General features: G+C 69.8%; 35 protein-coding genes and 4 pseudogenes. 20 read left to right on the forward strand and 19 right to left on the reverse strand.

What is annotated here, in order from left to right:
- Positions 1-542: 542 nt before the first annotated feature.
- Complete coding sequence (dusB, locus tag ACIBK0_RS01565) at positions 543-1697, reverse strand: tRNA dihydrouridine synthase DusB (protein WP_399074404.1); 1155 nt, start codon at positions 1695-1697, stop codon at positions 543-545.
- Between the two features lie 131 nt (positions 1698-1828).
- On the opposite strand from dusB, the gene ACIBK0_RS01570 reads away from it, so the two are divergent.
- Positions 1829-3274: an MFS transporter gene (locus tag ACIBK0_RS01570; RefSeq protein ID WP_399074406.1), complete on the forward strand. Its 1446-nt coding sequence runs from the start codon at positions 1829-1831 to the stop codon at positions 3272-3274.
- An 80-nt stretch (positions 3275-3354) separates the two neighbouring features.
- Here the strand turns inward: ACIBK0_RS01570 and ACIBK0_RS01575 are convergent, their stop codons facing one another.
- Positions 3355-3693, reverse strand: a complete 339-nt coding sequence (locus ACIBK0_RS01575) for a carboxymuconolactone decarboxylase family protein (protein ID WP_399074408.1) — start codon at positions 3691-3693, stop codon at positions 3355-3357.
- 135 nt (positions 3694-3828) lie between these two features.
- A complete protein-coding gene (locus ACIBK0_RS01580; protein WP_399074410.1) occupies positions 3829-4713 on the reverse strand; it encodes an MBL fold metallo-hydrolase in 885 nt (294 codons plus the stop codon).
- 139 nt (positions 4714-4852) lie between these two features.
- Here ACIBK0_RS01580 and ACIBK0_RS01585 point away from each other — a divergent pair, with 139 nt between their 5' ends.
- A complete protein-coding gene (locus ACIBK0_RS01585; protein ID WP_399074412.1) occupies positions 4853-5596 on the forward strand; it encodes a TetR/AcrR family transcriptional regulator in 744 nt (247 codons plus the stop codon).
- 26 nt (positions 5597-5622) lie between these two features.
- Here ACIBK0_RS01585 and ACIBK0_RS01590 read toward each other — a convergent pair.
- A pseudogene (locus tag ACIBK0_RS01590) lies at positions 5623-5849 on the reverse strand (Tn3 family transposase); the annotation flags it as partial.
- Positions 5850-6339: 490 nt separating this feature from the next.
- On the opposite strand from ACIBK0_RS01590, the gene ACIBK0_RS01595 reads away from it, so the two are divergent.
- From ACIBK0_RS01595 to ACIBK0_RS01610, 4 genes are all read left to right on the forward strand, one after another.
- Positions 6340-7311 carry an alpha/beta hydrolase gene (locus ACIBK0_RS01595; protein WP_399074414.1) on the forward strand — a complete coding sequence of 324 codons (972 nt, stop codon included), beginning with the start codon at positions 6340-6342 and terminating at the stop codon, positions 7309-7311.
- A gap of 297 nt (positions 7312-7608) precedes the next feature.
- Positions 7609-8640: an alkene reductase gene (locus ACIBK0_RS01600; protein ID WP_399074416.1), complete on the forward strand. Its 1032-nt coding sequence runs from the start codon at positions 7609-7611 to the stop codon at positions 8638-8640.
- Between the two features lie 9 nt (positions 8641-8649).
- Positions 8650-9138, forward strand: coding sequence for a MarR family winged helix-turn-helix transcriptional regulator (locus ACIBK0_RS01605; RefSeq protein ID WP_399074418.1), 489 nt, complete (start codon positions 8650-8652; stop codon positions 9136-9138).
- A gap of 94 nt (positions 9139-9232) precedes the next feature.
- On the forward strand, positions 9233-10141 hold the full coding sequence (locus ACIBK0_RS01610; RefSeq protein ID WP_399074420.1) for an NADP-dependent oxidoreductase: 909 nt from the start codon (positions 9233-9235) through the stop codon (positions 10139-10141).
- A 555-nt stretch (positions 10142-10696) separates the two neighbouring features.
- On the opposite strand, the pseudogene ACIBK0_RS01615 reads toward ACIBK0_RS01610, so the two are convergent.
- Both ACIBK0_RS01615 and ACIBK0_RS01620 read right to left on the reverse strand, forming a co-directional pair.
- Positions 10697-10824: pseudogene (locus ACIBK0_RS01615) on the reverse strand (IS5/IS1182 family transposase); the annotation flags it as partial.
- A gap of 173 nt (positions 10825-10997) precedes the next feature.
- On the reverse strand, positions 10998-11900 hold the full coding sequence (locus ACIBK0_RS01620; protein WP_399075106.1) for a helix-turn-helix transcriptional regulator: 903 nt from the start codon (positions 11898-11900) through the stop codon (positions 10998-11000).
- A 111-nt stretch (positions 11901-12011) separates the two neighbouring features.
- Here ACIBK0_RS01620 and ACIBK0_RS01625 point away from each other — a divergent pair, with 111 nt between their 5' ends.
- Positions 12012-13442: an MFS transporter gene (locus ACIBK0_RS01625; RefSeq protein WP_399074422.1), complete on the forward strand. Its 1431-nt coding sequence runs from the start codon at positions 12012-12014 to the stop codon at positions 13440-13442.
- 68 nt (positions 13443-13510) lie between these two features.
- Here ACIBK0_RS01625 and ACIBK0_RS01630 read toward each other — a convergent pair whose 3' ends face one another.
- Positions 13511-14239 carry an ABC transporter substrate-binding protein gene (locus ACIBK0_RS01630; protein ID WP_399074423.1) on the reverse strand — a complete coding sequence of 243 codons (729 nt, stop codon included), beginning with the start codon at positions 14237-14239 and terminating at the stop codon, positions 13511-13513.
- 337 nt (positions 14240-14576) lie between these two features.
- Here ACIBK0_RS01630 and ACIBK0_RS01635 point away from each other — a divergent pair, with 337 nt between their 5' ends.
- Positions 14577-14783, forward strand: a complete 207-nt coding sequence (locus ACIBK0_RS01635) for a hypothetical protein (RefSeq protein ID WP_399074425.1) — start codon at positions 14577-14579, stop codon at positions 14781-14783.
- Positions 14784-14982: 199 nt separating this feature from the next.
- Here ACIBK0_RS01635 and ACIBK0_RS01640 read toward each other — a convergent pair whose 3' ends face one another.
- A complete protein-coding gene (locus tag ACIBK0_RS01640; protein ID WP_399074427.1) occupies positions 14983-15570 on the reverse strand; it encodes a TetR family transcriptional regulator in 588 nt (195 codons plus the stop codon).
- Between the two features lie 26 nt (positions 15571-15596).
- A complete protein-coding gene (locus ACIBK0_RS01645; RefSeq protein WP_399074429.1) occupies positions 15597-16601 on the reverse strand; it encodes an aldo/keto reductase in 1005 nt (334 codons plus the stop codon).
- Positions 16602-16796: 195 nt separating this feature from the next.
- Between ACIBK0_RS01645 and ACIBK0_RS01650 the strand changes: the two genes are divergently transcribed.
- Positions 16797-17849 (forward strand): chitinase, encoded by a 1053-nt coding sequence (locus ACIBK0_RS01650; RefSeq protein WP_399074431.1) that lies wholly within the window; start codon positions 16797-16799, stop codon positions 17847-17849.
- A gap of 40 nt (positions 17850-17889) precedes the next feature.
- On the opposite strand, the gene ACIBK0_RS01655 is transcribed toward ACIBK0_RS01650, so the two are convergent.
- Both ACIBK0_RS01655 and ACIBK0_RS01660 read right to left on the reverse strand, forming a co-directional pair.
- Positions 17890-19551 carry an IS4 family transposase gene (locus tag ACIBK0_RS01655; RefSeq protein ID WP_399075108.1) on the reverse strand — a complete coding sequence of 554 codons (1662 nt, stop codon included), beginning with the start codon at positions 19549-19551 and terminating at the stop codon, positions 17890-17892.
- 143 nt (positions 19552-19694) lie between these two features.
- Positions 19695-20498, reverse strand: a pseudogene (locus tag ACIBK0_RS01660) (RNA-guided endonuclease InsQ/TnpB family protein); the annotation flags it as partial.
- Positions 20499-21076: 578 nt separating this feature from the next.
- On the opposite strand from ACIBK0_RS01660, the gene ACIBK0_RS01665 reads away from it, so the two are divergent.
- The gene (locus tag ACIBK0_RS01665; protein WP_399074433.1) at positions 21077-22489 is read left to right on the forward strand and encodes an MFS transporter; all 1413 of its coding nucleotides are present in this window, start codon (positions 21077-21079) and stop codon (positions 22487-22489) included.
- Positions 22490-22625: 136 nt separating this feature from the next.
- On the opposite strand, the gene ACIBK0_RS01670 is transcribed toward ACIBK0_RS01665, so the two are convergent.
- Positions 22626-24008 (reverse strand): glycine--tRNA ligase, encoded by a 1383-nt coding sequence (locus ACIBK0_RS01670; protein WP_399074435.1) that lies wholly within the window; start codon positions 24006-24008, stop codon positions 22626-22628.
- A gap of 177 nt (positions 24009-24185) precedes the next feature.
- On the opposite strand from ACIBK0_RS01670, the gene ACIBK0_RS01675 reads away from it, so the two are divergent.
- From ACIBK0_RS01675 to ACIBK0_RS01690, 4 genes are read left to right on the forward strand one after another with little or no spacing between them, the layout of a single operon-like run.
- Positions 24186-25148: a metal ABC transporter substrate-binding protein gene (locus ACIBK0_RS01675; RefSeq protein WP_399074437.1), complete on the forward strand. Its 963-nt coding sequence runs from the start codon at positions 24186-24188 to the stop codon at positions 25146-25148.
- Between the two features lie 17 nt (positions 25149-25165).
- Positions 25166-25933, forward strand: a complete 768-nt coding sequence (locus ACIBK0_RS01680; RefSeq protein ID WP_399074439.1) for a metal ABC transporter ATP-binding protein — start codon at positions 25166-25168, stop codon at positions 25931-25933.
- Positions 25933-26835, forward strand: coding sequence for a metal ABC transporter permease (locus tag ACIBK0_RS01685; RefSeq protein WP_399074441.1), 903 nt, complete (start codon positions 25933-25935; stop codon positions 26833-26835). The genes ACIBK0_RS01680 and ACIBK0_RS01685 overlap by 1 nt, the downstream gene beginning before the upstream one ends.
- Before the next feature lie 58 nt (positions 26836-26893).
- Positions 26894-27310, forward strand: a complete 417-nt coding sequence (locus ACIBK0_RS01690) for a Fur family transcriptional regulator (protein WP_399074443.1) — start codon at positions 26894-26896, stop codon at positions 27308-27310.
- A gap of 268 nt (positions 27311-27578) precedes the next feature.
- On the opposite strand, the gene ACIBK0_RS01695 is transcribed toward ACIBK0_RS01690, so the two are convergent.
- The 4 genes from ACIBK0_RS01695 to ACIBK0_RS01710 all read right to left on the reverse strand — a co-directional run bounded on the left by ACIBK0_RS01695 (position 27579) and on the right by ACIBK0_RS01710 (position 30198).
- Complete coding sequence (locus ACIBK0_RS01695) at positions 27579-28430, reverse strand: isoprenyl transferase (RefSeq protein WP_399074445.1); 852 nt, start codon at positions 28428-28430, stop codon at positions 27579-27581.
- Between the two features lie 51 nt (positions 28431-28481).
- Positions 28482-29228, reverse strand: a complete 747-nt coding sequence (gene recO / locus ACIBK0_RS01700) for a DNA repair protein RecO (protein ID WP_399074447.1) — start codon at positions 29226-29228, stop codon at positions 28482-28484.
- A 22-nt stretch (positions 29229-29250) separates the two neighbouring features.
- Positions 29251-29865 carry a DUF1266 domain-containing protein gene (locus tag ACIBK0_RS01705; RefSeq protein ID WP_399074449.1) on the reverse strand — a complete coding sequence of 205 codons (615 nt, stop codon included), beginning with the start codon at positions 29863-29865 and terminating at the stop codon, positions 29251-29253.
- Between the two features lie 63 nt (positions 29866-29928).
- A complete protein-coding gene (locus ACIBK0_RS01710) occupies positions 29929-30198 on the reverse strand; it encodes a hypothetical protein (protein WP_399074451.1) in 270 nt (89 codons plus the stop codon).
- Positions 30199-30487: 289 nt separating this feature from the next.
- On the opposite strand from ACIBK0_RS01710, the pseudogene ACIBK0_RS01715 reads away from it, so the two are divergent.
- A pseudogene (locus ACIBK0_RS01715) lies at positions 30488-30766 on the forward strand (helix-turn-helix domain-containing protein); the annotation flags it as partial.
- A gap of 274 nt (positions 30767-31040) precedes the next feature.
- Here ACIBK0_RS01715 and ACIBK0_RS01720 read toward each other — a convergent pair.
- The 3 genes from ACIBK0_RS01720 to ACIBK0_RS01730 form a co-directional block, all read right to left on the reverse strand.
- Positions 31041-31895, reverse strand: coding sequence for a hypothetical protein (locus tag ACIBK0_RS01720; RefSeq protein WP_399074453.1), 855 nt, complete (start codon positions 31893-31895; stop codon positions 31041-31043).
- Between the two features lie 117 nt (positions 31896-32012).
- Positions 32013-32453 (reverse strand): protein-tyrosine phosphatase family protein, encoded by a 441-nt coding sequence (locus ACIBK0_RS01725; RefSeq protein WP_399074455.1) that lies wholly within the window; start codon positions 32451-32453, stop codon positions 32013-32015.
- Positions 32454-32532: 79 nt separating this feature from the next.
- Positions 32533-33273 (reverse strand): FadR/GntR family transcriptional regulator, encoded by a 741-nt coding sequence (locus tag ACIBK0_RS01730; protein WP_399075110.1) that lies wholly within the window; start codon positions 33271-33273, stop codon positions 32533-32535.
- A gap of 235 nt (positions 33274-33508) precedes the next feature.
- Between ACIBK0_RS01730 and ACIBK0_RS01735 the strand changes: the two genes are divergently transcribed.
- From ACIBK0_RS01735 to ACIBK0_RS01755, 5 genes are all read left to right on the forward strand, one after another.
- Positions 33509-35137 carry an ABC transporter substrate-binding protein gene (locus ACIBK0_RS01735; RefSeq protein ID WP_399074457.1) on the forward strand — a complete coding sequence of 543 codons (1629 nt, stop codon included), beginning with the start codon at positions 33509-33511 and terminating at the stop codon, positions 35135-35137.
- Positions 35138-35156: 19 nt separating this feature from the next.
- Positions 35157-36119, forward strand: a complete 963-nt coding sequence (locus tag ACIBK0_RS01740) for an ABC transporter permease (RefSeq protein WP_399074459.1) — start codon at positions 35157-35159, stop codon at positions 36117-36119.
- Positions 36120-36167: 48 nt separating this feature from the next.
- Positions 36168-38186: a dipeptide/oligopeptide/nickel ABC transporter permease/ATP-binding protein gene (locus ACIBK0_RS01745; RefSeq protein WP_399074461.1), complete on the forward strand. Its 2019-nt coding sequence runs from the start codon at positions 36168-36170 to the stop codon at positions 38184-38186.
- Positions 38187-38289: 103 nt separating this feature from the next.
- A complete protein-coding gene (locus ACIBK0_RS01750) occupies positions 38290-39357 on the forward strand; it encodes an oligopeptide/dipeptide ABC transporter ATP-binding protein (protein WP_399074463.1) in 1068 nt (355 codons plus the stop codon).
- Complete coding sequence (locus ACIBK0_RS01755) at positions 39354-40289, forward strand: dihydrodipicolinate synthase family protein (protein ID WP_399074465.1); 936 nt, start codon at positions 39354-39356, stop codon at positions 40287-40289. The genes ACIBK0_RS01750 and ACIBK0_RS01755 overlap by 4 nt, the downstream gene beginning before the upstream one ends.
- The last annotated feature ends 120 nt before the right edge of the window (positions 40290-40409 follow it).

Genomic DNA, 40409 nt, shown 5'->3' on the forward strand with positions numbered 1-40409 from the left:
GGCAAACTCCCCTCGCCTCTGGTCACCCCGAGCCCGGCACCCCGAGCAGGTGCCGGGCTCGGGGCGGGTACGCTCATCGGCGCTCACCGGGTGCCGCTGCGCCCACCCGTGCCGCCCCAGCGGCACGATTGCCCGCAGTGGGGGGGACGGCCGAATCACCGGCAGCTACCCACGCACGCCCCGCAGCCACCACGCATGACCGCGGCCACCCACGCACGACCGGCAGCCGCCCACGCACGGAAGGGGCCGTGCCGGTACATCACCGCCCGTCGCTCACAGCTCCGCACAGCCAAGTCGAACCGTCTGCACCCCCGAGCAGTACGCACGCCACACGACGGGCGGATGTACCGGTACGGCCCCGACCCCCCACCGGACCGCAGTGCGAAACGGCGCTCAGCCCCGAAGCCACGCTCAGCCCCAAAGCGGCGCTCAGCCCCGAAGCCACGCTCAGCCCCAAAGCGGCGCTCAGCCCCCGAAGCCACGCTCAGCCCCAAAGCGGCGCTCAGCCCCCGAAGCGCAGCGCAGCCCCCGAAGAGCCACGCTCAGCCCCCGGACGTGTCCAGCTCCGCGTCCTCGCCGATCCCCGCACAGTCGTACGGGTCCTTCAGCCAACCGTCCGGCAGCACCACCCGGTTGTTGCCGGACGTACGACCGCGGGGCCCGTCCGCACCGAGGGGCCAGGGCTGGTCGAGCTCCAACTCGGCAAGGCCCCCGGAGAGTTCGGCGAGCGACGAGGTGATCGCGAGGCGCTTGCGCATTTCGGAGCCGACCGCGAAGCCCTTCAGGTACCAGGCGACGTGCTTACGGAAGTCGATGACACCGCGCGCCTCGTCGCCGATCCACTCGCCGAGCAGGGTGGCGTGCCGCACCATGACGGTCGCGACCTCGCGCAGCGTCGGGCGGGCGTAGGCATCCGTGCGGCCCTCGAAGGCGGCCACCAGGTCACCGAACAGCCAGGGCCGGCCGAGGCAGCCACGCCCGACGACAACCCCGTCGCACCCGGTCTCCCGCACCATCCGCACCGCGTCCTCAGCGGACCAGATGTCGCCGTTGCCGAGCACCGGGATCTCCGGCACATGCTCCTTGAGGCGCGCGATGGCGTCCCAGTCCGCCGTACCGCCGTAGTGCTGGGCGGCGGTGCGTCCGTGCAGCGCGATCGCCGTCACGCCCTCCTCGACCGCGATCCGACCGGCGTCGAGGAAGGTGATGTGGTCGTCGTCGATGCCCTTGCGCATCTTCATCGTGACGGGCAGGTCTCCGGCGCCGCTGACGGCCTCGCGGAGGATCGCCCGCAGCAGGTTCCGCTTGTACGGGAGGGCGGAGCCGCCGCCCTTGCGGGTCACCTTCGGGACCGGGCAGCCGAAGTTCAGGTCGATGTGGTCGGCCAGGCCCTCCTCCGCGATCATGCGGACGGCCTTGCCGACGGTCGCCGGGTCCACGCCGTACAGCTGGATCGAGCGCGGCTTCTCGCTCGCGTCGAAGTGGATCAGCTGCATGGTCTTCTCGTTGCGCTCGACGAGCGCCCGCGTGGTGATCATCTCGCTGACGAACAGGCCCTTGCCGCCGCTGAACTCGCGGCACAGCGTGCGGAACGGCGCGTTCGTGATCCCGGCCATGGGTGCGAGGACGACGGGCGGCTGCACGGTGTGGGGGCCGATCGACAGCGGGGACACGGGAGCGAGGGTCGGCGTGGACATTCCCCCATTGTCGCGTACGGCGACGCGTGCTCGTACGGCCCTGGGGCGGACACCTCCCCCGTATACGAGAGAGAAGATCATGTAGCAGTCATTAGTTAGACGCACTATCGAAAACGGCGTACTCTGATGGAATGCCAGAGCTCAGCCACCGCCACCGGATGCTGGTGCTCGCGATCTGCTGTATGAGCCTGCTGATCGTGAGCCTCGACAACACGGTTCTGAACGTCGCCCTGCCCTCGATGCAGAAGGAACTGCACGCGAGCGTGGCGGGCCTGCAGTGGACCATCGACGCGTACACCCTGGTGCTGGCCTCGCTGCTGATGCTCGCGGGCTCGACCGCCGACCGCATCGGGCGGCGCAAGGTCTTCATGGCGGGCCTGATCATCTTCACGATCGGCTCGGTGCTGTGCTCCCTCGCACCGAACCTCGACTCCCTCATCGCCTTCCGCATGGTGCAGGCGATCGGCGGTTCGATGCTGAACCCGGTGGCGATGTCGATCATCACCAACACCTTCACGGACCCTCGCGAGCGCGCCCGCGCGATCGGCGTGTGGGGCGGCGTGATCGGCATCTCGATGGCCGCCGGGCCGCTGGTCGGCGGCCTGCTCGTGGACTCGGTCGGCTGGCGGTCGATCTTCTGGATCAACCTCCCGGTGGGCCTGGCCGCGCTGCTGCTCACCCTGCGCTACGTGCCCGAGTCCCGGGCGCCCAAGGCCCGCCGCCCCGACCCGGTCGGCCAGCTCCTCGTCATCGCCCTGCTGGGCTCGCTGACGTACGCGATCATCGAGGCGCCCAGCTCCGGCACCCTCAAGACGCTCGCCTTCGGCGCGATCGCCGTCGCCGCGCTGCTCGGCCTTCTGCGGTACGAGCCCCGGCGCTCCGAACCCCTCATCGACCTGCGCTTCTTCCGCTCGGCGCCGTTCAGCGGGGCGACCGTCATCGCCATCAGCGCGTTCGCGGCGCTCAGCGGCTTCCTGTTCCTGTCGACCCTCTATCTGCAGAACGTCCGCGGCCTGGACGCGCTGCACGCGGGCCTGTGGATGCTGCCGATGGCGGCCATGTGCTTCGTGTGCGCTCCCGTGTCGGGCCGGCTGGTCGGCAGCCGGGGCCCGCGCTTCCCACTCCTGGTCGCCGGAGTCGCGATGACCGCGAGCGGCATCCTCTTCGCCGCCTTCGAGGCCGAGACCTCGAACGCCACGCTGGTCCTCGGTTACGTCCTCTTCGGCCTGGGCTTCGGCTTCGTGAACGCCCCCATCACCAACACAGCCGTCTCCGGCATGCCCCGCAGCCAGGCGGGCGTCGCCGCCGCCGTCGCCTCGACCAGCCGCCAGATCGGCGGCACCCTCGGCGTCGCCGTGGTCGGCGCGGTGCTGGCCTCCGGGGTGGCGGCCTCGGCATACAAGGACACGTTCGTGTCGGCCGCCCGCCCCGGCTGGTGGATCATCGCCGGGTGCGGTCTCGCGGTCCTGGTCCTGGGCGCGCTGACCAGCGGACGCTGGGCGCGCGCGACGGCGGAACGGGCCGCCGAGCGGCTGGAGTCGGTGGAGGTACGGGACGCGGCGGGCGTGAGCGCCTGACGGCTGCCGCGGGACCAGGACCGGGGTCCTGGGCCTGAGAAGCTGTTGCCTTTCGAGAGTGACGGTTCTCTTTCCGCTGGTCAGGCATAGCCGGTGGACGACCCGTGAATGGTTTCCATGGCGAGGGAGGCTCGGGGGTATCCGACGTAGCCGGCCAGGAGCGTCATGAGGGCGGTGAGTGCTTCGTTGTCCAGCCCGTGCTTTCGGGCCAGCTGGAGGTGGGTGTCCAGGCGGTCTCCGGAGACGCCTTGGGCGGTCAGGGCGGTGATGATGGCGATGGAGCGATCCCGTGCGGTGAGGGGGACCTCCTGCTCGGGCACGTCGAAGACCTTGGCGTAGGCCGAGATGCCGTGCTCTCGTCTGCTGCGCGTGTCCTGGGCGTCCGCGTTCCCTGAACTCGGTTTGATCTGTGTGCTCATGATGTCGGTGTCCCTGTGTGTTCTGTTCACGCGGCCGACTGGGCATTTGTGTGCGCCGCACCCTGCCACGCAAGGGCAGGACGCGGTCGGGCCGGCGCCCGAGCAGCAGGTGTTCAGGCTTGTTGTGCGGCTGTTTCAGCTCGCGGGGCCGGCGGCGTAGTACGCCTGGGCGGCGAGGCTGATCCATTCAGGCCGCTCCCAGGTGCTCCAGCGGGCGCGGGCGGCCTTGTCGATGGTGGCCGCTGCCTCGTCGGCGGACGCGCCGCTTGCGCGCAGGCGACCGGCTTCGTCGCGGACGTAGGTCAGGTAGTCGCGTACGTCGCGGATCAGCGAGGTGTCCGTGACCTCACCGTGGCCGGGAACGACAACCTCGGCATCGAGGGCGATCAGCCGATCGAGCACGGTGATCCAGCGCGCACCGTCGAGGTCGGCGTCGTAGGGCGGGAAGTAGGGCGCGATCGGGAAGATGCGGGTCTCGAACAGGTCACCGCCGAACAGCACCCGGTCGTCGATGAGCACGGTCTGGTCGGAGGCCGTGTGTGCCGGGCCGACTGTGCGCAGCACCGCTGTGCGGCCACCAAGGTCGATTTCGGCCTGGCCGTCGTAGGTGAGGTCGGGGTCGACGAGCTCGATGCCCTCGAATTCGGCTGCAACGGCAGGGCTCAGGCCCTTGAACATGTCGATGTAGGCGGCGCCCTTGCGGTGCAGCTCATCACGCTGACCACGGTTGTAGACGATCGTGGCGGCGCCCTTGAACGCCTGCGCGCCGAAGCCATGCTCGGGGTGGAAATGCGTGACGGTCAGGTACAGCGGCAGGTCACCGGCCAGGCGCCGGGCCTGTTTCAGGACGTACGCGCCGTTGCGGGGGCCGATGCCGGTATCGATGACCAGCGCGGCCTTCTCGCCCAGGACGATGCCTACGTTCGGCACGAGCTCCACGCGCTGGTCAGGAATCACGAAGACGCCGTCGGAAATCTCGACCGGCTCGCCCTTCACGACCGGCACCGGCGCCCCACTCACGTCAGGGGCACCCTGCGGGTCGACATTTCCGGTGCTCACTGAAGGTTCTGTGGCGCACATGAGCCCCACTCCAATCTAAGCAGCGTTCAGATCGCACTACGAATGTAACAGCAATCTGAGCATTGATAAGATTGGGGGCATGGTGAAACGGCACTACCACCACGGGGAACTGCGGAACGCGCTGCTCGATGCCGCGGAGGCGCTGGTCCGCGAACGCGGCGTCGACGGCTGGTCACTGCGCGAGGCGTCAGCTCGTGTCGGTGTCAGCTCGAGCGCCGTCTACCACCACTTCGCCTCACGCGATGTACTGGTGCGCGCACTCTCCGAGCGGGCGCTCACCCAACTGGGCGAGCGCATGAGCCAGGCCGCCGGCATGGCCACCGAACCAGGGGCGAGTGTCGACCACTTGCAGTGTCTGGTCGCCGTCGGCCGCAGCTACGTCCAGTGGGCACTCGAAGACCCCTCGGTTGCCCGCCTGGCTTTCGGCGCCCGGACCTCCGGTCCTGGCGCCGAAATCTCGCCGCATCCGCACGACGTCCTCGACGCGGAACTCGATCGGCTCGTCGAGGCCGGCGCACTGCCGACTTCCGCCCGCCCGGGAGCCGACTTCGTCGTATGGGCCGCCATCCACGGACTCGCCACCCTGCTCGCCGACGGCCTCGCTCACCTCGACAGTCCAGAGGCCATCGCCCGGGAGACGGAGCGCGTCGTCCGAGCCGTCCTCACCGGCCTGAGACAGGAAACCGCACCGTCCCGGAGTTGGCCGGCCGTGCGCTCCACCTACACCGAGCGCCGCGCCGAACAGGAGAGCGGCGACTCCGCTATCCCGTCGCCGGCGAACGCTCCAGCCGAGCCCGAGGATCTGCCGCAAACCCGCGCGTGACGCACGGGCATGACGATCCCTGGCGGCTACTCGCCATCCGGGGCGCGCAACGGCCGCAGACCAGTGGGCAGATCGGGGAGCCGGAAGGAGCACCGCCCGAGCACATGTTGACGTGGCGCCGGACGACATGCCACAGCCTGGCGATGTCCTCGTCGCGGACATCGAATCCATCCGCGCGGAGCCGAGTGGCACCGGCGCCCATGTAACCGGCATTGAAGAGCACCAGGGCGTTCAGCACAAGCCTGAGCCCTCCAGGACATGGCCTGCGCTGTGCCGCCCATCCGTCAGTTCGTGGCCGGCTGCACCTACCGCACGGCGCTGCCGCCCTTGTGCCGCCGCCGGGTGATCCGCACGCACATGTCAGCATGACGCCCCGTCAGGCCAGACCGCAGCGACAGCCCGCCCACTGTCGAAGCCGGGGTTCCGTGCGCGCCTCGCCCTGGGGTGGCCGGTCGATCCCTGCCGAGCCCGCGGCGGCCGACCGGATGATGCGCCATGAAGTCGAGCGGCTACGGCGAGGGTTCGGGCGGTTGGCGGGGTCGGGGGCCCGCTCTTGGTCGTCACGCGCCGGGACGGGCGGAGTGGAACTGACCCGCCCCGGTGTCCGGTGGAGTCGATCCAGCCGGCTCCTGAGCGATGGGGGCGAAGGCTCTCAAGATTTACGTTGCCAGCCACACATTACCGGGGTAGCTTTTACGTGGTCGGCCACATAATTGGGTCCGACACTCATCCCAGGAGGCATCGTGTCCGCTTCACCCGAGCTCCAGGTCCTTGCCCGCCCGCCCTACGACCCGGAGCTGGGGGCGATGCTCGCCGCGAGCCCGCTGCCGACGACGATCACGGCGGAGTTGATCGGGCCGCTACGTGCCGCCTCGTTCACCGCTCCGATCGAGGAGGTGCTGAGCACCCGGGCGATCGACCGCGAGGATGTCGTCCTACCCGGTCCGGGCGGCGACCTCACCGCCTCCGTCTTCCGCCCTCGCGGCAGGACCGCCCCGGGGCCGGGCATCTACTTCCTGCACGGCGGCGGCATGATCATCGGCGACCGGTTCACCGGCATCGCGAACATCCTTGACTGGGCCGAGGAGTTGGGCGCGGTCGTTGTCTCGCTCGAGTACCGGCTCGCCCCCGAGCACCCGGACCCGGCCCCGGTCGAGGACGCCTACGCAGGGTTCCTGTGGACCGCAGCCCACAGCGCCGAGCTGGGCATCGACCCCGACCGGATCCTCGTCGCCGGCACCTCCGCGGGTGCGGGACTGGCGGCCGGCGTCTCCCTGCTCACCCGCGACCGCCAGGGCCCGGCGATCCTCGCCCAGCTGCTGATGAGCCCGATGCTCGACGATCGCAACCAGAGCGTCTCCAGCCACCAGTACTCCCGGACCGGCTCCTGGAGCCGGGAGAGCAACGAGACCGGATGGACTGCGCTGCTCGGCGAGCGCCGTGGCACCGACGAGGTCGGCATCTACGCCGCTCCCGCGCGCGCCACCGACCTGTCCAAGCTGCCCCCGGCCTTCATCGACGTCGGCTCCGCCGAGGTCTTCCGCGACGAGGACGTAGCCTTCGCGAGCCGGCTCTGGGCCTGCGGAGTCCAGGCCGAACTGCACGTATGGGCCGGCGGATTCCACATCTTCGACGGCGCCGTGCCCACTGCCGCCCTCTCCACCGCAGCCCTACGGGCCCGCACCGCCTGGGTCCGCCGCACCCTTACCGACTGACCGCACACGCGCGCCGGGCACAGGCCCGGACCGCCGGGCGAGGGTGCGAATGGTGGACAACTCCCGGACTGTGTACCGGCGAGTCGGCTGCTTCGCGCCCGCCCGCCCCTTCCGAACGTGCCCCGGCGCAGCCGGCCCCGTCCTCCCGGCCGCGCCTGGTCCACTTCACGCTCCGTCAACCACCGTCAGTTACTTGGCTAGCCACATAAAGCATGTTAGTTTTTAGGTGGCCAGCCACACAAGCTACTTGGAGCTCACGATGACCGATCACCTGTGGACCCCTGTCACCCTCGGGGCATGCGCCTGAACCACCGCCTGGCGATGGCCCCGATGACCCGGGACCGATCAACCCCCGAGGGCGTGCCGACGCAGATGAACGCCGAGTACTACGCTCAGCGCGCCTCGATGGCGCTGATCATCACGGAGGGCACCCAGCCCTCCGCCGATGGCCAGGGCTACCTGCTGACCCCGGGAATCCACACCGAGGAGCAGTTCGCCGGCTGGCGGAAGGTGACCGATGCCGTTCACGCGCAGGGCGGGAAGATCTTCGTCCAGCTCATGCACGTCGGACGAATCTCCCACCCCGACAACACCCCGCACGGCCGTCAGCCTGTCGCGCCGTCGGCCGTCACGCCCGACGGCGTCATGTTCACCATGTCGGGCCCCCAGGCGATGCCCGAACCGCGCCCCCTCACGGCGGACGAGGTCGCCGAGACCGTCCAGGACTACCGCAGGGCGGCGGCCGCAGCGATCGCCGCCGGTGCCGACGGCGTCGAGATCCACGGTGCCAACGGCTACCTGATCCACCAGTTCCTCTCCAGCAACGCCAACCAGCGCACCGACCAGTACGGCGGCAGCATCGACAACCGCATCCGCTTCGCCATCGAGGTCGCCGCCGCCGTCGCCGACGAGATCGGCTCCGAGCGCACCGGCTTCCGCATCTCGCCCGGAAACCCCTTCAACGACATCACCGAGGACGACACCGAAAGCCTGTACGGCGCGCTGGTCTCCGCGCTCGCCCCGCTCCACCTCGCCTACCTGCACCTCACCCACAACGGCGACGAGGAGCTGGCCGCCACGATCCGTCGCGACTGGCCCACCGCGCTGGTGTTCAACCGGCCCGGCGCCGACGCCGACGCCCGCGCCAAGGACATCGAGAACGGCCTCGCCGATATCGTCACGGTGGGCGCCATGGCTCTCGCCAACCCTGACCTCGTCGAGCGGCTGCGCACCGGCGCCATCCTGAACACCCCCGACCCGGCCACCTTCTACGGCGGCGGTGAGGGCGGATACACCGACTACCCGACGCTCCAGCCGAGCGCCGTCTGAGGAGAGAAGATGAGCTCCGCGTCCCCCGCCCCCGCCCAGCAGCCGCCTATGGTCGGCGAGGACCGCCTGAGCTTCGCGATCTTCTCGCTCGCCCGCGCCCACCGTGCCTACGCCGCCGGCCTCCTGCGCGACCTCGGCCTGCACCCCGGCCAGGAGCTGCTGCTGATGCAGCTTCTGGACCGGGACGGCCAGAGCCAGTCCGAACTTCTCAACAGCGTCGGCCTGGACCACTCCACCGTCTCCAAATCCCTGCGGCGCATGCAGGAGGCCGGCCTGCTCACCCGGGAGCCGGCAGAGCACGACCGGCGGGTCCAGCTCGTCCGGCTCACCGAGCAGGGCCGCGCCATGCGCGAGCCCCTGAGGAACATGTGGGCCACCCTCGAGGAGACCTCCACCAAGGACCTGGACGCGCAGGAGGTCGAGACGCTCGTCCGGCTCGCCCGCAAGGTCGAGAACTCGATGACCGAGCGCAGCCGCGCCCAGAACTCCGAAGGCTGACCGAGCGCCGCGCAACCCCGCCCGGCCCTGGAACCGTCGGCCGGCGGAAGTCCGGCCGTTCCTGAGAATCAAGAAGCACCAAGGAGACCATCCCATGAAGACCATCGTCTTCGACCGCTTCGGCGGCCCCGAGGTCCTGCACGAGAGCGAGACGAACACGCCCGAGCCCGGCGCCGGGCAGGTCCGCATCCGTGTCAAGGCCGCCGGCGTCAACCCACTCGACGGAAAGATCCGCTCCGGCGCCCTCGAAGCCGTCTTCCCCACCCCCCTGCCGGCCGTCCCCGGACTGGAGATCGCCGGCGTGGTGGACGCCCTGGGCGAAGGGGTGGACCTCGTGGCGGTCGGCGACCACGTACTGGGCTGGGCGGACACCGGCGGGTATGCCGAGTACGCCCTGGCCGGCACGGTCGCGCGCAAGCCCGGGGCACTCAGCTGGGAACAGGCGGCCACCCTGCCGGTGGCGGGCGAGGCGGCCGAGAGCGGGCTGCGCATGCTCGACATAGCGCAGGGCGAGACCGTGCTGATCCACGGCGCGGCGGGCGCCGTCGGCACTCTCGCCGTGCAGCTGGCTGCAGCGCGCGGTGCTCGCGTCATCGCCACCGCCGGGCGCGGCAACCAGGGCTACCTGGCTTCGCTCGGCGCTGTCCCCACCGTCTACGGGGACGGCCTCGTCGAGCGGGTCCGGGCCCTGGCCCCCGAAGGCATCGACGCCGTGTTCGACGTCGCGGGCAAGAGCGCGCTCCGGGATTCGATCGAACTGCGCGGCGGCACCGACCGCATCGTCACGATCGCCGACTTCACGGCCGGGCAGCTGGGGATCACCTTCGCCGCCGGCCCCCAGGAGCGCTCCGCCTCCCACCTCGCCGCCCTGGCCGAACAGGCCGCCAAGGGCGACCTCGTCACCACGGTCGCCGCCACCTATCCGCTGGCCGAGGCCGCCACCGCGCAGCAGATCAGCGACGCCGGCCACGTCCGCGGCAAGCTCGTCCTGACCGTCGCCTGAATTCGACGGACCACGCCGGCAACACACGGCGGCACCGTCGTGGCCGTCGAGTGCCGACGGGCTCGCGTCTCAAGCGGGACCCCGCCGACACGTATGCCCGGGGGTCATCGCGGACTTCCTCGCCCATGGAGCGCTGAGGTGGTTCGGCCTCCACGCCGTGCCCGGTCTGGCGGTGCCGGTCCAGATCGGCGGCGAAACCCAGTGCACCGGCCGGTTCCCTGACTCCGGTACCTCCGCAACAACCCGCGCCAAGCTCTCGCGGATCGCTCTCGACGACGAGTTGGCCCGGGCCATGGATGCCGCCGCTACGGGCCGATTCGCCGCACGGGGCCTCTTAGGATGACGCAGCGGCTGGTCTCTGTCGACCCGTGGCGGACAGCCTCCAGCGGGACGACTGGAGTCCGCCGTCCGACCGCATCACCATCCGTCCCGAACCGCACGACACCGGCCACGACGCCCCCCTGGTCGACGCCGCGGTTCCCGGGGCGCGACGATCGCCCTCGTGTCCTGGTCACCCCTGAGAACAATCGTCGACGATCACGAAGCCCTCGCCGCCCAGCGGGTGCGGCCGAGGTCGGAGCCGTGGGCAATTGCGCGGGCTTGATGCCGTGTTTCCACAGCAGGCGGCGGTACTTGTCGTAGTCGTAGCCCCGGTCGGCGAAGAGCCGCTTGGATCGGTTGCGCGTGGGCGAGCCGGCGCGAGCGCATCAGCCACGCCAATGTCCGCTCCACCAGCCACCTCATGGGCGCCCAAGCCAGGACCGGGACTTGGGCCCGATCCGGAGCCGGGGCCCAGGAGACCCAAAGCCCAAGAGACCCCAGGGTGCCCATGAGCCCCAGGCCTTGACGACCCGCGTCAGGCCTCGACCCGCCCGCGCTCCACAGCGATCGCGTGCAGCTTCTCCAGGCGCACGCGGGACTCCTCGTCGGCGGGCACGTACGTCACCACGCGCGGCCCGACCTCCGGGCTCAGCCACAGGTCGGTGTGGTCGACGGTGATCCGGCCGACGTGGGCGTTGCGGAACTCCTTGCGCTTGGTGCGCGCGCCCACCACCTCATGCCTGTCCCAGGCCTCGCTGAAGTCCGGGGACTCCGCCCGCAGCCGCTTGAGCAGCATCTTCCAGGCGGGCTCGGCGAGATGCCCGGCCATCGCGGCCCGGAAGCGGGCGGCCATCAGCCGCTGGGTCTCCTTCAGGTGCACGATCGAGGAGCGCCACTCCTCGTGGGTGTAGGAGAGGATCATGCAGTTGCGGTCCTCGGGCGCTACCGCGTCGAGGTCGCAGAGCAGCATCCCGTACGTGCGGTTGTACGCGAGGATGTCGTACCGGCTGTTCTGGACGCAGGCCGGGATCGGCTCCAGCTGTTCGAGGACGGCCTGCAGGGCCGGCGTGACCGACGGGCACTTCGACGCGGGCGACGGGTCCACGGCGCCGGCGAGTTGGAAGAGGTGTGTGCGCTCGCTGGGGTCGAGCAGCAGGGTGCGGGCGAGCGCGTCGAGCACCTGCACGGAGACCTGGATGTCCCGGGCCTGTTCGAGCCACGTGTACCAGGTGACGCCGACCGCGGCGAGCTGCGCGACCTCCTCGCGGCGCAGACCGGGGGTGCGCCGCCGGGGGCCGCGAGGCAGTCCGACCTGCTCCGGGGAGACATGCTCGCGGCGGTGGCGCAGGAAGGCGGCCAGCTCGTGCCGCCGGATCTCCGATTCCCGGCCGTCGTGCCGTGCAGCCGACGCCGTCCGCACCGTCTGTTCCTGCGTCATGGTCGTCATGCTCCCCAGCCTGCCGCACCGGGCAACCTGTTGCCAGGTACTTCTTCTACCAGGATAAGAAGACTCTGGTACCAGCCTGGGAGGGGGACAAGGCTGGTCGTCGTGACCGAAACAGGAACTCTCACGACCCCTGTCCGTTCGCCGTCGGCCCCACCCATGCTCGGCGGCCTCGGACTGTTCACCGTGCTGCTCGGTGCGGCACTGCCTCTCATCGACTTCTTCATCGTCAACGTAGCCCTGCCGACCATCGGCCGTGACCTGAACGCGAGCGAGGCCGTCCTCGAACTCGTCGTCGCCGGCTACGGAGTCGCGTACGCCGTCCTGCTCGTCCTGGGCGGACGCCTCGGCGATCTCTTCGGGCGGCGCCAGTTCTTCCTCGGCGGCATGGCGGCCTTCGGCGTGACCTCCCTGGCGTGCGGACTCGCGCCCACCGCCTGGACTCTGGTGGCGGCGCGCGTCGCGCAGGGCGCGGCGTCCGCGGCGATGCTGCCGCAGGTGCTCGCCACCATCCAGTCGGCGACCGCGGGCCCGCGCCGTGCCAAGGCCATGGGCCTGTACGGGGCCACGGCCGGCCTGTCCATGGTGGCCGGGCAGATCCTCGGCGGCATCCTGGTCGCGGCGGACATCGCCGGCACCGGCTGGCGTTCGGTGTTTCTCGTCAACGTGCCCGTCGTGATCCTCGGCCTGATCCTGGCCGCCCGTGCCGTGCCCGAGACGCGTTCGCAGCACCCGGAGCCGATCGACGCGCCGGGCACGGTACTGCTCGCCATCTCCCTGTTGACCCTCCTCGCCCCGCTGACGGAGGGCCGGGCGGCGGGCTGGCCGCTGTGGACCTGGGTGTCACTCGCTCTCTTCCCCGTCGCGGCGGCGGCGTTCTACTTCGTCGAACGCCGGGAGGACCGCAGCGGCCGTACGCCCCTGGTCCCCCCGAGCCTCTTCGCGCTGCTCTCCCTGCGCCGCGGCCTCGTGATGATCGTGCCGTTCTCGATCGGCTTCAGCGGTTTCATGTTCGTGATCGCGGTGGCGTTGCAGCGCGGTGCGGGCCTCGGTCCGGTGGCCGCGGGCCTGGCTCTCGCGCCCATGGCGGTCGTCTTCTTCGTCGTCTCCCTGTGCGGTCCCAGGCTGGTCGCCCGGTACGGCACCCGGGTCGTCACCGCCGGCGGGCTGATCCAGGCGGTGGGTGTGGCCCTTCTGGTGGTGACCGCCTGGCGGTCCTGGCCGCACCTCGGTGTGTGGGAGCTGTTGCCGGGCGCGGCGGTCGCGGGCGCGGGCCAGGCCCTCCAACTCCCGGTCATCTTCCGGATCATCCTCTCCGAGGTCCCGCCCGCCCGGGCCGGCGTCGGCAGCGGCGTCATGATCACCACCCAGCAGTCGGCCCTCGCCCTGGGCGTCGCCACCCTCGGCACCCTCTTCCTCTCCCTCGTACCGAGCCACGGCATGCAGGACGCCCTGGTGACCACGCTGTTGGTCCAGCTGGCGGGCGTGGCACTGACCACGGCGCTGAGTCTGCGACTGCCGCGGACCATCAGCTGAGCGCGGGGACCGTCCCAGGCCGGGCGGAGGGCAGCCTTCCGGGGGCACGCCCCTCACTCCGCGGACGCCTACGCGGGTGGGGCGACCAGCGTCTGCGACTGGTGCGCGCGGCGCAGCGCAGCCGCGACGAAGCCGTTCGTCTTCAGCTCCTCGACGAGGCCGTGGAGGAAACGGACGGTCTCCGGACGCCGGGTCGTGGTCGTGCCGACCGCCTGGCGGATCTGCATGAAGCGGTCCTCGATCAGGCGGAGTTCGGGGTGCGCGGCGACGAACTCGGTCATCGACCGGCGGATACCGGCGGCGGCCTCCAGGCCCTCGGCGCGGAACACCTCGACCCCCTCCTCCCCGCGCACGACGCGCGCGTGCCGCAGTGTGCGGGAGAGGAAGAGGTCGTAGGCGGAACCGCGCTTCACACCGATCCGTACGCCGGGACGGTCCACGTCCGCGACCGTGGTGAGGTCCGCGTCGCGGGGCACGGCGTACACGCCCTCGATCACGACGTACGGCGCCGTGAAGGCGACCTCGGCCTCGGGTGCGGGCTCCACGGCCAGGAAGCAGATGTCTGCACGCCTCTGTGCCATCGCCTCGTACGACTTGCGCGCGGCGTCGAAGCAGAGGAGCTCGACGGGCAGGTGCAGCCGTGCGCCGATCTCGTGCGCGAGATAGACGGTGATGCCGGACGGGGCGGCCGGGGTGCCCTGGGCGAGTACCGGATTGCCCAGGTTGATCGAGGCGCGCAGGGTGCCGTTCGGGGCGAGGTCCCTGGCGATGGCGGCAGTTCCGGTCCCGGGCGTCATGGAGCGGAGTGTAGGTCAGGGGCAAGAGGCGGGCGCGGGGCCGCGGACCGTTGACCGGTTACGCCCGGCTCCGCTCCCGTGCCGGATTCCGTGACGCTCCATGGCTCTCGTCACCCACTGGTACGCCGCCCCCTCACGAGCTTCACGGCCACCTGGCTCCCCGCTGACCACCAGGTCAACAGGACCATCGTCGCCGTCGAGGCCGCCGAGGGGCACCGGACCCCTGCATGGCCGCGACCGACCCCACACCGAACTCGCCGCCGAAGAACCCCCGTTGATCTTCGCCATGCTGCACACTCCTTGCTGCGCAAGCGGAGCGGTAACACCTGGAGGTGTCATGCTGCAGATCAACACGAGCAAGGTAAGCCGCTGGGACCAGCACGGCCGCGAGCACGTCGTACACGTCCAACGAGCGGGCGTGCAACGCACGATCAGATGCGACACCTGCGGCTGGCGCAAGGGCGCCCAGTTCCTGCCGTGGCTCAAGGCGGAGGAACACCTGGCGGAGGCGCATCAGGCGACGGTGGATCCGACGGAGTCATGAGGACAGCAGCCGGGCGGCGTCGCTGACGGGAGCCTGCGCCGCGACCACCTCGTCCGCACGCGCCCCCTTCATGACGGCCGCCCGCTCCTCATCGCGGGAACCCGCAAGGCGTCCCGATCGTCGAGTGCGCCAGCCATGGGCTTCCTCGCACCCATGCGGCCGGTACGGCCACGGCGGGCCGTGCGCGCCATGACGCGGGTCAGGCGCGCAGCCCCCGCAGAACCAGCTCCACGACCGCCTCGAACTCCGCGTCGATGCCCGGCTGTTCCCACTCACGGGCATAACACGGGTCGTGGAAGCGGCCCGTGGCGTCGAAGAGGGCGCGGGCCGTTACGGCGGGGGCGCCGGAGGCGAACGCACCGCGCTCGACGCCGTGCTCGATGATCGTGGTGAGCTGGCCCGTGAGGTCGGCGATGTGGCGCTCGACGACAGAGCTGTTCTCGCCGATCAACACCATGTACGTGGCGAAGAGCTGAGGGTCGTCGCCCGCCTTGTGACGCTTGGCGGCGAACAGGGCCGTGAACCAGTCGCGGAGGCGGGACTCGGGGTCGCGGTCCTCGGCGACGATGCCGGACAGCGCCTCGGACGTGCGGTCCAGCCAGCGCTCGGTGACAGCCTCCCGCAGCGCCGCCTTCGTACGGAAGTGACGGTAGACGCTGCCGTGGCTGACGCCGAGCGCGCGGGCCACGTCCACCACGGTGGCCTTGGCGGGCCCGTGGCGGCGCAGCACCTCCTCGGTCGCTTCGAGGATGCGCTCGGCGGTCAGTACGTCGGTGGTCGGTGCCATGACGAAGACCGTACCTGCCGGTACCGTCAGCGCTCCGTGCCCAGGTGCGACATCTGCGCCTGCGGGTAGCGGTCGCCTGCGGCGGCGCCGTCCGGTACGGCCGCCTCGATCGCGGCGAGGTCGTCCGCGTCGAGCGTGACGTCCAGGGCGCCCAGCGCCTCCGCCAGACGCTCCCGGGTCCGCGCCCCGACCAGTGGCACGATGTCCTCGCCCCGGGACAGCACCCAGGCGATCGCGATCTGCGCCACCGAGACGCCCTTCTGCTCGGCGACCTTCCGCAGCGCCTCGACGAGGCCGAGGTTGTGCCGCAGGTTGTCGCCCTGGAAGCGGGGGCTCATGGAACGGAAGTCGGTCGGAGCCAGCTGCCGGTCCGGCGTGAAGTGCCCGGAGATCAGACCGCGCGACAGCACTCCGTACGCGGTGATGCCGATGCCCAGCTCACGCGTGGTCGGCAGGACCTCGTCCTCGATGCCGCGCGAGATGAGCGAGTACTCGATCTGCAGGTCCGAGACGGTCGCGGTCGCGGCGGCCCGGCGGATGGTGTCCGCGCCGACCTCGCTCAGACCGATGTGCCGTACGTGCCCGGCCTCCACCAACTCCGCGATCGCCCCGACCGTCTCCTCGATCGGCACGTCGGGATCGGCCCGCGCGATCCGGTACACGTCGATGTGGTCCACGCCGAGACGCTGCAGCGAGTAGGCGGCGAAGTTCTTCACGGCGGCCGGACGACCGTCGTACCCGGACCAGCCGCCGTCCGGGTCGCGCAGTGCGCCGAACTTCACGCTGGTCAGCGCCTGCTCTCGGCGCGCCGCGGGGGCCGAACGCAGCGCCTCGCCGATCAGCATCTCGTTGTGACCCATGGCATAGAAGTCACCGGTGTCGAGCAGGGTCACGCCGGACTCCAGGGCGGCGTGGATCGTCGCGATGGACTCGGCGCGGTCGGCCTCGCCGTACAGCGCGGACATGCCCATGCAGCCGAGGCCGAGGGCGGAGACCCGGGGGCCGGTCGTTCCGAGCGGGCGGGTTTGCATGAGGACTCCTTGGGTGTCCGTGAGGGTGGTGCATTCACCATGACATGACAGATGACAGATTTCAATATCTGTCATCTGTCATTTGTCATTCGCCAGCCGGACGGGAAGTTGGTCCAGACCTATTGACGAGAGGTCTGGACCACGAGCACTGTCATGCCTACGACACCTCACCGCACCCCCACCGGGAGGCCTCGCATGATCCGTCGCAAGCTGCGCCTGCTCGCCATCGCGCTGACGGCAGCCGTCCTCGCCCCACTGTCGATCGCCACCGCCCCCACCGCATCCGCGGCCGACACCTGCGCCGTGAAGTCCCGCCCGGCAGGCAAAGTCCTTCAGGGCTACTGGGAGAACTGGGACGGCTCGTCCAACGGTGTGCACCCGCCCTTCGGATGGACGCCGATCACCGATTCCCGTATCGCCGCGCACGGTTACAACGTGATCAACGCGGCGTTCCCGGTCATCCGCTCCGACGGCACCGCGCTGTGGGAGGACGGGATGGACACGGGCGTGAAGGTGGCGACACCGGCCGAGATGTGCGCGGCCAAGGCGTCCGGCCGGACGATCCTGCTTTCCATCGGCGGGGCGGCGGCCGGGATCGACCTCAGTTCGTCCACCGTGGCCGACCGGTTCGTCGCGACGATCGTGCCCATTCTGAAGAAGTACAACTTCGACGGCATCGACATCGACATCGAGACGGGTCTGGTCGGCAGCGGCAACATCGGCCAACTCTCCACCTCGCAGGCCAACTTGATCCGCATCATCGACGGGGTGCTGGCCCGGATGCCGTCCAACTTCGGGCTGACCATGGCGCCGGAGACCGCGTACGTCACGGGCGGCAGCATCACGTACGGCTCGATATGGGGCGCGTATCTGCCGATCGTCAAGAAGTACGCGGACAACGGGCGCCTGTGGTGGCTGAACATGCAGTACTACAACGGCAGCATGTACGGCTGTTCCGGCGACTCCTACTCCGCGGGCACCGTCCAGGGCTTCACCGCGCAGACCGACTGCCTGAACAAGGGGCTGATCGTCCAGGGCACCACCGTCAAGGTGCCGTACGACAAGCAGGTCCCGGGGTTGCCCGCCCAGTCGGGCGCCGGAGGCGGCTACATGTCACCGAGCCTCGTCTCCCAGGCATGGCAGCACTACGGCAGCAGTCTCAAGGGCCTGATGACCTGGTCCATCAACTGGGACGGCTCGAAGAACTGGACGTTCGGCGACAACGTGAAGGCCCTCCAGGGCCGTTGAGACACGTCAACGACCCTGGACTAAAGTCAATGCCGCGTAGTTAAGCCGTGAGGTCGAGTGTCAACTGCGGTGTTTCTGCTGTTGGGAGTGTGGGGGCGAGCCACTGGGGGTGCAGTGTGTAGCGCCCTCGGCCGGACTTGTTGAGGAAGCCCTGGGGGACCCACTGACCCAGCTGCGCGCTGAGGCTGCGGACGTGGTCGATCTGGAGCGCGTCGGCGATCTCCCGGGGACTCCAGTCGCGGGCGGGGTCGGTTCGCAAGAGTCGGAGGACTGGTTCGCGGCGGCCCGGTGCGGTGTCCGGGGCGGTTGCAGGGTCGGCGGTGTGCGCGGTGGGCGGGATGACAGTGATGTCCAGGTGCGCGATGTTCCTGCTGGGCAGGGGACGGGGTTCGTTCGGGGTGACGCCGTAGCGTGACATCGGGCATTTCACCTTGCGGGCGCTGATCCTGGGGCGTCGCGGCGGCAGCAGGTTGTCCAGCACGGCCTGGGTGATGCCGCCGTTGTCGTGGGCGGGGCCTGTGATGGCGGTCGCGGTGATGATCTGGTCGGTCGCGCTGTGCAGGGCGGCGGTGAAGCAGGCCCGGTCGGGGTCGGTGCCAGGGCGGGTCTCGACGGCGTCGCACATGACCCGGCGAAGGACCTGGTAAACGGTGAGCAGGGCCCAGAGTTCCTGTTCCAGGCCGCAGTGGTCTGCGGACCGCAGGACGCGTCCGGTGAGCAGGGTGTGCCGCAGCGCCAGGAACGCCGATTCCACTTCCCAGCGTTCGTGGTAGAGGTGGGCGAGGCGGTCGGCGGGGTCGGTTCGGTGGTCGAGCAGCGTGGTCAGCAGCCGGTAGGTGTCGCCGATGCGGGTGCCGTCGGCGCAGGTGGCGGTGATGTCGACGTCGATGAAGCGGAAGGTCCGGCCGTTGATCCGGGTCAGGAAGGATCCGTCGGGCAGGACGGCCCAGACGGCGGGGCGGCGACGGGCGTTCATCCTCACCAGCAGCTGGGCGCCGGTGTCGGCGGCGCGGTTGAGGAAGTCGTCGCCGGTGAAGGCGCGGTCGGCCAGCAGCAGCATCGTGTCGTCCAGCAGAGGCAGCAGCTGGTCGGCGTAGTGAGGCTCACCGCGGTGGGTCGACCCGAACACGGCGCCGATCAAGGCACGCGTTCCGGTCTCGCACAGCGCCATCAGCCGCAGGTGCGGGTAGCCCTCGAAGGCTCCGCTCCGCCCGCGGCGGAGTTTCCCCAACAGTGCACGGATGCGGGGCTGGTCCGGGGCCAGCAAAGAACTGCAGCCGTCGAAGGCGACGGTGCGCCAGCGCCGATAGCACGTCCCCGGGGTCGTGGGCCGCGCCACTGGGCCGGCCACCACGTCGAACAGCGCCTTCAGCGGCGCCACTCCGATCCTGCGCCGCAGATCGCGCAGGGCCTTCTCCGACGGCCTGACCAGACGCAAGGCGCTGAGCCCGGACACGAGCCGGTCCCAGACGCGCTCATAGCCGAGACCTGGGAAGATCCCCAGGGCCAGGACGAAGTACACCCCCACACGCGAGGGCAGCAGGCGCAGGCGATGCTGCGTCGTTCGCGTCTGGGCGAGGACGTCATCGACGAGTTCGAACGGCAGATACTGCGTCAACTCACCAAGGTGACCAGGGGCAAAGACACCCCTCGCCACGGTGATGGTGCGCGTGAAGCTTGTGATGGCAGACTGCTGGGACAACGGGACCTCTTCGCTGAGCAGGAAGACCTTGGACGGCTTCCCTGCAGTAGCAGGGGTCCCGTTTCCCATGCTGTTCAGCGCGGCACCACGGCCGATGATCAAGTTGACGCACGACCTCGCGCCCTAACTACGCGGCATTGGGACTAAAGTCCCGGGCTTGCACAGCGGGCGCCACTGGCTGTGGTGCTGCGCTTGCGTCCGGTCCCGCCCTCGAATGTCGGGGGTGGGTCTGGGGCGGTTGACTGCGCCCCGCGTCGCCACAACTCTTCCGCACGCCGGCGGATGTTGCGGGAGCCGTTCCGGTCCGCGTGATCAACGAATCCGCAGTTCCGGCACGCGAACCAGGCCTGGGAGACCCGGTTCGCCCTGTCGAGGTGGCCGCATTCGGCGCAGGTGCGGGAGGTGTACGCCGGATCGACGTACACCACCGGCACCCCGGCTTTGCGGGCCTTGTACGCGATGAACGCCCCCAGCTGGGCGAAGGCCCAGCTGGAGTGGGTGGCCCGTTGGGGCTTGCGAAGCCGTACCCGTTCACGGATGCCCGTCAGCTCTTCCAGGGCGATCCCGCGACCGGTGCGTTCTGCCTCGGCCACCACATGTTTCGCGATCTTGTGGTTGATGTCTCTGGCCCGCCACGCCTCCTTGCGCCGCCGCTTCTTCAGCCGACGTTTGGCGGACGGGGTGTTCTTGCGCTGCAGTTTGGAGCGCAGGATGCGTTCGCGCAGCCGTCCCCGGTTCAGGGCGCGCCCGGCCATGATCTGACCGTCACTCGTGGTGGCGATGTTCACGATCCCCAGGTCAATGCCGACAAACCCGTCCGGATCGGCATTCTGCTCGGCCTCGGGAACCTCGCAGGTGGCCTGCAGGAACCACATGCCGTCCCGGTAGTGCAGGTCGGACTCGCCCTTGCGGTACAGGGCCAGGCGGGCCAGCTGCTCCGGAGAGGCGGCCGCGTCGCCACCACACGATGCGATTCCTCCCAGGCGTAAACGCCTGGGGCTCCTCGCAAGAGACTCGCTGAACCACAACCTGGTACAGGCCGCGCGCGAGCAGACCGACCAGTTGCAGCGAGAGGTCGCCGGGACCGGCTGCGGCGTGAGGTGCAGCCGGTCGGGCAGGTCGGTGTCTCACTCCTCGTAGAAGGGTCCGGGTGGACACGCCGGCCGACGGCGGGTCCCCCGGCGCTCGAGCGGTGGAGGAAGAGGCGTCGTCCTTCGATGTCGTGGAAGATCCCGTCGGGGGCCATGGATGCGGTGTCCATGAACTGATGCTCCAACCCTGACGCAGGGGCAGGGGCGAGCGGCGACGAGGAGAAAGCCGGTCGACACGTCAGCGTGAGAGCCGGGCGACACGTCAGCGTAAGAGCCGGGCGGCACGTCAACGTGAAAGGACCGGCGGCACGTCAACGTGAAAAGTCCGGTGACACGTCGGCGTGCAAGCCGGCAGCACGTCGGCGCAAGAGCTCGGCACGCCGCTGGACTGATCAAGCCACGGGCCGCGCTCGTCCCGGGAATACCGTGTCGCCATGGTGCGCGGCGGTGGTTCCCAGGCCGATCGAGCGGACAGGCCCGCGGCTTCGCACCGGCCCCTGGCCCCGCTTCTCGCGGTCTGCGCGGGCTACTTCATGGTCATCCTGGACGTGACCGTCATCAATGTCGCCGTTCCGGTGGTGGGACGGGAACTCTCGGCCTCGCTCACCGGGATCCAGTGGATCACGGACGGCTACACCCTGGTCTTCGCCGGTCTGCTGCTCACCGGCGGCGCCCTGGGGGACCGGCTGGGCAACCGCCGGATCTTCTGCACCGGGGTGGTGGTGTTCACCGTCGCTTCGGCCGGCTGCGGACTGGCCCGGAGCACCGGAACCCTGGTCGCGGGCCGCCTGCTGGAAGGACTCGGCGCGGCGCTGATCGTGCCCGGCTCCCTCGCCCTCCTCCAACAGGCCTATCCCTCACCCGCCGAGCGTTCCCGGGCCTTCGGCCTCTGGGGCTCCATGGCAGGCATCGCCGCCTCCGCCGGCCCTCTCCTGGGCGGCCTCCTGGTCACCACCGTGGGCTGGCGCTGGGTGTTCTTCATCAATCTGCCCGTCGGATGCGTCTGTCTGTGGCTGACGCTGCGCCACGTGCCCGCTTCGGCCCGGCGCGGGGACCGCCCGGTGGACTGGCCTGCCCAGTGCGCGCTCGTCGCGACGGTGGCCCTGTTGACCGCCGTGCTCAACGAGGCCGGACGGCGTGGCTGGACGGACCCGCTGATCCTCGCCGGGGCCGGCCTGTGCCTGCTGGCAGCCGCCGCGTTCGTGCTGCGCGAGCATCTGGCCCGTGCCCCCGTGCTGCCCCTGACGCTGCTGCGTTCCCGCCCGATGGGCGGGGGAGCGGCCATCGGCCTGCTGTTCAACTTCGCCTTCTACGGCATGATCTTCACCGCCAGCGTGTACTTCCAGCACCATCGCGGTCTGAGCGCGCTACGCACCGGGATCGCCCTCTTCCCGGCGGTGGTCATGACCACCTTCGCCTCCGTCCTGTCCGGGCGACTGGCAGGCCGCACCGGACACCGCCCGCTCGTGGTCACGGGCATGCTCCTGGGAGCGGCGAGTCTGGCCGGCTGGGCCACCGCCGGCCCGAACCCGGAGTACCTGCTGCTGGTGGCGCCGATGATGGCGGCGGGCTTCGGCACGTCCTTCGCCCTCACCGGAGCAACCGCCACCGTGATGTCGGCCGCCCCGGACAAGTACTCCGGCACCGCCTCTGCCCTGTTCAACACCACCCGCCAGATCGGCAGCGCCGCAGGCGTCGCGCTGGGAGGTTCACTGCTGGCCGGCCCCGCCGGCTTCACCACTGGGCTGCGGACCAGCATGGCCATCGGCGCGGCCGCGTACCTGACGGCTGCCTCTCTCGCGCTCTTCTGCATCCCGCGGAAGGCACCTCGCCACGTCACCGGCTGAACAGTCGCGGGCCCGAGCAGGTACGCCGAGGAGAGGGCCATACGGCGCCGAGGCAGCACGAAGCCCCTGGTTCCTGTGGAGGGAACCAGGGGCTTCCGCACGCGAAGTCGCGCGAACAGCCGGGCCGGCAGTCGGGTCAGCAGCCGATCAGACGCGCGGCCAGGTAGCCCTCGATCTGGTCCAGCGACACGCGCTCCTGCTTCATCGAGTCGCGCTCGCGCACCGTGACGGCGTTGTCATCGAGCGTGTCGAAGTCGACCGTGACGCAGAACGGCGTACCGATCTCGTCCTGGCGGCGGTAGCGGCGGCCGATGGCGCCGGCGTCGTCGAACTCGATGTTCCAGTGCTGGCGCAGGGCGGTGGCCAGGCCCTTGGCCTTGGGCGACAGCTCGGGGTTGCGGGAGAGCGGCAGGACGGCGACCTTGACGGGCGACAGGCGCGGGTCGAGGCGCAGCACCGTGCGCTTCTCCATCTTGCCCTTGGCGTTGGGGGCCTCGTCCTCGACGTAGGCGTCCAGGAGGAACGCCAGCATCGCGCGGCCGACACCGGCGGCGGGCTCGATGACGTACGGAGTCCAGCGCTCGCCGGCCTCCTGGTCGAAGTAGGAGAGGTCCTGGCCGGAGGCCTTGGAGTGCGCGGAGAGGTCGTAGTCCGTGCGGTTGGCGACGCCCTCCAGCTCACCCCACTCGTTGCCGCCGAAGCTGAAGCGGTACTCGATGTCGGCGGTGCGCTTGGAGTAGTGCGAGAGCTTCTCGGCCGGGTGCTCGTACCAGCGCATGTTCTCCTCGCGCAGGCCGAGGCCGGTGTACCAGTTCCAGCGCTCCTGCATCCAGTACTCCTGCCACTTCTCGTCCTCGCCCGGCTTGACGAAGAACTCCATCTCCATCTGCTCGAACTCGCGGGTGCGGAAGATGAAGTTGCCGGGCGTGATCTCGTTGCGGAAGGACTTGCCCATCTGGGCGATACCGAACGGCGGCTTGCGGCGCGAGGTGGTCTGCACCTGGGAGAAGTTGGTGAAGATGCCCTGCGCGGTCTCGGGGCGCAGGTAGGCGATGGAGCCGCTGTCCTGCGTGGGGCCGAGGTGGGTGGAGAGCAGGCCCGAGAACTGCTTGGGCTCGGTGAACTGACCCTTGTTGCCACAGTTGGGGCAGTTGATGTCCGCGAGGCCGCTCTCCGGGGCGCGGCCGTGCTTCGCCTCGTAGGCCTCCTCCAGGTGGTCGGCGCGGTAGCGCTTGTGGCAGGAGGTGCACTCGGTGAGCGGGTCGGTGAAGGTGGCGACGTGACCCGACGCGACCCAGACCTCGGTGGCCAGGATCACCGACGAGTCGATACCGACGACGTCCTCACGGGAGGTGACCATGTAACGCCACCACTGGCGCTTGATGTTCTCCTTGAGTTCGACGCCGAGCGGGCCGTAGTCCCAGGCGGCCTTCTGACCCCCGTAGATCTCACTACACGGGAAAACGAAGCCACGGCGCTTGCTCAGGCTGACGATGGTGTCGATCTTGTCGGCGGCCACGGTGCTCTCTTCATTACGAACGGACGGCAGCGAATGCTTCAGGTTACCGGCGGGGCCCACCCCCGTATCAAATCGGTTGGGCGCTGTGCCCGGAGTGCGGGCTTACCGACTGCTTACCCGACTGCTTACCCAAGGGCTTGTTGACAATCGTTTCCAGATTTGTTGAAAATGAGTGTCATGAACGTACGACGACGCCTCATATCCGGGTCTGCGGTCGCGGCGGCCACCGCCCTCGGCCTCGGCACCCTCTCCGCCTGCTCGGGTTCCGCCGCGGCGGACGGCAAGAGCGGCGGCAAGCTCGACGTCGTGGCGTCGTTCTACCCCATGCAGTACCTCGCCGAACAGATCGGCGGGACGCATGTGAAGGTCACGAACCTGACCCAGCCCGGCCAGGAGCCGCACGACCTGGAGATCAGCGCCCGGCAGACCGCGCAGCTCCAGGAGGCGGACGCCGTCCTCTATCTCAAGAATCTGCAGCCGGCCGTGGACGACGCCGTGGCGCAGTCCGAGGTCAAGACCAAGATCGACGCCGCGTCGCTGACCACGCTGGAGAAGCACGGCAACGAGGTCGGCGGGCACGCGGCCGCCCACGACGACACCGAGGGCGAGGAGAGCGGCGACACCGACCCGCACATCTGGCTCGACCCGGTACGGTACGCCGAGGTCGCCCAGGGTGTCGGCAAGGCCCTGGAGAAGGAAGACCCGGACCACGCGGCCGACTACCGGAAGAACACCGAAGCGCTGGTCAAGAAGCTGGACGCCCTCAACACCCAGTACAAGGACGGCCTGGCGAACACCAAGACCAAGGTCTTCATCACCACACACGCTGCCTTCGGCTACCTCGCCGAGCGCTACGGCCTCACCGAGGAGGCCATCAACGGCCTGGACCCTGAGTCGGAGCCCAGCGCGAACCGGGTGAAGGACCTTGAGAAGATGGCGAAGGCCGACGGCGTCTCCACGGTCTTCTACGAGACGCTCGTCAGCGACAAGACCGCCAAGACCATCGCCCAGGACGCGGGCCTGGGGACCGACGTCCTCGACCCGATCGAGGGCATCACCGACAAGTCCAAGGGCAGCGACTACCTGCAGGTCATGGAGTCGAACCTGAAGGCTCTGCAGACGGCTCTCGGCGCCAAGTGATCACCGTGGAGGACTCCGTGAGCGAGCCCGTCATATCCCTGCGCGGCGTGACCGCCGAGCTGGGCTCGCGCCCGGTCCTGCGTGGCATCGACCTCGGCGTGCACCGCGGTGAGGTCGTCGCGCTGCTCGGCGCCAACGGCTCCGGCAAGTCGACCGCCGTACGCAGTGTCATCGGCCAAGTCGCCATCAGCGGCGGGGAGATCGAGATCTTCGGCACCCCGCGGCGCCGCTTCCGGGACTGGCACCGCGTGGGGTACGTGCCGCAGCGCACGACCGCCGCCGGTGGCGTGCCCGCCACGGTGACCGAGATCGTCTCCTCCGGGCGGCTGTCCCGTGCCCGCTTCGGCATGCTGCGCAAGGCCGACCACGAGGCCGTACGACGTGCCCTGGAGCTCGTCGGGATGGCGGACCGCGCCAAGGACTCGGTGAACGCGCTGTCGGGCGGCCAGCACCAGCGCGTGCTGATCGCCCGTGCACTCGCCTCCGAACCCGAGTTGCTGATCATGGACGAGCCGATGGCGGGCGTCGACCTGGCCAGCCAGGAGGTGCTGGCGGCGACCCTGCGTGAGCAGGTCGCCCAGGGCACCTCCGTGCTGCTCGTCCTGCACGAGCTGGGCCCCCTGGAGCCGCTGATCGACCGCGCGGTCGTGCTGCGCGACGGCTGCGTCCTGCACGACGGCCCGCCCCCGCAGGCGGTCGGCCAGCACGCGCTGCCCGGCCACGACCACGTACACCCGCACGCGGCTCACGATGCCGAACCGACCCGGACGGGACTGCTGAGCTGATGGACATCCTCGACTACGCCTTCATGCAGCGGGCCCTGCTCGCCGCCGTCCTCGTGGGCGTCACCGCGCCCGCCGTCGGCATCTACCTCGTGCAGCGCCGCCAGGCCCTCATGGGCGACGGAATCGGCCACGTCGCGATGACAGGCGTCGGCCTCGGCTTCCTGCTCTCCACCAATCCCGTGTGGATGGCGACGGCCGTCTCGGTCCTCGGCGCCGTCCTCATGGAGCTGATCCGCTGGTACGGCAAGACGCGCGGCGACATCGCCCTGGCCATGCTCTTCTACGGCGGTATGGCGGGCGGCGTGATGTTCATCAACCTCGCGCCGGGCGGTTCGAACGCCAACCTGACCTCGTACCTCTTCGGCTCGCTGTCCACCGTCTCCGAGTCCGACGTGACGGCGATCTGTCTGCTGGCCGCCTTCGTCGTCCTCGTCACCCTGGGCCTGCGCCGACAGCTGTTCGCGGTCAGCCAGGACGAGGAGTTCGCCCGGGTGACGGGGCTGCCGGTGCGCGCCCTGAACCTGCTCACCGCCGTCACGGCGGCGGTCACGGTGACGGTCGCGATGCGGGTCGTCGGCCTGCTGCTGGTGAGCGCGCTGATGGTGGTCCCGGTGGCCGCGGCGCAGCAGCTCAGCCGCAGCTTCGCAGCCACCTTCGCGATCGCGGTGGCCATCGGCGTGAGCGTGACCATCGGCGGCACCGTGACGTCGTACTACCAGGACGTGCCGCCCGGCGCGACGATCGTGCTGCTGACGATTGGCGCGTTCATTGCGCTGACGGCGCTGGCGACCCCGCTGGCCCGGCGCCGGGCCCGGGCGCTCGCCGCCGCGCAGGCCGCCGGGGACCCGGCAGAGTGCGCGATTCCCGCCACGCGCGGCCAGGAGACGAAGGTCGGCGTCTGACTACGCACAGTCCGGACTGGCACAATGGCCGGGCAAGGGCAGACGTGAGGAGGCAACGGTGACAACCGCTGGATCGCCCGTACGGGGCCGTTCCACCCGGCAGCGTGCCGCCGTGGCGGCGGCGCTCGACGAGGTGGACGAGTTCCGCAGTGCGCAGGAGCTCCACGACATGCTCAAGCACAAGGGCGACTCGGTCGGGCTCACCACCGTGTACCGCACGCTGCAGTCCCTCGCCGACGCCGGCGAGGTCGATGTGCTGCGCACCTCCGACGGCGAGTCCGTCTACCGCCGCTGCTCCACCGGCGAGCACCACCACCACCTCGTCTGCCGCGTCTGCGGCAAGGCCGTCGAGGTCGAGGGCCCGGCCGTCGAGAAGTGGGCGGAGGCCATCGCGTCGGAGCACGGGTACGTGAACGTCGCGCACACGGTGGAGATCTTCGGCACGTGCGCGGAGTGCGCCGCCGTGAAGGGCTGACGCGACCGCCACAGCCGTGGCCGCCGCCTTCGCCGTCATGGCTGTGGGCATGTATTCCGCCGCCCCCGCCCTCGTAGCTGTGGGCATGCGTGCCGCTCGGTTCGGCACGGGTGGGCACAGCGGCACCTCGTTCGCGCCGAGTTGCGCACCCGGCCCCGAGTCCAGCCCCGTTGCCGGGAACGTTGGTGGCTGTGCCCCCGTCCCGCGGGGCGGGACGGGGGCACAGCGGTAGCCGCCGGTACCGGCGGCGGTTGCGGTGGCGCCGACGTCAATTGCCTTCGGGCCGGCCCTTCATGGCCTCCTCCATCGCCAGCAGCTGTTCGTTCGGAACGGCTCCGCCGAAGCGCCGGTCGCGCGAGGCGAACTCGACGCACGCCCGCCACAGGTCGCGGCGGTCGAAGTCCGGCCACAGCACGTTCTGGAAGACCATCTCGGCGTAGGCGCTCTGCCAGAGCAGGTAGTTGGAGGTGCGCTGCTCGCCGCTCGGCCGCAGGAACAGGTCCACGTCCGGCATGTCGGGGTAGTAGAGGTACTTCGCGAAGGTCTTCTCGTTGACCTTCGACGGGTCGAGCCGCCCCGCCTTCACGTCCTCCGCCAGGGCCAGCGCGGCGTCGGCGATCTCGGCGCGACCGCCGTAGTTCATGCAGAAGTACAGCGTCAGCCGGTCGTTGTCCTTGGTCTGCTCCTGAGCGACCTGGAGCTCCTTGGCCACCGACTTCCACAGCTTGGGCATCCGGCCCACCCAGCGGACCCGGATGCCGAGTTCGTCGAGCTGGTCGCGGGTCTTGCGGATGAAGTCGCGGTTGAAGTTCATCAGGAAGCGCACCTCGTCGGGCGAGCGCTTCCAGTTCTCGGTGGAGAAGGCGTACAGCGAGATGGCGCCGACCCCCATCTCGATCGCGCCCTGCAGCACGTCGAGGACGCGCTCGGCGCCCACCTTGTGCCCCTCGGTACGCGGCAGCCCGCGGTCCTTGGCCCAGCGTCCGTTGCCGTCCATGACGATCGCCACATGGTTGGGCACCAGCTCACCGGGGAGCTTCGGCGCGCGGGCACCGGACGGGTGCGGTTCCGGCTTCCTGTACTCGCGGCGCTGGCGTCCCAGGATCCCGCGTACGACCATGTGCTTCTCGTCTCCCCTACTTGCTTGCCCTTGTGGCGCTTGCTTCGGTGCTTACTTCTCTACGTAACGCAGGGAGCGCAGTCCGCGCTCCAGATGCCAGTGCAGATAGGCCGACACCAGCCCGCTGCCCTCCCTGACATACCGCGACTCGCACGCGTCCGCGGTCTCCCAGTCTCCCGTCAGCAGCGCGCCGAGCAGTTCGAGGGCCTGCGGCGAGGGTACGACGCTGCCGGGCACCCGGCAGTCGACGCAGACGGAACCTCCCGCCGCGACCGAGAAGAACCGGTTCGGTCCGGGCATCCCGCACTTCGCGCAGGCGCTGAAACTGGGCGCGTAGCCGTTCACGGCGAGGGAGCGGAGCAGGAAGGCGTCGAGGACGAGGTGCGGTTCGTGCTCGCCGCGGGCGAGCGTGCGGAGCCCGCCGACCAGCAGCAGATACTGCTGCACGGCGGGCTCCCCCTCGTGATCGGTGAACCGCTCGGCGGTCTCCAGCATGGCCGTCCCGGCGGTGTACCGCGCGTAGTCGGTGACGATCCCGCCACCGTACGGAGCGATCGTCTCGCTCTGCGTGCACAGCGGCAGTCCGCGCCCGACCAGCTCGCTCCCTCGCGCGAAGAACTGCACGTCCACGTGCGAGAAGGGTTCGAGCCGCGCCCCGAACTTCGACTTGGTGCGCCGGACGCCGCGCGCTACGGCGCGTACGCGACCGTGACCGCGGGTGAGCAGCGTGATGATCCGGTCCGCCTCACCCAGCTTCTGGGTGCGCAGCACGATGCCGTCGTCGCGGAACAGACTCATGGGCCCATTCTCGCGTACGGGGTCAGCGTGCGTGGTCGGGGTGGCTGATCGCCTCCCACGGCGCCATGTTCCAGGGGCTCGCCCGGTTCGCCGGGTCCAGAAGGGACTTCAGATGCGCGTCGGACACGGCCTGCGGAGCGGGGAAGTTCGCGTCCGGCGTGCCCCGCAGGTTGTCCCGCCAGACCATCCGGCCCAGCAGATAGTGCTCGGCGTACTCGTTCCAGGAGGCGTACGACCGCACCACCGCCGGCACGATGTTCTTGAGCGCGGTCCATGCCTCGGCCTCGCTCAGCATCCCGCAGGCGAAGCCCCTGCGGGAGATGTCCACATACAGCCCGGCGTCCCAGGCCAGTGGTTCGACGCCGAGCCGCAGCCGCGCCCGGGTGCGGTAACCGGTCCGCGCGAGGCCGTCGAGCCGGCCGACCAGAGCATCACGCGAGGTGATTTCCCACTGTTCGGCCAGCCACCGCCGGGCCTTCTCGTCGTCGATGCGGGTGAACGGGTACAGGGTCGTCCGTGACGCGTCCCGGTCCCGGTTCACCGGCGCACTGAGCGACACCATCCACAGCTGGTGCGTGGTGAGGGGAACGGGATACTTGCTCGCAGCCTTCGGCTTGCGACGGTTCCATATCGCCATGGCGCCGCACCCTATGCCACGCCGTTCCTCAGGGGATCAGGGCACTTCCCCCTTCGGGCCTCTTCAAGGGACCTCCCCCCGACTGCGTGCATTGGCGTACGCGGTCGCCGCACTGAGTCGTTCCGCCGCGGTGGCTCGCCGGACGGCGTCCGGTTCGCAGTCCCACTCCTTGCCGCCGCCGTACGGTCTCAGCTGTACATACGGTCCCTCGTGCCCCATGACCATCCCCACCTTCCCTGTGTGCGTGTCCACGGCGTAGGAGCCGATCGGTGGCAGCTTCACCGCAGGGCCGCCGCGAGCCGGGCGGCGACCTCCACGGAACAGTCGCTCCATTCGACCGGCGGACAAGGTGTCTCGCGCGCCAAAGCCGCCGGGTCGATCCGCAGTGACGGCAACGTAATTCCTGCGTCGGCGAGCGCCGCCCACAATTCCTTCACTGTTTCCTCCGCCTCTTCGACGCACTGCGCCGAGTGTCGTCCCCCGAGTGGTGCGTGTTCTTCCTTCACCGTGCTCCCCTGTCTCCTTGAGTTTCACGCTTTGCGTCTCCATCGTGACGCTCCGCATCTACACTCGGCAGGAGTCTGCCCTCTACAAGTGCGGCGCCGCGTACGGGGGTTGGCCTGTGGCCAACGATTCGCGGCAGGCGGCCTGGGAGTTGATCGGGGCAAAACTGAAGCGACGCCGCGAGGAAGCCGGTTTCCCTCAGGTGGAGTGCGGGCGCGCCTATTTCTCTCCGGGGGCTGCATCGGCCAGTACGAACAAGCCATTCGGAAACCGCCGTTGGGGGTGGCACAGCGGATCGACGCACTCCTGTAAACCGATGGTTTTTTCGAGCGCACACGGCGAAGGCTGATTGATGACATGCGGATACGCGGATTATTTCGCGGAGGCCGTCTCACTGTCGCCGGAGGCGTCCGTCGCCCTGATCGAATCGGCGGCAGAGGATTTCGGACGATGCGCGAGTACAACCTGAGCAACACCCTTTGACGCAAGAGCAGTTACAGCGATGGCGAGGGCGGCAGCCGCATCGAGGTTGCGTACGACTTCGTGGGTGTCGCGCCCGGTGGTGGACCGACGGGACGTGTGACTCTCCGTGGCCTCAGCAGCGGCTGTGGCCTGTCGTTCGGCTCACGCCTGGGCCGCGGGGCTCGGCACGCACCTCTGCGGCGTTGTCGTCAGTCACCGGCGAACGCGTCCATGAGGGTGTCGATGCGCAGGCGCAGGTCGGCGGAGGTGGCGCCGGTGACGGCGACGGACACCTCGTTGCCGCCGGGCGCGTGGGCGAGGCGAATGTCCAGGGAGTGGAAGGTGGCGTCCAGCGGGTGGCTGTACCAGGCGTCCGGGTCCGCGTCGTCGGTCGCCTCGAGGCCGAGGGAGACGGCTTCCCAGTCGGTCTCCTCGAACCACTCGCCGTTGTAGCGGGCCAGGAGTTCCAGGAAGGAGCGGAGGCGGGGCCGCCGGACCGAGCCGCTCATCCGGTCGGACTCGGTTTCCAGGGCGGACACTTCAGCCTCCGGGGCTTCCTTGGAGGCGGTCATGCGCAGGCCGGCGCTCACCGCGTGGTGGTCCCTGGTGGTGACGTACAGGCCGGCCCAGAGGTCGAGGCGGCGGCATGCGCTGACGGGGTCGTAGGCGGCCGTCGGCAGTTGCGGGACGCGTTTGCGGCCGGTGGTGTCGAGGCGGTAGGGGACGTCGAACGCCCCTTTCCAGCGGGCGAGTCCGGGAGCGAAGCGCTTCTCGGCCTCGTCCGCCGCGATCCCGAGATACCCGGCGATCTCCTCCCAGGAGCTGCCGCGCTCGCGCTCGTAGACGACGGCCCACGCGAGCGTCCATTCGGCGGACTCGACGAGTTGCGCCGCCTCGCTGGCTCTGCCGCCCGGACCGCAGTACGTGTCGTGTCGCGTGACGACCAGCTCACGGGCGGAGCCGGCGACGCCCCTCGCGGCCTCGCTGAGCACGAGTCGGGCCAGCGCCTCTCGGGTGTAGGCCCGGCGGTCGTCGTCGTACGGGGTCGTCTCGGAGCGCGTCACGCGGCTCAGGGTTCCATGGGCCCGCGCACCCGTCCCACCGATTTTCTGTCGGCGGCCTTCGCGTTTTCCGTCGGCGCCCTTCGCGGCTTCCGTCGGCGGCCTTCGCGTCCGCGCCGCTCATCCCTCTGCCGTGAAGCGGCGTACGTACCTTCGCTGCCACGGCGTCTCCACCGCGTGGCGGTCGTAGTGGCGGCGTACGAAGGTCACCGCCTCCTCGGGCGGGACTCCGTCGAGGACCGCGAGGCAGGCCAGCGCGGTGCCGGTGCGGCCGCGGCCGCCGGCGCAGGCGATCTCGACGCGGTGGGTGGGGGCTCGCTTCCACGCCTCGGCGAGTACCGTGCGGGCCTCGCCCCGGTCGGCGGGCAGCCGGAAGTCCGGCCAGCGCAGCCAGTGGGTTTCCCATGGGACTTCGGGGGGTTGCTTGCCCAGCAGATACACGGCGTACGTCGGTGCCGGGACGTCTTCCGGGAGCGGCCTGCGCAGGGCGCGGCCCCGCACCAGCCGCCCGGAGGGCAGACGCAGCACGCCGGCATCGTGCGGGTCCCATCTCTCAGCCATGGTTTTGCGCCCCTTCCGCCCCTACCCGTCCCGTCCCTGGGGACTGCGCCCCCAGACCCCCGCCAAAAGACTGCGCAGTTCAGCTCACCCCGCGTGACTCCTGTGCCGCCCGTGCCTCGATTCCCCGGAAATGGTCCGCCATCGCCCGCTGTGCGCCTTCGACGTCGCGGGCGCGCAGTGCGGTGACGATGTCGCGGTGGCGGCGGACGGTCACCTCGGGTGCCGGATCGTCGGTCCAGCCGCGGGCGCGGGCGACGCGGCGGAACACCGTCCAGAAGGCGCTGAGGAGCTGCGGCACGAAGGTGTTGCCGAGGGACGCGTACAGCAGCTCGTGGAACTCGCGGTCGAGTTCGGGGAAGGGACGCCCCGCGCGGCCCGCCGCCTCCATCTGGGACACGACGGATTCGAGGCGGTCGAGCTCCGCCTCGGAGAGCGTCGCCGCGACGCGGCGGATCAGCCCCTCTTCCAGGACCTCGCGGACCTGCAGTATCTCCGTCAACGCCCCCGTCTCGTCGTCCGGCTGGGCGAGCGTGCGGAAGGTGAGACCGTCGACGAGCGGGGTCAGGGAGGCCTGGCCGACATAGGTGCCGTAGCCGTGTCTGATCTCGACTATGTCCAGCGCCTGCAGGGCCTTGAGCGCCTCGCGGACGGAGTTCCGGCTCACGCCGAGGTCGGTCATCAGCTCGGTCTCGGTGGGCAGCGGCGCCCCGGCCGGGAGCTTGCGGTCGAGGATCAACTGCATGACCTCGCGCTGGATCTGGCTGCTCACCCGGCGCTCCGGCCGGCGCGGGTACCCGGTCTCCTCAGACATGCGCCGCATCGTACGCTCGCTGGACATCGGACGTCCCACCTCCGGGCTGATTAAACGTCAACTGCCGCCAACTAGCCTGTCTCACACCGCCATTGGTCGCACCTGTGGAAGATACGCCATTCGTGTGCGATCCCTTGACCCCCTCCACGCCCCCTCTTATGGTCACGCTGCCCCCTATGACGTAGGACGTCGTATCTCCTACTCACTGGATCACTTCACTGGACCACTCCTTGCTGGAGGAACCGTGCGCGACGTGACCCACACTCCGGCGCTGCACCGCCGGTCGTTCCTGAAGTACACCGGCGCCCTCGGAGCGGCCGCCGCCCTCTCCTCGTCGCTGGCGGCCTGCTCGTCCGGGCCGGAGTCCACGAACGACACCGGAGGCGGAGGCGGCGGCAAGAACGCCACGCTGACGGCAGTCATCGGCTACGGGAACGACGGCAGCTGGGATCCGACACAGACCGCGTCCGCCTTCTGCATGGCCGCCAACAACCACATCTACGAGGGCCTGCTCGACACGGACCCGATCTCCCGTGAGCCGTACGCCGCGCTCGCCACCGAGGTGCCGTCCGATCTCAGCGGCACGTCCTGGAAGTTCACGCTGCGGGCTGGCGCCAAGTTCCACGACGGGAAGCCGGTCACCGCCGACGACGTGGTGTTCGTCTTCGACCGGATACTCGACCCGAAGACGCCGACCCTCGCCAAGGGCTTCTTCGCCAGCTGGCTGAAGGAGGTCAAGAAGATCGACGCCCAGAACGTCGAGCTGGTCCTCAAGTTCCCCTTCCCCGAAGGCATTTCGCGGCTGACCCTGGCCAAGATCATGCCGAAGCACATCTTCTCCCAGCCGGGGGCCTGGGACGACGCGATCAAGGGCAAGGCGGTCGGTTCGGGGCCCTACCGGCAGACCGCGCATCACCCGAAGTCGAACACCACCTTCGAGGCGTTCGCCGACTACAACGGGCCGCGCAAGCCCGCGTTCAAGAAGATGAACTGGCTGACCATAGTGGATGCCGCGCCCCGGGTCGCGAAGATCTCCGGTGCCAGCGCCGGCGCACAGATCGCCGACAACATCCCGTACGCCAACATCGAGCAGCTCAAGAAGGGCGGCATGACCGTCCAGGGCGGCGCGGGCATGAACAACCTCTTCCTCATGTTCAACACCCAGCACAAGCCCTTCGACGACGTACGCGTCCGGCAGGCGCTGCACTACGCCATCGACACCGGCAAGATGGTCGAGGTAGCCCTCAAGGGGCACGGAAAGCCGTCGAGTTCCTTCCTCAACGAGGGCAACCCGAGCTACCGCCCCGCGAAGACCGTCTACTCGTACGACCCCGAGAAGGCGAAGAAGCTCCTGAAGGAGGCCGGGGTCAAGGGGCTGAAGATCGAGATCCTGTCGGTGAACGTCAGCTGGATCGTCGACTGCCTGCCGACCATCAAGGCGTCCTGGGACGCGATCGGTGTCGAGACCACCCTGTCCCCGCAGGAGACGACCGCCGTCTTCACCAAGATGGACCAGAAGCAGGACTACCAGGTCGTCGCGGCCGCCTCGAACCCCAATCAGTTCGGGCTGGATGCCGACCTGATCATGCACTACAACTACGGGCCCGAGAACCTCTGGATGGGCTACGCCCGCTGGGCCGGCAACTCAGTGGCGAAGAAGCTCTTCAAGGACATGGACCAGGCGACGCAGGAGCCGGACGCCGACAAGAAGAAGGCGATGATCCAGGACTACATCGACATCGTCGCCGAAGAGGCCGTGCTCTACCCGGTCGTGCACAACGAGCTGATGACGGCGTGGGACCCGAAGAAGCTCACGGGGATAAGGGCGCAGCCGTACCCGGGCATCAACCTGTTGCAAGCCAAGTGGGTCTAGGCGACAAAGGAGTTCGTACGTGGTCGCCATCGCCAGGATCCTGCTGCGCCGCGTCGCGCTGCTCGTACCGCTGATGCTCGGGATCGTCCTGTTCGTGTTCCTCGTGATGCGGTTCTCCGACGTCGATCCGGCGTCGGCGTTCTTCCAGGGCGCCAATCCGACCCCGCAGCAGCTGCACGACTTCCGGGAGCAGAACGGACTCCTCGACCCGCTGCCGGTGCGCTACTTCCACTTCGTCGGGGACCTGCTCCACGGCGACATGGGCACCAGCGCGCTGACCCGGGGGTCGGTCCTCGACCAGGTCACCACCGCGCTGCCGCTCACGCTCCAGCTCACCTTCCTGGGGCTCGGCATCGCGGTGGTGCTCTCGCTGCTCGGCGGGGTCACCGCCGCGATCTACCGCGACCGGCTGCCGGATCAGATCATCCGGGTCGTCTCGCTCACGGGGGTCGCGGCGCCGGGCTTCTGGCTGGCGCTGCTGATGATCCAGTATCTGGCCGTCGACCAGGGGTGGTTCCCGACCGGCGGCTACATCAACCCCGCCGACTCACTGAGCGGCTGGCTGAAGACCATGGCCCTGCCCGCGCTCGCACTTTCCCTGCCGGTCGCCGCGCAGCTCACCCGGATCGTGCGGACCTCCGTGGTGGAGGAGCTGGACAAGGACTACGTACGGACGGCGATCGGGAGCGGTCTGCCGCCGCGGGTGGTGGTCGGGCGGAACGTGCTGCGCAACGCCCTGATCAACCCGCTCACCGTGCTGGGCCTGCGCGTGGGCTATCTGCTCGGCGGCGCGGTCGTCATCGAGACGATCTTCTCGCTGCCGGGCATGGGCAAGCTGATGATCGACGCGGTGAAGAACGGCGACCCGGCGGTCGTGCAGGGCGTCGTGCTGACCACGGCCACCGGATTCGTGGTCGTGAACCTCGTCATCGACATCCTGTATCTGCTGGTCAACCCACGCCTGAGGGAGGCCACCCGATGACGCTGCCCGGGGGTGCGACCTGATGTCACTACAGAGGGATGCGACCTGATGTTCACGCGCAAGAGCCTCACCGAGGCCCTCTCCCGGCCCGGCATCCGGTTGCGTGGCCGGCGCCGGCTGCCACTGCTGTCGAAGGTCGCCGTCTGCTTCCTGGCCGTGGTCGTGCTGGTGGCACTCTTGGCCCCGCTGCTCTCCCCGCACGACCCGCTCGACCAGCAGGCGCCCGTGGACGGCACCGGACACCCCTCCGCCGACCACTGGATGGGGCAGGACAGCCTCGGCCGGGACATCCTCAGCCGGCTGATGTACGGCGCCCGCTGGTCCCTCGCGATCGGCCTGGGCGCGACCGCACTCGCCCTTGTCGTGGGAGCGCTCCTCGGCGCGATCGCGGCGACGTCCCGCAAGGCCGTCGACGAGACGCTGATGCGCTGCCTGGACGTGGTGATGGCGTTCCCAGGCATCGCGCTGGCCGCGGTCCTGGTGGCCGTTTTCGGCGGTGGCATCACGGTGCTGATCTGCGCGATCGCCTTCCTGTTCACACCGCCGGTCGCCCGGGTCGTACGGGCCAACGTCCTCGACCAGTACGGCGAGGACTACGTGACCGCCGAGCACGTGATCGGCGCCCGCACCCCGCACATCGTCCTCAAGCACGTGGCCGTCAACTGCGCCGCCCCCGTGCTGGTGTTCTGCACCGTGCAGGTCGCGGAGGCCATCGTCTTCGAGGCGTCGCTGTCGTTCATCGGCGCGGGCGTACGGCCCCCGGACCCGTCCTGGGGCAGCGTCATCGCGGACGGCAAGAACATGGTGCTGACCGGCGGCTGGTGGGCCACGGTCTTCCCCGGCCTGCTGATGCTGATCACCGTACTGTCGCTGAACATTCTCTCCGAGGGTGTCTCGGACGCCTGGGCGGCACCCGCGGCCAGGGACGTGTCCGCGCCCGCGGCGGAAGACCGGCTGGAGGCCCCCGAGCCGGGCAGCGGCACGGTCATGGAACTGCCGGGCCTCGCCGAGACGGCTGCGCGCCTGCGCTCACGGGCCCGCCCGCTGCCCTCCGGTCAGCCCGTCCTCGCCGTCGAGAACCTGGCCATCGGCTTCGCCGCCCGCCACAAAGGCGTGGACATCGTCGACGGCATCAGCTTCGAGGTGCAGCCGGGCGAAGTCCTCGGTCTGGTCGGCGAGTCCGGCTGCGGCAAGTCGCTGACTGCGCTCACGGTGATGGGCCTGGAGCCGAAGGGGGCCCGGGTCCGGGGCCATGTCCGGTTCAACCAGCGGCAGTTGATCGGCGAGCCGATGCGCGTACGACGCCGGCTGCTGGGCCACGAGATGGCGATGATCTACCAGGACGCGCTGTCGTCCCTGAACCCGGCGATGACGATCAGGACGCAGCTGAAACAGGTCGTACGCAGAGGTGGCAAACGCTCCCCGGCCGAGCTGCTGGAGTTGGTCGGCCTGGATCCCGACCGCACCCTGCGCAGCTACCCCCACGAGCTCTCGGGCGGCCAGCGCCAGCGCGTCCTGATCGCGATGGCCCTGTCCCGCAGCCCCAGGCTGATCGTCGCCGACGAACCGACCACGGCCCTCGATGTGACCGTGCAGGCGCAGGTCATAGAGCTGCTGCTGCGGCTGCGCGCGGAGCTGGACTTCGCGCTCATCCTCGTCTCGCACGACCTGGCGCTCGTCTCGGCGGTCACGGACCGGGTGGTCGTCATGTACGGCGGCCAGATCGTCGAGACCGGGGTGACCGCCGACCTGGTGGAGGCCCCGGCCCACCACTACACACGCGGGCTGCTGGGCAGCGTGCTCTCGCTGGAGTCGGCGGCCGAGCGCATGACCCAGATCAAGGGTGTCGTGCCCTCGCCGGCCGACTTCCCGGCCGGCTGCCGCTTCGCCGACCGCTGCCCGATGGCGAGCGAGGTGTGCCGTACGACGGTGCCGGACCTGGTGGGGACACGGTCGCACACGGCGGCCTGCCACCACCCGGCCGCCGACCTGGGGACCCTGGCGAGGGAGAGCCGGGGCGCCGTCGCGCTGACCGATCCCAACGGAAGCGAGGGGGCCGTCACGTGACCGCGCGGACAGGAGAAGGCCCAGGCCCGCAAGCGACCGCACCGACCGCAAAAGGCCAAGGCCCGCAAGCGACCGCGCCGACCGGGAAAGCCGAGGCCCTCAAGTGACCGCACTGGTAGCGCTGTCCGACACCCACGTCGTCCACAAGGCCCGAACCGGCGGCCTGTTCGCCCGCGACCGGGTGTACGCCCTCACCGGCGCCGACCTCGCCATCGCGCCCGGCGAGACGGTCGGCGTCGTCGGCGAGTCCGGCTGCGGCAAGTCGACGCTCGCGAAGGTACTGGTGGGGGTGCAGCGGCCGACGTCCGGCACGGTGACCTTCCGCGGCCAGGACGTCTGGTCCATGAAACCCGCGGACCGGCGCACGGCCATCGGCAGCAGCATCGGCATGATCTTCCAGGACCCGTCGACGGCGCTGAACCGGCGGCTGACGATCCACCAGATCCTGCGGGACCCGCTGGACGTGCACCGGCGCGGCACGACCGCCGAACGTGCTGACCGGGTACGGGAGTTGATGGCACTGGTCGGCCTGCCCCGCGCCCTCGCGGACGCCCTGCCCGGCCAGCTCTCCGGCGGCCAGCGCCAACGCGTGGCGATCGCCCGGGCCCTGGCGCTGGACCCCGACCTGGTGGTGGCCGACGAGCCGACGAGCGCGCTGGACGTGTCGGTCCGCGCCCAGATCCTGAACCTCCTCCTGGACCTGAAGGAGCGCCTCGGCCTGGCCCTGGTGTTCGTCTCGCACGACATCCAGACGGTCCGGCGGATGAGCGACCGGGTGATCACGATGTACCTCGGCCGGATCGTCGAGGAGTCACCGGCCGACGAGGTCACCGACCGCTCCCGCCACCCCTACACACGAGCCCTCTTCTCGGCGACCCCGGGCCTGCTCGACCCCATCGACCCGATCCCCCTGGTGGGCCCAGTCCCGTCGGCGACCCGTCCGCCGAGCGGCTGCCCGTTCCGCACGCGCTGCTGGAAGGCGGACGACGCGTGCGCGTCATCGATGCCGGACTTCGCGGCCGCGTCGACCCACGATCACCGCTACCGGTGCCACCATCCTGTGGAGGAGGGCCAGTCCACGCGCGCGCTGGTCGCGCAGGCCGAGTCCGCCGCCCCGGCCACCGCCATGGCCGACGTCCCGTTCCAGCAGCACATCAGGGAGCCTTCATGACCATTCCCACCCCGTTGACCGGTGTCGTACCGCCCGTCTGCACTCCCCTGACACCGGAACGCGAGGTGGACGTCCCCTCGCTCATCAGGCTCGTGGACCATCTGGTGGACGGCGGGGTGGACGGTCTGTTCGTGCTCGGCTCGACGTCGGAGGCGGCGTATCTGACGGACACGCAACGCAGGTTGGTCGTGGAGACCGTGACCGGTCATGTCGCCGGCCGGCTCCCCGTACTGGCGGGTGCGATCGACATGACGACGCCGCGCGTCCTGGACCACGTCCGGGACGTGACGGCGGCGGGCGCGGACGCCGTGGTCGTCACGGCCCCCTTCTACACCCGCACCCACCCGGCGGAGATCGCCCGCCACTACCGCGTGATCGCCACCCGATCGCCCGTCCCGGTCTTCGCCTACGACCTCCCCGTCTCCGTCCACACCAAGCTGAGCGCTGACCTGGTCCTGGAGCTGGCCGCGGACGGTGTCCTCGCCGGTCTCAAGGACTCCAGCGGCGACCTCGGCGCCTTCCGCACCGTCGTGACCGGTGCCCGCTCCCGCCCCGACATCAGCGGTTTCACGCTTCTCACCGGTTCCGAGGTCGTCGTCGACTCCGCGCTGGCGCTCGGGGCGGACGGGGCGGTGCCCGGGCTCGGGAACGTCGACCCGGTCGGATACGTGCGTCTGTTCCGCCTCTGCCGCGACGGTGACTGGGAGCGGGCCCGGGCCGAGCAGGAACGGTTGTGCGCGCTGTTCCGGATGGTGGACGTGGGGGATTCCGCCCGGATGGGCGGTAGCTCGTCGGCCCTGGGGGCGTTCAAGGCCGCGCTGTATCTGCGAGGGGTCATCGACTGCCCGATTACGGCGGAGCCGCAGGTTCCGTTGTCGGAGGGGGAGGTCGAGCTGGTGGGGAAGTATCTGGCGGGCGCGGGGCTGCTGTAAGGGCTGGTTTTCGCCCCCTCCGCCCCTACCCGTCCCGTACCTGGGGGCTGCGCCCCCAGACCCCCCTAAAAGATTGCGCAGTTCCCCGCGCCCCTTTTAGGGGCGCGGGGAACTGCGCGA

This window comes from Streptomyces sp. NPDC050564, assembly GCF_044457265.1.
Classification (GTDB): domain Bacteria; phylum Actinomycetota; class Actinomycetes; order Streptomycetales; family Streptomycetaceae; genus Streptomyces.

Bases quoted from the DNA above. Each gene is read 5' to 3' on its own strand.
- dusB (WP_399074404.1), bottom strand. From the start codon at position 1,697: ATGTCCACGCCGACCCTCGCTCCCGTGTCCCCGCTGTCGATCGGCCCC.
- ACIBK0_RS01570 (WP_399074406.1), top strand. From the start codon at position 1,829: ATGCCAGAGCTCAGCCACCGCCACCGGATGCTGGTGCTCGCGATCTGC.
- ACIBK0_RS01575 (WP_399074408.1), bottom strand. From the start codon at position 3,693: ATGAGCACACAGATCAAACCGAGTTCAGGGAACGCGGACGCCCAGGAC.
- ACIBK0_RS01585 (WP_399074412.1), top strand. From the start codon at position 4,853: ATGGTGAAACGGCACTACCACCACGGGGAACTGCGGAACGCGCTGCTC.
- ACIBK0_RS01600 (WP_399074416.1), top strand. From the start codon at position 7,609: ATGCGCCTGAACCACCGCCTGGCGATGGCCCCGATGACCCGGGACCGA.
- ACIBK0_RS01605 (WP_399074418.1), top strand. From the start codon at position 8,650: ATGAGCTCCGCGTCCCCCGCCCCCGCCCAGCAGCCGCCTATGGTCGGC.
- ACIBK0_RS01610 (WP_399074420.1), top strand. From the start codon at position 9,233: ATGAAGACCATCGTCTTCGACCGCTTCGGCGGCCCCGAGGTCCTGCAC.
- ACIBK0_RS01620 (WP_399075106.1), bottom strand. From the start codon at position 11,900: ATGACGCAGGAACAGACGGTGCGGACGGCGTCGGCTGCACGGCACGAC.
- ACIBK0_RS01630 (WP_399074423.1), bottom strand. From the start codon at position 14,239: ATGACGCCCGGGACCGGAACTGCCGCCATCGCCAGGGACCTCGCCCCG.
- ACIBK0_RS01635 (WP_399074425.1), top strand. From the start codon at position 14,577: ATGCTGCAGATCAACACGAGCAAGGTAAGCCGCTGGGACCAGCACGGC.
- ACIBK0_RS01640 (WP_399074427.1), bottom strand. From the start codon at position 15,570: ATGGCACCGACCACCGACGTACTGACCGCCGAGCGCATCCTCGAAGCG.
- ACIBK0_RS01645 (WP_399074429.1), bottom strand. From the start codon at position 16,601: ATGCAAACCCGCCCGCTCGGAACGACCGGCCCCCGGGTCTCCGCCCTC.
- ACIBK0_RS01650 (WP_399074431.1), top strand. From the start codon at position 16,797: ATGATCCGTCGCAAGCTGCGCCTGCTCGCCATCGCGCTGACGGCAGCC.
- ACIBK0_RS01665 (WP_399074433.1), top strand. From the start codon at position 21,077: ATGGTGCGCGGCGGTGGTTCCCAGGCCGATCGAGCGGACAGGCCCGCG.
- ACIBK0_RS01675 (WP_399074437.1), top strand. From the start codon at position 24,186: ATGAACGTACGACGACGCCTCATATCCGGGTCTGCGGTCGCGGCGGCC.
- ACIBK0_RS01685 (WP_399074441.1), top strand. From the start codon at position 25,933: ATGGACATCCTCGACTACGCCTTCATGCAGCGGGCCCTGCTCGCCGCC.
- ACIBK0_RS01695 (WP_399074445.1), bottom strand. From the start codon at position 28,430: ATGGTCGTACGCGGGATCCTGGGACGCCAGCGCCGCGAGTACAGGAAG.
- recO (WP_399074447.1), bottom strand. From the start codon at position 29,228: ATGAGTCTGTTCCGCGACGACGGCATCGTGCTGCGCACCCAGAAGCTG.
- ACIBK0_RS01705 (WP_399074449.1), bottom strand. From the start codon at position 29,865: ATGGCGATATGGAACCGTCGCAAGCCGAAGGCTGCGAGCAAGTATCCC.
- ACIBK0_RS01710 (WP_399074451.1), bottom strand. From the start codon at position 30,198: ATGGAGCGACTGTTCCGTGGAGGTCGCCGCCCGGCTCGCGGCGGCCCT.
- ACIBK0_RS01725 (WP_399074455.1), bottom strand. From the start codon at position 32,453: ATGGCTGAGAGATGGGACCCGCACGATGCCGGCGTGCTGCGTCTGCCC.
- ACIBK0_RS01730 (WP_399075110.1), bottom strand. From the start codon at position 33,273: ATGCGGCGCATGTCTGAGGAGACCGGGTACCCGCGCCGGCCGGAGCGC.
- ACIBK0_RS01745 (WP_399074461.1), top strand. From the start codon at position 36,168: ATGTTCACGCGCAAGAGCCTCACCGAGGCCCTCTCCCGGCCCGGCATC.
- ACIBK0_RS01755 (WP_399074465.1), top strand. From the start codon at position 39,354: ATGACCATTCCCACCCCGTTGACCGGTGTCGTACCGCCCGTCTGCACT.